The following is a 55873-nucleotide window of genomic DNA, read 5'->3' as shown; positions in this document are numbered from 1 at the left end:
CATCACCAGCCCCTCGCGGAGCAGCGCGGCCGTATGGTCCTGGTCCTCCCGGCGCAGCTCGTAACAGATGCCCAGCTCCTCCGGTACGCGGCCGAGAGCCGGCAGGAACCAGGTCGCCAGCGAGTCGGAGTTCACCGCGACCGTCAGCCGCGTCGGCTCGCCGGGTCCGGACATCCCGAGCGCCGCCTGCGCGTCCTGCTCCAGCCGGGCCAGCTGCCGGGCGAAGCGGACCACGACCTCGCCGGACTCGGTGGGCCGTACCGGCTTCGTCCGCATCAGCAGCACCCGGCCGGTGCGCTGCTCGAGGGCCTTCACGCGCTGGCTGACCGCCGACGGCGTCACGTGCAGGGCGTGGGCCGCCGCGTCGAAGGTGCCTTCGTCGACGACGGCCAGCAGGGTCCGCACCTGATCGAGCGGTAGTTCCGACATCACAGCAGCTAATGATACGTAAGAATCATTAGCTGTACACAGAGGCCGGACCTCCCTAGCGTCTGCGTCATGACCAACGCCCTGACCACCGCGGCCGCCGGGTTCGGTACCGGCCTCTCCCTCATCGTCGCCATCGGCGCCCAGAACGCCCTGGTCCTGCGCCAGGGCGTCCGCCGGGAGGCCGTCCTCGCTGTGGTCGCCATCTGCGCCCTCTCCGACGCGGTCCTCATCACCCTCGGGGTCGCCGGCGTCGGCGCCGTCGTCGTGGCCTGGCCGTCCGCCCTGACCGTGGTCTCCCTGCTCGGCGGCGTCTTCCTGATCGGCTACGGCCTCCTCGCCGCGCGCCGGGCCTTCCGCCCGTCGGCCCTCCTCGCCCAGGACGCGCCTTCGGGGGCGAAGCGGGGCGTGGTGCTCGCCTGCCTCGCGATGACCTGGCTCAACCCGCACGTCTATCTCGACACGGTCTTCCTCCTGGGCTCCGTCGCCGCCGACCAGGGTCCGCAGCGCTGGACCTTCGGACTCGGCGCGGTCATCGCCAGCGTCTGCTGGTTCGCCGCCCTCGGCTTCGGCGCCCGGCTGCTCAGCGGGGTGCTCGGCCGTCCGTCGTCGTGGCGCGTGCTGGACGGACTGGTCGCCGCGATGATGATCGGCCTCGGTGCTCGACTGGCCCTGACCGCCTGACCGCCTGACCGCCTGACCGCCTTGAGGGAGTCAGTACGCGGGCGCCAGCCGGGCGAGGTGAGTGGTGCGCTGGGGGCTGAGGTCCAGGGCGGTGAGGATGGAGGGGGCGGCGATGCTGGGCAGGATGTGCCGCTGGAGCGTGATGTAACGCTGTTCCAGATCGCGGTAGTTGGTGAGCGTCTGGGAGACGGCCTGGATGCCGGTGAAGGCCGCGACATAGACATCGGCGGTCTCCGCGGGGTTGACGTGCGGCAGGAGTTCGCCGTTCTGTTTGGCTTGGGCGAGGAGGTCGTGGGTGGTCCGGTGCCAGCGAAGGAACGGGCCGGTGCGGTCCAGGCCCTGGGCCTGCTGGTCCATGGAGAGACGGACTCCGGCGCGGGTGAGGAGACTGGTGTGGAGGCGATGACTGAACAGCATCCCCATGTCCACCAGCTCCTGGAGCTTGAGGAGTTGGTCGGGAGCCGGCGGCGGGGGCTCCTGCGCCTCGATCACACCGAGCGCGAGCTCCTCCTTCGACGGGAAGTGGAAGTAGAGCGCGCCTTTCGTGACCCCGGCGATCTTGAGAATTTCGGTGATGGTGGCCGCTTGGTAACCGTACTTCTCGAAAATCTCGGCCGCTGCCATCAGGATTGCCTGGCGGGTACGGATCGCCCGGTCCTGCTTGGCCATCCCTGTCTCCTTCGTCGGGCTGTGCCGGTCGTGCGGCCGGACCGGCGGGGCGTCAGGCGATCTGTGGGCATAGAAAAAAAACCGCTTAGTCTGTATCTTATCAGCGCGTGTGCACCGCAGGAACGGCTCGCCCAACACATGACCCCTGGGGGGAGTTATGCCAGAAGCAGCAGTGTTGACCGGTCCTGCAGCGGCGTCGGCCGTGGGCTCGGAGGTCCGAGTGGTGCATCCGGTGGGAATGGAGCTGGTCCACAGGAGCAGGGCCGAGGACGCCTTTCCGCGCAACTGGCAGCGGCTGGGGCCGGATCGGTTCCACGTGGAGGCGGTGCTCCCGCACGACCATCCGTTCTTCGCTCCGGTGGGCGCCGACCGCCATGACCCGCTGCTGGTGACGGAGGCGATGCGGCAGGCGGCGATGCTGGCCTTCCACGCCGGGTACGGAGTCCCCGTCGGCCACCACTTCCTGATGGCGGATCTGGACTACGCGACCCGCCCCGAGTACCTGGTCGTGGGGGGCCTGCCCACCATCATCGACGTGGAGGTGACCTGCTCCGATCTCAAGTGGCGCGGTGGGAGGCCGGTTCAGGGCCGCGTGGACTGGGTGGTGCTCCGCGCGGGCCGGCTGGTCGCGACGGGCGTGGGCGTGACGAGGTTCACCAGTCCGCGGGTCTACCGGCGGATGCGCGGCGGATCGGCGGAGCCGGGCGTGGCGATACCGCGTACCGCGCCGGTCGACGCCGCCCGGGCGGGCCGTGACCGGGCCGAGGACGTGGTCCTCTCGGAGGGCTCCCGCGCCGGCCTGTGGGAGCTGCGCGTGGACACCCGGCATCCGACGCTCTTCCAGCGGCCCAACGACCATGTGCCGGGGATGCTGTTGCTGGAGGCGGCCCGGCAGGCGGCGTGCCTGGCCGCCGGGGACCGGGGGTTCGTCCCGGCCGAGGGGCGTACGCACTTCCACCGGTACGCGGAGTTCGGCAGCCCGTGCTCGATCGCCGCGGAGGTCGTGCGGAGCGTGTCGCCGGGCGAGGCGAGGATCCAGGTGACGGGCCGCCAGGACGGCGAGCCGGTCTTCGAGACGGTGCTGGCGGGCCCGGTCGGCGCGGGCTGAAGTCGCCTGCGCGGGAGCGTTGTTGCGGTTGGACGGCAACTTCATGACGGTGTGTGAGGAGTGCGTGGCGTGATTCTGGTGACAGGTGCGACCGGGACGGTGGGCGGCGAGGTCGCCCGTCTGCTGGCGGCCGACGGTCCGGTACGGATCCTGGCGAGGCGGCCGGAGCGGGTGATGGTGCGCGGGCCCGAAGTCGAAGTCGTGGCGGGGGAGTACGGGGACCGCGACTCGCTCGACCGGGCGCTGCGCGGGATCGACTCGGTGTTCCTCGTGACGAACAGCCCCACGGAGCCCGATGACGAGAGGGTCGCCGCCGCGTCCGCGGCGGCGGGCGTCCGCCACCTCGTGAAGCTGTCGATGATGGCGGTGGAGGAGCCGGACGCGGACGACTTCATCACCCGGCTCCAGCGGGGCAACGAACAGGTCATCAGGGAGTCCGGAGTGCCCTGGACGTTCATCCGGCCCAGGACCTTCATGTCCAACACGCTCTCCTGGGCCAAGGTCATCGCGTCGGACGGTGTGGTGCGCGCCCTCTACGGGCGCTCGCCGGTCGCGTGCGTGGACCCACGGGACATCGCGGCGGTGGCCGCCGCCGTCCTCACCGGTCAGGGCCACGAGGGGCAGGCGTACGCGGTGTCGGGCCCGGAGGCGATCACCGCGTACGAGCAGACGGCTCAGCTCTCCGACGTGCTCGGCCGGCCGCTGCGCTTCGAGGAACTCACCCTGGACCAGGCGCGCGAGGCGCTGCTCGCGCGGTATCCGCAGCCGGTGGCCGAGGCGTTCATGGAGAGCGCGGAGCGCCAGCGGGCCGGGGCCAAGGCGGCCGTGCTGCCCACCGTCGAGAAGTTGACGGGCCGCCCCGCCAGGACGTTCCGTACCTGGGCGGCGGACCACGCGGACTCTTTCGGCACGGCCGGCCCCACCGGATAGCGGCCGTCGCGCGGTCACGGAGGCCGTTCCGCGCATACGTTCCCCTGGAAATCAAACCGGTAAGTTGGTTTCATATTCCCCATGACGCTGCTTCACCGCTCCGGCGGAGAGCCCCCGGCCTCCGTGGCCCACGGCCCACGGCCCTTTCCCGTCCGTCTCTCCCTCCGGCGGAGGCCCCGGTGACCAAGCAGCTGCGCGCCGCGCGCACCCGCCAGGCCCTCATCCGCTCGGCGGCGATCGTGTTCGAGCAGCACGGGTACGGGCAGGCGCGGCTGGCCCTGATCAGCTCCGGCGCGGGCGTCAGCACGGGCGCCCTCCACTTCCACTTCGAGAACAAGGCCGCGGTCGCCCAGGCCGTGGTCGCGGAGGCGTCGCACAACCTGCTGGCGGTGTCCGGCACCATCCGCCGCAGCACGGGCACGGCACTGCAGACCCTGATCGACATCGCGCACGCCCTGGTGGACCTGCTCGGCCGCGATCCGGTGACCCGCGCCGGATTCCGGCTCAGCTACGACGGAGAGCGAGGCGGCGAACCGGGCCTGCCCGCACAATGGCAGCGGTGCGTGGGCGAGTTGCTGGACGAGGCGGCCGCCGCCGGCACCCTCGCGGACGGCGTCTCCCGTACGGACGTCACCGCCGCGACGGTGGCCGCGACCACCGGGTTCGAGGTGCTCGGACGCTGCGAGTCCCAGTGGCTCTCCGCACGGACACTCACCGGCTTCTGGCACCTCCTGCTGCCCTGCCTCGCCGCCCCGGAGACCCTGCCCCTGCTCGACCCGTCGGGCACCACCGCGGCGACGGAGGCCGTCACCGCGGGCCGGGCCGGACGCGAGACGTACGGCGTGGATACAGCCGCGCCGATCTGACCGCGCGGCTCAGCCCGCGCCCATCGAGCGGTACATGCCGATCGAGTCGTGCGCGGCGGTGTCGGTGAAGCCGAACTTCTCGTACAGGAAGCGCGCGGGCCCGTCCGCGATCAGTGAGACGTATGCGGTGGCGGGCGCCCGGCGTTCCAGCTCCTCGGTGAGCGCGGCCATGATGCGCCTGCCGAGGCCCCGGCCTTGGTGCGCGGGGTGCACGCAGATGTCGACCACCTGGAACGCGGTGCCGCCGTCGCCGATGATCCGCCCCATGCCGATCGGTTCGCCCTCGTGGTGGAGGACCACGCCGTGCCACGTGTTGGGCAGGGCGATCGCGACCGCCTCGGGCGCCTTGTCGGAGAGCCCGGCGTCGGTGCGCAGACGGCGGAACAGCTCGACGGACGGTACACCCACCCGGAGCTCGTAAGGGTCAGCAGTGTGCTCCATGCATTACACGATAGAGCAACGGCCGGGCCTATCCGGACTGGCCCCGCCCCGCCCTGCCGCCCACATCCGCCCGCCGGGCGTCCGCACCCCAGCTCGCCAGCAGCCGCAAGGCGTCGGCCGACGCCGAGCCCGGTTCCGCGTGGTAGGTGACCACGTACTGCTCCGGATCGTCCGGCAGGTGCAGCGTCTCGTACGACAGGGCCATCTCCCCGACCAGCGGATGCCGGATCAGCTTGGTGCCGTGGCCCTTCTCCTTCACGTTGTGCGTGGCCCACAGCCGCCTGAACTCGTCGTTCTTGACGGAGAGTTCACCCACCAGCGCGGAGAGCTGCGGATCGTCCGGGTGGCAGCCCGCGTACAGGCGCAGATAGCTGACCATGTCCGAGGCCTTGGAGTCCCACTCCACGAACAGGTCCCGGTAGGCGGGGGAGAGGAACACGAGCCGCGCCCAGTTGCGCTCCTCGGGCGGCAGCGCGCCCCAGTCGCCGAAGACCGCCGCGGCCATCGGGTTCCAGGCGAGGATGTCGGAGCGGGCGCCGGAGACGTACGCGGGAATGCCGTCCAGGCTGTCCAGCAGATGCAGCAGTCCGGTCCGCACCCGCTGCACCCGGGCCGGCCGGCGCTTCTTCTTGTGCTGCGCCGGCTTGGCCATGTGCGTCAGATGCGCGTGCTCCGCGTCGCTGAGCCGCAGCGCACGGGCGATCGCGTCGAGCACCTCGGCCGACACATTGCGCCCGTTGCCCTGTTCCAGCCGCGTGTAGTACGCCACCGAGACCCCGGCCAGCTGCGCCAGCTCCTCCCGCCGCAGCCCCGGCACCCGGCGGGCCCGCCCGAACTCCGGCAGCCCCACGTCCTGCGGCTGGAGCCGGGCCCGCCGGGTGCGCAGGAACTCGCTGAGCTCGGCGCGCCGGTCGAGCGGCTCGGGGGCGGAGGGGTCGGGTGAAACGTCCATGGCTCCCATTATTCCTGGTCGTACGCCGACGAGCCTGTCCCTGCCGGTGGTAGGACCACTGGACGTAGGCAAAGCGGTGACCTGGGTAAACGCTGCCGAGACGGTGATGCTGGGAGACGTTCCTACCGCATCACCCAGAGGAGAACCTCCGGCATGACCACCGTTGCCGCTTACGCCGCTCCCCGTGCCAAGGCCCCGCTGGAGCGCACCACGATCGAGCGCCGCCCGGTGGGCGAGTTCGACGTCCTGATCGACATCAAGTTCGCCGGTATCTGCCACTCCGACATCCACCAGGCCCGCGACGGCTGGGGCGAGGGCATCTTCCCCATGGTCCCCGGCCACGAGATCGCCGGGATCGTCACCGAGACCGGACCCGGCGTCACCAAGTTCACGGTCGGCGACCGTGTCGGCGTCGGCTGCATGGTCGACTCCTGCGGACAGTGCGACGCCTGCCGGATGGGCCGCGAGCAGCACTGCGCCGAAGGGAACACCCAGACGTACAACGCCATCGACCGCAGCGGCGAACCCACGTACGGCGGCTACTCGACGCACGTCGTCGTGACCGAGGGCTTCGTCGTCGGTATCCCCGAGGGCATCGCGCTGGACGAGGCCGCGCCGCTGCTCTGCGCCGGCATCACCACGTACTCGCCGCTCCGCCGCTGGGGCGCGGGCCCGGGCAAGAAGGTCGCGGTCATCGGTCTCGGCGGCCTCGGCCACATGGCCGTCAAGATCGCGCACACCCTCGGCGCCGAGGTCACGGTCCTCTCGCAGTCGCTGCGCAAGAAGGACGACGGGCTCAAGCTGGGCGCGGACCACTACTACGCGACCAGTGACCCGAAGACCTTCGAGGAGCTGGCCGGAACCTTCGACATCATCCTCTCCACGGTCTCGGCCCCGCTGGACTTCGGCGCCTACCTCGCGCTGCTGCGGACGGACGGCACCCTGGTCAACGTGGGCGCGCCCGAGGAGCCGATCTCGCTCAACCTCTTCTCGCTGATCGGCGGCAACAAGTCGCTGGCGGGCTCGGCGATCGGCGGGATCGCGGAGACCCAGGAGATGCTGGACTTCTGCGCCGTGCACGGCCTCGGCGCGGAGATCGAGGTCATCGCGGCGGACCAGGTCAACGAGGCGTACGAGCGGGTCCTCGCAAGCGACGTCCGCTACCGCTTCGTGATCGACACCGCGACCATCTGAGCGATCTGTCCAGCAGTTGTACGCCGTGTGCCCCGGACCCTTTCAAGGGTCCGGGGCACACGGCGTACAGGGCTCATGCGGAAGGCACGACCGAGCGCCGTGCCGCTTCCAGGACGGCCGTCAGGAGCCCCGGGAAGCGGGTTTCCAGGTCGTCCTCGCGCAGCCTGCTCATGCGGGAGGTGCCCTCGTAGTGCTGGCGGATGACGCCCGCCTCGCGCAGCACCTTGAAGTGGTGGGTGGTGGTGGACTTGCTGACCGGGAGGTCGAAGGCGATGCAGGCCATGTCCGCGTGCCCGTCCGCCAGTTCGCGCACGATGGTCAGCCGGATGGGGTCGGCCAGCGCGTGCAGCACGCCTTCCAGGCGGATCTCTTCCGCGGAGGGATGGGCGAGCCGGCGCCCGGACGGGGCGGCGGCATCGGGCTCGGTGGTGGGCATGGGCGGCCTCCTCAGGTCTCGCACCTCTAAAGTACGAACATCCTCGTAGTTTGACAACTGCCGTACTACGAGGGCTATCGTACTGGTCATGGCGGTCCCGCCCTCCAGCGGCGGCGGGACGGCCACTCCGTGCCCCGACCCATCGAGGAGACGTTCCGGTGAGTGCTCTGTTCACGCCCCTGACCCTGCGGTCCCTGGAGATCCCCAACCGCGTGTGGATGTCCCCGATGTGCATGTACATCGCCGCCTCGCACGGCCCCGAGGCCGGGGTGCCGACGGACTTCCACCTCACCCACCTGGCCTCCCGCGCCGCCGGAGGCGCCGGGCTCGTGATGGCCGAGGCCACCGGCGTCCGCCCGGACGGCCGGATCAGCCCGTGGGACCTCGGCCTGTGGAACGACCGCCAGCAGGAGGCCTTCACCCGCATCGCCGCGACGATCACCTCCCACGGCTCGGTCCCCGCCATCCAGCTCGCCCACGCCGGCCGCAAGGCCTCCACCCAGCAGCCCTGGAACGGCGGCGGCCCGGTCGCCGAGAGCGACGGCGGCTGGCAGCCCGTGGCCCCCAGCGCCGTCGCGTTCGACGGCCTGCCCGTCCCGCACGAGCTGACCGAGGACGAGATCCAGCAGCTGGTACGCGACTTCGCCGCGGCCGCCGAGCGCGCGCTCGCCGCCGGATTCCGGGTCGTCGAGATCCACGGCGCCCACGGCTACCTGATCAACTCCTTCCTCTCCCCGGCCGCCAACCACCGCACCGACGCCTACGGCGGCAGCTGGGAGAACCGGCTGCGCTTCCCGCTCCAGGTGGTCGACGCCGTCCGCGCGGTCTGGCCCGACGACCTGCCCGTCCTCTTCCGCACCTCGGCCACCGACTGGCTGACCGAGAACGACGGGGACCCGCGCGAGGGCTGGACCGGCGACGACACCGTCCGCCTCGCCAAGGAGCTCACCGCCCACGGCGTCGACCTGCTCGACGTCTCCACCGGGGGTCTCGTCCGCGACGCACAGATCTCCGCCCGCCCCGGCTACCAGGTGCCCTTCGCCGCACAGGTACGGCAGGCCACCGGCATACCCACCTCCGCGGTCGGCCTGATCCTGGAGCCCGCCCAGGCCGAGGAGATCGTCGCCTCGGGCCAGGCCGACGCCGTCATGCTCGGCCGTGAGCTGCTGCGCGACCCGTACTGGGCCCACCGCGCCGCCGACGCCCTCGGCGCCGAGCCCCGCTGGCCCGACTCGTACGGCTACGCCGTGGTGCGCCGCCGCACCGCCGAGAAGGAGCCGGCCAAGGCCTGACCGACCGCCCGGGCCCGTCCGCCATCCCGAGCGGGCGGCCCGGTCCGGGCCGACAATGGCGGATGTGACCCCCACCGGGCAGGAGAGGGCGACCATCCTCCGCCGGGCCGTCCGGGTCGCCGTCGCGGCGAGCGCCGGGTTCTACCCGCTGCTGTACGGCGCCGGGCTCCCGGTCATGGCGCTGTACGCCCTCTTCGCCCCCATCGCCGTCGGCCTGCTCTCACCGATCCCCGGCTCCGGCCGCCAGCGGGTCTCCGTGATGCTGCGGGCGCTGCCGTGGGCCCTGGCCCTGGCGACCCTGGGCACACTGCTCGCGGTGGACACCTGGGCTGCCGTCGGCGGCATGCTCACGGTCGGGTTCCTGCTGGCGTTCGCGGCGGTGGGCGGCCCGCGCCCGGCGGGCGTCGCGCCGGGCCTCCACCTCTTCTACATCCTCGCCTGCTTCCCGCCGTACGCCCCCGACACCCTCGGCCAGCGTCTGGCCGGGCTGGCCATCGGCGTCCTGGCACTCGCGGCCTGCGAACTCCTGCTGGCCGACCCGCCCGCCGCCTCCTACCGGGAACGCCTCGCCCGCGCGCTCGGCGAGGCGGCCCGCGCGGCCGCGCCCGGCGGCGTACCCCCTCACGAGCTCCGCGAAGCGGGCGCGCGGCTGCGGCTGGCGTCCGTACCACCGGCCGAGCGCCCGGCCGGCGCGGGACGGACGGACCGCGCGCTGGAGCAGGGCGGCCGCGCGGTCCGCCGACTCCTGGACCAGCTGGCCACGCTCGCCGAGACACCACCGACGGCCGCCGACCCCGCCTCCGCCGATCTTCTGGACCGGGTCTCCGCGCTGTGCACCGATTGCGCCCGCTTCCTGCGCACCGGGACCGGTCCACCGGAGGCCGGTGCGCTGGAGGAGGCGATGCGCCGCTTCCAGGCGGGGCGCGTACGGCTGGCCTCCGGGCCGCCCGGCGAGCGGCCGCCGGTCGCGGTCCTGCGCCGGCAGTCGCGGGTGCTGGCGCTGGCCGAGTCGGCGCGGATGGTCGAGATCACCGCCGACATCGCCGTCCACGGCCACCCCACCGAGCCCGCCGTCCCGCGCCGGCTGTTCTGGTACGCGGAGCTGTCCACGCCGAGACTCTGGGCCCGGCGGGTCACCGGCAACGTGACGTTCCGGTCGGTGCTGTTCCAGAACGCCCTGCGGACCGCGCTCGGACTCGCGGCGGCCCGCGCGGTCGCCGGCGCCCTGGACCTGTCCCACGGCTTCTGGGTGCTGCTCGCCGTCCTGACCCTGGGGCGGACGACGGCCGGCGCGACCTGGCGGGCGGTCCGGCTGGCGGTGGCCGGGAACGCGGCCGGGGCGCTCGCGGCGGGAGCGCTCCTGATCGGACTGGGCCCGCACACCGACGCGTACGCCGTTCTGCTCGCTCCGGTGATGCTGGCGGCGTTCGCCCTGGGACCGCTGCTGGGCATCCCGTACGCGCAAGGGCTGTTCACGCTGGTCGTCGCCACCGCGTTCGCCCAGATCGAACCGGTCACCTGGCGGCTCTCCGAGGCGCGGATGGTCGACGTCGTCACCGGCAGCGTGATCGGCCTGCTGTGCGGGCTCCTCGCCTGGCCGGCCGGGGCCCGGCGGGAGGTCCACCGGGCCATGGCGGAGCTGCTGCGGACGTGCGCCCCGCTGGTGCCGGTGACGGTGGACGCGCTGCTGGCGCCGCCGGGCGGTTCGCGGGCCTCGCCGCAGACCCTGCCGGGCGTCCACCGGCTGCGCCTCGCCGAGGCGGCGTACGCGCAGTACCGCACCGAGGCACCCGGAGAGGACACCCGTACCGACTGGCACGCGATGCTCATCGCGGCCAACCACATGCTCCTCGGCGCCCACTGGCTGCCCCGCTTCGGCCTCCGCCCCGGACCCGACACGAGCGCCCCGGCCGCCGCCCAAGCCCGGACCACCGCGCGGGAGCTGGTCACGGAGACGGACCGGATCGCCGCCCGGCTGACCGGCGGCGACCCGGAGCCCGTACGGCGACGGGCCGGACCGGACGGCTGTCCGCCGACGCCGCTCTCGGTCGACCTGGAGGTGTGGATGACGAGCCTGGCCGAGCAGCTCACCCGGATCGACGCGTCACTGACCCCGCCGCCGTCCAGGCCGAGTCCTCGCTGACCTCGCCGCGCGGCTCGTGACCGGCCCGCCCGGCTCCGGCGGCCCGCCCGGCCCGGACGGTCCGGTCACGGCGTCGCCGCATCGAACAGCACGCCCGGATTGAGGATCCCGGCCGGATCGAGGGCCTGCTTGGCGGCCCGCAGCGCGAGCGCGAACGGCTCCGGCCGCTGCCGGTCGTAGCCGGGCCGGTGGTCGCGGCCGACCGCGTGGTGGTGCGTGACGGTCGCCCCTTGCTCGCCGAGCGTCTCCATGGCGGCGGCCTTGATCTCGTCCCACATCGCCACCTCCGCGCCGCGCCGGCCGGGTGCGATCACCGTGAAATAGGGCGCGGGACCGTCCGGGTAGACGTGCGTGAAGCGGCAGTTGATCAGGCCGGACGCACCGGTCACCTTCCGTACGGCCGCCCCGACGTCCCGGTGCACCGCCTCGTACAGCTCCGGGAACCGGTCCCAGGTGCAGGCCGTCTCGAACGTCTCGCTGATCACGCTCATCCGGGCCATACCGTCGCGGAGGTACGGCATGCGCAGGAACGCCGAACGCCAGGTGCCGGCCGCCGAGTCGCCGTCGGCGGACGCCTCCTCCACCGGTGAGCCGCCGTGGCTCCGGGCCAGGTCGACGAGTTCGGCGAGCCGGCCGTCCACCGGGCCGTGCGCCGACTCCACGCCCAGCACCAGCACGCTTCCGCCGCCCGCCGCCACACCCGACAGGGCCGCCTCGCCCGGGTCGAGCAGACGGCAGTTGGCCGGGTGCAGGCCCGACTGCGCGATGGCCCGGACGGCCTCCACGGCGTCGGGGAACCGCTCGAACACCACCGAGGCCGAGGCTTTGTGGGACGGGCGGTCCTGGAGCCGCATCCACGCCTCCGTGATGATCCCGAGCGTCCCCTCCGAGCCGAGGAACAGCCGGTCGGGCGAGGGTCCGGCCCCGGAACCCGGCACCCGTAGCGACTGGCTCACCCCCGAGGGCGTGACGACGCGCAGGGATTCCGTGAGGTCGTCGATGTGCGTGTGGAGGGTGGCGTAATGGCCGCCGGCGCGGGTGGCGAGCCAGCCGCCGAGGGTCGAGAACGCGAAGCTCTGCGGGAAGTGGCGCAACGTCAGCCCGTGCGGCCGCAGTTGCGCCTCCAGGCCGGGGCCGAGGACACCGGCCTGGATCCGGGCGGCGCGGCTGACCCGGTCGATCTCCAGGACCCGGTCCAGCCCGGACAGGTCCAGCGAGAGGACGCCGGAATGGTCCCCGGCCCGGTACTCGACGCCACCGACGACCGAACTCCCCGCCCCGTACGGCACCACGGCGACGTCCGCTCCGGCGGCCCAGTCGAGCAGCTCCACCACATCGCGCTCGTCCCGAGGACGGCCCACCAGGTCCGGAGCGGCCGCCATGTCCCCGTACAGCGCGCGGACCACGTCCCGGAAGGCCTTGCCGTAGGTGTGGGCCGCACGGTCGGCCGGGTCGGCGGAGAGGAGCGGGGCCAGTGCGGCGGGCGCGCTCACCCGGGGCGCCGGCAGCTCCAGCGAGGCGATCGACGGAACGGGCAGCGGCGACCGGGCCGCGCCCGGGACCAGCGCGGCGAGCGAGGCGCACTCCGCGTCGGGGAGGGCCTGGTCGATGGTGCCCCAGCCCCACCAGGACCGGGCGCCGGTGCTGTCGGGCTGCGGAGGAGGGGAGGAGGAGTGGTCCGTCACGGGATATGACCTTCCAGTAATTTACCTCTGGGTAATTTACTGGAACGTATAGTCATGACCATGAACACGGCAAGAGGTTCGTCACCTTCCGCCCGACCCGTGAGCAAGGCCCGTCCCGGCGCCGGGACCAAGGGCATTCCGCGCGCGCGACGCGAGGAGCAGATCCTCGCCGCGGCCATGGACGAGTTCGGCCGCCACGGCCACGCGGCGGCCTCGATGGCCGAGATCGCCCGGCGCGTGGGCGTGACCAAGCCGATGCTCTACACCTACTTCGGTTCCAAGGACGGCCTCTACCTCGCCTGCCTGGAGCGCGTCGCGCCCCGGCTCGTCGCCGCGATCGAGGAGGCCATGGCGGACGGGCGGCCCGGGGCGGAGACGCCTCACCGCGTGCTGAGCGCCGTCTTCGGTGTCCTGGAGGAGCAGCGGGGTGCCTGGTCCGTGCTGTACGACCGGACGCTGAAGCCCGGAACCGACCTGCACGCCGCCGCGGACCGGCACCGGCGGACCATCGACGACCTCGCCGCGTCCGGAACGGCGGACCTGCTGCGCGGACACGGCAACGAGGACCCGCTGGACGCCGACGCGCTGAAGTACGTGTGGACCGGCACGGTCGGCGCGCTCGTCGGCTGGTGGACCCACCACCCCGACCAGTCGGCGCACGACATGGCGGCGCGCTGCGCCCGGCTGCTGACGGCGATCCGGGGCTGAGAGCTTCCTGAGTACGCGATCGGGCCCCGCCGAAAGGACGACGGGGCCCGACATGAGCGTGCGGTCGACAGGTCAGCCGGTCAGCGCGAACGACTGGGCGGCAGACCCGCTGCACGGCTGCTGCGAGAGCCGAGCCCCGTTGGCCGTCGAGGAGCTGTCGACGGTGAGGCACTTGCCGCTGTGGCGGGCGACGAAGCGGTAGCGGCCGTTGGCGGCCAGCGGTTCGGGCCGCCACTGCTGGTTCGTCGAGCCCACGTAGGACCAGAGGTGGACCTTGGTGCCGTCGGCCGTCGCACCGGCCCCGCCGGCCACGTCCCACACCTTCCCGTTGTGGCGGTTCACCACCTGGTAGTGGCCGCCGCTGGTCGGCCGGAACTGCCAGCCCTGGTTGGCCCCGGTCCCGCACGCCCACTGCTGCAGCGCGGTCCCGTCACCGGTGCCCCAGTCGGCGGCGTCCAGGCAGGCCCCGCTGTTGGTGTTCTGCACCCGGTACCAGGCGGCCGGGTCGATGGAACCGGCCGGAGGCTCCGTCGTACCGCCGTCGCCGTTCCAGGTGAAGGTGGCGACGGCACCGGCGGGCAGGGTGTACGCGAGGGACCTGCCGTTGTCCGTCAGCGAGAACCGCTGCGCACCGGAGGCGGTGTTGACGACGACGGCCGCGCGGGTGCCGTCCGGGTTCTGGAAGGCGACGTTCTGCACGCCCCCGGCGCCTTGGCTGGTGGAGCCGATACGGGTCGCGCCCGGCTTGATGAACTTGGTGACATGGCCCAGGACGTAGAACTCGGCGTTCCGGGTGACCTGGCCGCCGGCGATCTCGACGATCCCGTTGCAGCGGTTGGTGCAGTGCCCCTGGTGCGGGCCGCCGTTCTGGTCCAGGGCCAGGTTCCAGTTGACGACCGTCTCGCCGCCGTTGCGCATGTTCTGTACGACGAGGTTCTCGGCGTGCCACTTGAGGGTGTCGCCGAACGTCGTGGCGGGGTTGGCGCTGTCGGTGCCGGAGCACTCGGTGAAGAAGACCCGCTTCCCGGCGTTGACGATCTGCTGCTGCGCCGCCGGGGCTCCGCCGTAGCAGTGGAAGGCCGCGCCGATGATGCGCTGGATGTTGCCCGTGCGCGCGAAGACGTCGAGCGGGTAGTTCGGGTGGTCCCAGTTGTGGTCGTAGGCCAGCAGGTTGGTGGGGAGGCCGGCGGCGGTCAGCGTGCGGTCCAGGACCTGGAAGAAGTCCGCCTGCTGCGTGGCGGTCATGCTCATGGACGGGTAACTGGTCGCGAACTCCGGCTCGTTCTGCGCGGTGAGGTCGGTGAGCGTGATGCCCTCCTGCCCGTACGCCCGGATCGCCTTGACGAGGTAGTCGGCGTACGCCTGGTAGTGCTCGGTCCTCAGGCTGCCGCCGTTGAGGGAGTTGTTGGTCTTCATCCAGGCCGGCGGAGACCAGGGCGAGCCCATGAACCGGATGGACGGGTTGATCGCGGTGGCCTGCTTCAGGACCGGGATGATCTGCGCCCGGTCCCGGTCGATGGAGAAGGAGCCCCGGTTGTCCTCGTAGGTGTACGGGTTGGAGTTCGCGTCGAAGTCGGTGCTGCCGAGCGGCTGGCGCAGGTAGTTGAGCCCGATGCCGTCCCCGTCCGTGGAGAACAGCGACCTGAGCAGCGTGGTGCGCTGCGCCTGCGGGAGGCTCTGGATGAGGTGGGCGGAGGCGCCGGTCACCGAGGCGCCCGCGCCGGTGAACTTCTGGCCCTTGCTGTTCGCGTCGATCCGGATGTCGACGCCTTGCGGCGTGCCGGTGAACGGAACGCTTCCGTCGGCGGTGAGCTTCTTGCCGCCGTCGGTGGTGGTGACCCAGACCTGGGCGACCGGGTCGGCGGCCTGCGCGGTGGTGACGGTGGCGTTGACGCCGAGTCCGGCGACGGCCATGACGAGCGCGGCGCCTGCCGCGCGTGCTCTGAGGCGCAGGGGGCGGGGATGAGGCATGTGCGGCTCTCCTTCGGTCGGTACGTGAACGCATGGGGGGCGACGACATGGAGCGGAGGGGCAACGGCATGAAACCACACTCACTAAGTGGTTAGTAAGTAGTCGGTCATGGTGTTCTGCCGCGCCTCCGGGACGACCGGAGATCCGGGCCGGGCCGCCGTCCCGGGCAGGCTTAAGCTGGCCCGGTGAGCAACCAGTCAGCGGGGAACCAGTCAGTGGGCAGGCCGGCGGGCCCGTCGTCGGGCAGGCCGGCGCGCCGCCCGGCCAAGCCCCGTACGCCACGCAGTCCGGAAGCCCAGCAGCGGCAGCAGGACATCCTGTCCATCGCCATGGACACCTTCGCCGCCCGCGGCTACAACAACGCCTCACTGGCCGAGATCGCCGACCGGGTCGGTGTCACGCAGGCGGGCGTCCTGCACTACTTCCGCTCCAAGGCGCTGCTCCTCACCAGCGTCCTGGAGCTGCGCGACCGGGCCGACATCGAACAGCTCGGCCCGGACCGCCCGCAGGGACTGGAGTTCCTGCGCCACCTGGTGAACACCGCGCTCCGCAACGCCGAGCGCGAAGGGATCGTCCGGCTGTACGCGGTCCTCTCGGCCGAGTCCGTCACCGACGACCACCCGGCCCAGGAGTACTTCCGCGACCGCTACGACGGCCTCCGCGTCTTCGTCGCCGACGCCTTGCGCGAGGCGTGCGAACTCCCGGCCGACCGCGCGGAGACGACCGCGAACGCGGCCAACGCCGTCATCGCGGTCATGGACGGTCTCCAGGTGCAGTGGCTGCTGTCACCGGACTCCGTGGACATGGCCGCCTCGACGGACCTCGTGGTCACGTCCCTCCTCGCCACGCTGGCGCCCGAGCGCTTCGGCCCGGCCGCCCGCCGCTGACCGTTCCGTACGCTCACGCCTGTCGGCGTTGTCACCCGTTTCCCGGCCGCGCACGGCCAACTGGCCGTACGATGCGAGAGCTTCGGTGGATCCGGAGCGACAACTGAATGCGTGCGCGACTGGGGGAAGCCGGTGGGAATCCGGCGCTGACCTGCAACCGTGTGCGGCCCGCCGGGCCGCGAGTCGGACAGCCCGGCGCGTTACGTGTACCGCTTCCCCTGTCATGGTCTGCAGTGCGAAGCCCCGCGGCTCCGACCGGCTGCGCGTACGCCGCCGAGACACGCGGACGGACGCGGTGCCGGCGGTCGGGTCCCGGTGCGGCACGGCAGGCCGTCCGTACCGGAAAGGCACACCCGTGCATCTGACATCCGCCCGCCGCGCCCTCGTCGTCACGGCCGCCCTCGGCCTCGCTCTCGCCTCCGCACCCGCTGTCGCCCAGCCGCAGGCCCCGGCCGCTTCCACGAACGCCCCGGTGAAGGTCACGCTGACGGTGAAGGGGCCGGACGGGCGCCTGTTCAAGGGAAAGATCAAGACCAAGGGGCATGACGTGACCACCGCCACCGGTGGCACGCACCGCTGCGACGGCACCAACGGCGGGGCCAACCCGACCGCCGTTCCCACGCCGACCGCCGCCCTCGACGACGCCGCGCGGAAGAGACACTTCACCTGGGACGGCACCTGGTACGCGTCGTTCGACGACTTCTCCGTCGACACGATAAAGAACGTCAGCGGCGGGGGAGCGGCCTACTGGAACATCGCCGTCAACGGCACCTCGATCCCGGTCGGCGGCTGCCAGTTCAAGCTGAACGCCGGGGACAAGGTCGCGTTCACCTGGACCGCCTTCTAGGGCACTCGGGCCCGGGCCGAACCAGGCCCGGGCCCGTCGACAGCTGGGTGTCCAGCGCCTCCAGGAGCCAGTCATGGGCCGTCCCGGGCGTCGGCTCCCGGTTGCCGTCGGGAGCGCCGAGCACCTCGGCCGTCAGCTCCCAGTACCGGTCGATGCGCGGATCGGCCGCCAGCTGAGCGGCGAGCCGGCGGCGGAATCCGGGAGTGTCGCGGGTGCCGTACGTGCTCGCGTACGCGTCCACGAACCCGTCCAGGGCCTCACCCGGGCGCGGCCCGCCGCCCCGCCGCATCTCTACGCCCGCCAGGTCGTACGCCGTCGCGAGACCCGCGTACAGCACGGCCGACTCACGCGCCCCGGCAGCGCTGTGCGCCCTGGGCTGGCACGGGCCGCCCGCGCTCCCTCCGCACGGCCGGGTCACGAAGGCGTACAGCCGGGCGAAGGCGAGCACCTGATCCGGGCGGGGGGCGTCGGGCGGCTGCACCACCGCCACCTCCAGGAACGCCCCGACGGACCGGGCGGGCATCCGGGCGGGCAGCCACGCACGCCAGAACCGGACCAGAGCGGCGGTGCTCGGCGGAGCGGCCACCGCACCCACCAGGCGCAGCCGGGCGGGCCGCTCCTCCGGCGGGCAGTCCCGTACGAGCTGGAGCGCGGCCTCCCGCCAGCGCAGGGCCCTGAGCTCGGACCCCAGCGCGCGCAACCGGCCGTCGACCGCCGCCTCCAGCGCATCGGCCGCGTCCCCGGCGTCCTGCTCGTCGAGGACCCGCCGTACGTCGGCGACCGGCAGGCCGAGACCGCGCAGCGAGCGGATCAGGCCCAGCCGCTCCACGGCCTCCGGGGCGTACCTGCGGTGCCCGCCCGCACTGCGGGACGCCTCCGGCAGCAGCCCGCCGTCCGAGTAGAAGCGGACGGTCTTGACGGTGACGCCCGCGTACTCGGCCAGCTCACCGATCGTGCGGAGACCGTCGTGCGACGAGAACACTTGAACCTCCCTCAGGGGGAGTTCCTACGGTACCGGCGAGCGCTGCCGGCGGATCGGGCCGGTGCGCGGGAGAGCGTGTGACGAGGAGGAACCATGACCGTATTCATCCTGGTGGCGGGGGCGTTCACCGGCCCGTACGTATGGCGGGACACGGCCGCGCGACTGACCGCGCAGGGCGCCGAGGTGCGTACGGTGGCGCTCACCGGACTCGGCGGGCGCCCCGCCGCTCCCGGCGAGGCCGTCGACCTGGAGACGCACATCGCGGACGTGCTCGCGGTGATCGACTCGGTGGGGGTGGGGAGCGGCGGCGACATCGTGCTCGTCGGCCACGATTACGGCATCCACCCGGCGCTGGGCGCGGCGGACCGGCGGGCGCGGTCGATCGCCCGGATCGTCCACCTGGACTCCGGGCTGCCGCAGGACGGTGTCCCGGCCCTGGCCGCGGTGCCCGACCAGCGCCTGCGCGAGGAGCTCACCGAGGACGGGGGAGGGGGAGCGGGAGGGGGCGCGCAGGCCGGTGAACTCCCGCCGCCCGCCCGGGACGCCTGGTCCCGCTGGGGAAGCACCGCCGGACTCTCCGAGGCGGCCCTCGACGGTCTCACCGCCCTCGCGGCACCGCAGCCCCTGGGCACACTCCTCCAGCCGCTGCGGCTCACCGGCGCCGTGGCGACGGTCCCCGTGACCGGGGTGCTGTGCACGGGCAACGGGCCGGGCATCGAGCTGGTCCAGCTGATGGTCGACCTCGGCGAACCCGCGATCCAGGCCCTCGCCGACCCCCGGGTGACCTTCTTCGAACTGCCCACGGGCCACTGGCCGATGCTGTCCTGCCCCCTCGAACTGGCCGAGGTCCTGGCCGAGGCGGCGGCCGGCCGGGGCCACCGGCTGAAGCCCGCCGACGCCGCCGAACCGCCCCCGCATCTGCGCCCGTTCCTCCTCGACGTACCCGAACGCCCCCGCGAACGGACCGGTAACACCGACCTGTACCTGCCCGAGGGACCGGGGCCGCACCCGGCCGTGGTGTTCGTCCACGGCGGCCCCGTACCCGCCGGGGTGCGGCCGACGCCCCGGGACTGGCCGACTTTCACGGGGTACGCGCGGTACGTCGCCGGGCACGGAGCCGTGGCCGCGACCGTGGACCACCGGCTGCACGCCCTGACCGACTACGAGCGGGCCGCCGAGGACGTGGCCGCGGCGGTGGAACGGGTACGGGCCGACCCCCGGGTCGACGCGGACCGGATCGCCCTGTGGTTCTTCTCCGGCGGCGGCCCCCTCGCCGCGGACTGGCTGGCCGCGCCCCCGGCCTGGCTGCGCTGCCTGGCCGCCAACTACCCGATCCTGGCCCCGCTGCCGAGCTGGGGGGTGGAGGACGCCCGCTTCCACCCGGTGCGGGCGGTCGCCCGGGCGGGGACGCTTCCGGTCGTGCTGGTCCGGGCGGGCCGCGAGATGGCCGAGATCGCCGCGACCGTGGAGGAGTTCCTGACCGCGGCGAGGCGCTGCGGGGCCGACGTCGAGGTGGTCGACGTACCGGAAGGGCGCCACGGTTTCGAGACCCTCGGCCCGACGGACGAGGCACGCGACGCCGTACGCCGGGCGGTCGAGGCGGTGCTGGCCCGCCTCAATCTCTGACCGCCTGATCCTCTGACCGCCTGGATCGCGGGATTACTCGATGACCAGCTCCACGTCGATGTTGCCCCGGGTCGCCTTGGAGTACGGGCAGTAGGCGTGGGTCGCCTCGACCAGCCGCTGCCCGACCTCGCCGCTGAGGGAGTCCGGCAGCTCCACGCGCATGACGACCGCGAGACCGAAGCCGTCGCCGTCCTTGCCGATGGAGACCTCGGCGGTCACGGAGACGTCCTTGGTGTCGAGCTTCATCTCGCGGGAGACCGAGGCCATCGCGCTGGCGAAGCAGGCCGCGTACCCGGCCGCGAAGAGCTGCTCGGGGTTGGTGCCCTTGCCGTTGCCGCCGAGGGCCGGGGGCAGCGCGAGCGGCAGATCGATCTGCCCGTCCGTGCTCACGGCACGGCCCTCGCGGCCGTTGGCGGTTGCGGCGGCGGTGTACAGCGCGTCCATGGGAATGACCCTCCTCGTCGGGACCGCGACCGGAGCGGTCGCGGTGACTGACTTGAATATGGCACGCAATTGAGTTGTGCACAACTCAATGGCGTGGCCGACGGTACGCTGGCTCCATGACGCCTGCTCCGAACGCCTCACCCGACCTCACCGCAGTGCCCGACGCGGAACTGCTGCGACTAGACCACCAGGTCTGCTTCTCGCTGCACGCCGCGTCGCGCGCGTTCGGCGGCTTCTACCGGCAGGCGCTCAAGGATCTCGGCCTCACCTATCCGCAGTACCTGGTCATGCTGGTGCTGTGGGAGGACGGTCCGCGCTCGGTCAAGGCCCTCGGCGAGCGGCTCCACCTGGATTCCGGGACCCTCTCGCCGCTCCTGAAGCGGCTGGAGGTGGCCGGGCTGGTCCGGCGTGAGCGCAGTCGCGAGGACGAGCGTTCCGTCCTCGTCGAGCTGACCGACGACGGCGTACGGCTGCGCGAACGCGCGCTGTCCGTCCCCAGGGGGGTGCTCGCCGCGACGGGTCTGTCGGTGGAGGAGGTTCTCGGGCTGCAGGAGGTTCTCGGCCGCCTCACCGCAACCTTGGGAGAAGCCCGCGTCTGACAGTTTGTCTTGTCATCCATGGAGTGTGACAGTTAAGCTTGTCGCATGGACGAAATGACGACCATCCCCACCCCGGCCAAGAACGACGCGAACTTCTGGACCGCGGTCATGACACCGGTGGAGCCCGCCTGGAGCGAGCCGGCCGATGACGCCACGTTCACCATGGACGAGAAGGTGCTCGACGCGGTCCGCGCGCTGGCCGAGCGGATCTCGACCCGTGCGCTCGCCTACCGCACCGCGGGCGAGCCGTTCGACCCCGCGCTCATGGCCGCTCCCGACATGCAACTGGCCACGCTCCGCGCGCTGTACGAGGCCAAGCGGTCCGTCGACCGGCTGGCCGAGAGCGCGGCCACCGCGGCCGGCCGCAGCGGCGCCAGCTACTCCCAGCTGGGTTCGGCCTGGGGCGGCATCAAGCGCCAGTCCGCCCGCCTCAAGTGGCCCCACGCGGTGGTCAAGAGGTCGGCCGGCGAGTCCGTCCCCCTCTCGTACGCGGGCGGCTCGGCCGTCATCCACCACGACCCGGGCCTGGACGCCTGGTGGTACACCGCCACGGCGGCCGACCGGCAGGAGGAGGAGTCCGAGGCCGTCCACGGCACCTCGGCCGAGGCCGTCGCCCGGGCGACCGAGTTCCTCCTGACCCATGCCCGGCCCGCCCGCCCGGAATCCGTATGACCGGCGCGGCGGGCGTCCGACGCGACGACAGCCCCGACGAACCCCGCCGGGAGCGCCTGGCCCGCACCTTCGACGAGGACGCCGAGCTGTACGACCGGGCCCGGCCCGGATATCCGCCGGAGCTGTACGACGGCCTCGCCGGGCTCGCCGGTGTCCGGCCCGGCAGCCACGTCCTGGAGGTGGGCTGCGGAACCGGCCAGGCGACGGTGGTGCTGGCCGCCCGCGGCTGCCGGATCACCGCGGTCGAGGCGGGCCCGCACATGGCCGCGATCGCCCGCCGCAATCTGGCCGCTGCCACGGAGGCGGAGGTGGTGACGGCACGGTTCGAGAGCTGGCCGCTGCCCTCGGAACCGTACGACGTGGTGGTCTCGGCGACCGCGTTCCACTGGATCGACCCGGCGGTGCGCGTGACGAAGGCCGCCGAGGCGCTGCGGCCCGGCGGGGCGCTCGCCGTGGTGCGGGGGCAGCATGTGAGGGGCGGCACCGAGGAGTTCTTCGCCGACGTCCAGCGCTGCTACGAGCGTTTCGACCCGGAGACACCACCCGGTCTGCGGCCTCCCGCCACGGCTGACGTCGACGCGTCGGACCACGTACGGGAGGTGGCGCTGAGCGGCCGGTTCGGCCCCACGGTCCTGCGCCGCTACGAGCAGGACCTCACCTTCACCACGTCCGGCTATCTGGAACTGCTGCGGACCTTCTCCGGCCACCGGGCGCTGCCGGAGGCGGCCAGGAACGGGCTGCTCGGGTGCGTCGCCGAGCTGATCGACGGCCGGTACGGAGGCAGCGTGACCAAGCGCTACCTCTTCGAGCTGGCGGTGTCGCACCGGCGTTGACGCCCTCGCATCAGACGGTCCGGAGGCCGGGCGAGTGGTGGCGGCTGATGTTCTTCTCCAGCAGGGCGGTCGAGGCCCGTACGCCGACCGACGTACCGGGCGAGAACTCCGGGAGCCGGCCGTCGGCCTGCTTCAGCTCGCCGAGAGCGGTGTCGATGGCGGCGTGCGCGGCGAACAGGCAGGGCGTGCTGTAGATGGCCACCTGGCACTCCAGCTCGGTGAGTTCGGAGAGCGAGAGCCTCGGCGACCTGCCGCCCGCGATCTGGTTGAAGAGCAGCGGCTTGTCGTCGATGACCTTGCGGATGCGGCGGATCCACTCGACGTCCCGCACGCCGTCGACCAGCACCACATCCGCATCGGTCTCCGCGAGCGCCTGCGCGCGGCGCAGGATGTCCTCGTCCTCGGTGGCGTCGGTACGGGCCACGACCACCAGGTCCTGCCGGCTCTCCAGGACCAGATGCAGCTTCTCCAGGTACTCGGCCAGCGGCAGCACCCTCTTGCCGTCCGCGTGACCGCACCGGCGCGGGCGCTGCTGGTCCTCCAGGATGACGCCGGAGGCCCCGGCCCGCTCCAGCCGCTGCACCACGTGGCAGGCCACCTCCGGGTCCACGTAACCGTCGTCGATGTCGACCAGCAGATGGTGCGAGGGAAAGGCGAGCCGGAGCCGCTCCACGAACGCCACCATGTCCGGCCACGCGATGAAGCCGATGTCGGGCAACCCGTAGTGGGAGGCGGCGAAGCCGAAGCCGGAGACGAAGAAGCCGTCGTAGTGCCGGGCGGCGACCGACGCCGAGTACATGTCGTAGATGCCGATGAGCGGGGTGGTCCCGGGCGTGCGGATCTGCTCGCGCAGCGCGCTTCCGTAGCGCATGTCTCTCTCCTTGGGTGCGGCCGTGAACCACGGGTGGTGACGGACGCACCCCGGCGACGGCATGGGCACTCGACGGAAACCATGATCTCTTTGCGAGTGCTCGCATACATATACCGGCCCGGGACGGGCGCACCGCGCGCCGACACGCGTGCCCGACTGGTGCTGTGAAGCGGCGCGTTGACGACGCACCGCACCGCTGTGACGTGCCTTGGATCAGGTTCCGTGGCCGAAGGTCCACGCCTCGACATCGCGGTAGCGGATCGGCCCCGGGCCACGGCCGAAGTTGCTGCCGACCAGATGGAGCCGCTCGGCCGCCCAGACACGGCCGGAGAACCCGGCGAGGCTCGCGGCGACCTCCACCGCGGCGGAGTGATCGCCGCGGCGGGAACGGGCCAGGGTCAGATGGGGCCGCAACGGCCGGTCCGGGAAGGAGACACCGCACGCCTTGACGACATCGCGTACGTCGGTGGCCAGCCGGTGCAGCCCTTCGAGCTCCCCCGCGATCCCGCTCCACAGGACCCGCTCGTCGAAGTGCCCACCACCGCGCAACGCCAGCCGCAGGGGCCGGTGCCCGGCGGCGAGTTCGGCGAGCGGGGGCATCAGGAGCGGGACGGTGGCGAGCGGGAGTTCACCGAGGAACGCCAGGGTGATGTGCCAGTCCTCGATCCGGTTCCACCGCAGGCGCGGGTACTCCTCGTAGGCCGGAGCCAGCGCCCGCGCCAACTCGTCCTTGGCGTCGTCGGGCGGGGCGAGCGCCAGGAACACACGGATCGTCGTGGTCTGTTCACGGGCGTCCACGGCGGGCTCGGCGGCGGCTTCGGGCAGTTCGTTCACCTGCCGTACCGTACGTGCCGGCCCGGACCCGGGCACAACACGGGGCCGGTGTGCGGGCCGGGACGCGACAGCGCCTGCACCTGCTCGGCGAGACAGCCGGGCGAGTGGAGGCGACGACCGGAGGCCATCCGCCGGTGGGGAGGCCGTACGGGCCTGCCCGGTGGGGGCGGTGACCCTCTCCTCCGTCGACTCCGACCCGGCCCCGGGGCCGGTCATTCAGGCGGGGCCAGCTCCGTCAGCAACTGCCTGGTCTCCAGCATCAGTTCACCCGCGATGGCAGCCGCCGTCCCCTCCTCCTGATGGAAGGTGCCGGTGAGCGCGCCAAGGCCGTCCCACGCCCTCCGGTACGCCGCGTCCCGGCCGTCCCGCGAGGTGTCGGCCCCGGCCGGAGCCAGCAGCTCCGATTCCACCGCACACATGTGCGCGGCCTGCTCCAGTACGTCGGACAGCCCGCGGAAGAAGCCCGGTGACGGTTTCGCGAGCCCCGGGTCGTCGCCCGTACCGCTGAGGGTGCGGGTGACGGCCAGGACGCGGGTGCAGACACGGCCCCACCGCATGTCCTCTGCGAACGGCGGCGGCTTCGGGCCGGTGCGGCGCAGGCGGCCGCCCGGGTTCCAGCGCGCCCCCTCCAGCGCCCAGCGGCGGGCGTCGCTCACGTTCTGGAGCGACACCGTGAGGCGGGTGGCCATGAGGTGCCAGTGCTCGGCCTTCTCCGGGCCGTCCTCCTCGCGGAGCCCGCACGCCATCTCGTCGAGCAGTTCGGCGGTCTCCTGCGCGAGGCGGCCGAGACGGTCGCGGACGGAGCGGAGGTGGACCGGAGGCAGGATGAGGGCGTTGACCAGGATGCCGACCACCGCGCCGGTCAAGGTCTCCAGCAGCCGGTGCCCCACCGTGGAGGTGCTGGACGACCCGGCGGTGATCACGAAGAGCGCCGTGGTGGCACCGTAGATGCCCTGAGTTCCGAAGCGGCGGTAGTTCCCGAGCAGCATCATGAACGGCAGGGTCAGCAGCATCGCGGCCATGGTCTGGTCGCGGGTGAGGGCCATCGCGGCGGATGCCCAGACCGTACCGAGAGCGATGACGGCGAACTGCTGGGCCCCCGTACGGACCGACTGGTACACGGTTCCGGAGACCATGGCGAGAGCCGTCCACGGTGCCAGCAAGGCCATCGGGGCCTGGAGCCACCACCCGCTCAGAGCCCACGCCGCGATCGCCGCCGCCGCGGCCTTGAGGGACTGGACCAGCGTGTCCCGCTCCGGCCCGGACTCCTCGAACGCGTTGTGGACGGCCCGCCGCACCTGAGCCCACTCCCGCCCGAACCACTGCCGTACGGTCGTCCAACCCACCTTCCGCGCCACCCCTGCCCTCCCTCACAGCGTTGCCGCTCCTGCGTACGTTCGGCCGCCCCGCTACCGGCTGCCCCCGGACGAGGAGGGCGAACGTGACGACGGCGAGCGGCGGGTGGCGACGAGGCGGGGTGGACGGCTACACGCAGAGCGTGGCCCGGTCGTTCGGTCCTCGCGGCTCGGCACCGAGGTCGACGATAAGCAATCTCGCGGCATTTATGATGCTTTGATGCGATCTGCTCCTTGGTGGGCTCTGCTCTCCTCCGGGTGTGCCCCGGTGCTGCTGGTCGGTTCCTGGACGATCGCGCAGGCGCGGCAGGGCCCGGCCTACGACCCTGCGAAGCAGACCCTGAGTGTGCTGGCGTCCTACGGGGCGGGCAGCTACTGGCTGATGACGGGCATGCTGCTGGTGCTGGGCACCTGTTACGTGGTCACGGCGCACGCGCTCCGGGAGGCGGCGCTCGCCGGGCGTGTCGCTCTGGCCGGCGGCGGACTGTGCGCCCTGGCCCTGACGTTGGTGCCGGCGCCGAGCAGCGGCGGAGCCCTGGAGCACGGGGCCGTGGCCACGCTGGGCCTCGTCCTGCTGGCGGTCTGGCCTCCGCTGGCCGCCGTACGCGGAAGGGGGCCGGTGCCGTGGGGGCTGCGGCCGGATGTGGCGCTCGGCGCGAGCGCGTTCATGGGAGCGACCGCGTTCTGGTTCCTGGCCGAGCTGCAGAGCGCGGGGGCGCCCGGTATCGCCGAGCGGGTGGTGACGTTCGCCCAGGCGCTGTGGCCCTTCCTGGTGGTCGTCTCCTGCCGGCGGAGCGTGCGAGAGCGGGACACCGGCCCGTAGGCGTACCGCCGTCGCGCGCACCGGCCCCGCCGGCGTGGTGGCCGTCGACGAGGAGCTCGCGTGCCCTGGGTCAGGAAGGGGTGGGCCAGTTGCGCAGCAGGGCGTCGAGCGCGCCCAGGATCTCGGTCCAGCTCTCCTGGGAGTCGGGTGCGCTGTGGCTGAAGCCGCCGGCCGCCTCCAGGCCGACGTACCCGCTGAAGACGCTGCCCAGCAGCCGTACGGCATGCGTCTGCTGGGTCTCGTCCAGGTCGTAGCCGCGCAGGATGGCCCGCATCATCTGCGAATGCCGTACGCCGGCACTGGCGGCGGCCGCCTCCGCGTCGAGCCGGAACCCGGCTGCGGCGAAGCGCCCCGGGTGCTGGACGGCGTAGTCGCGGTACGTGTCGGCGAAGGCGGTGAGCGCGTCCTTCCCGGCCCGGCCCGCGAGAGCGGCGGAGGCCCGGTCGGCGAGCTCCTCCAGGGCGAGCAGCGCCATCTTCGTCTTGAGGTCGTGAGCGTTCTTGACGTGCGAATACAGGCTCGCGGTCCTGACGTCCAGCCGCCGGGCGAGCTCGGAAGGGGTCACCTGGTCGAAGCCGATCTCGTCCGCCAGCTCGGCCCCTGCCCGTACCACGCGCTCCGCGGCCGGTCCTGCCTTCGCCATGCCACCTCCGAACACTTCCCCGTGATTACCTAAGGAAATATACGTTTGCCTAAGATCTTTAGGCAAATTAGCGTGGCCGTCATGAAGCCGCTGACCGAGCAAGAGATCCGTACCGCGTTCGTGAACTGCACCAAGGGCGAGGCCAAGCGCCTGAACATCCCCCGTGGCCTGACCGAACAGCCCTGGGACGACCTGGACTTCCTGGGCTGGCGCGACCCGCAGGCTCCCGACCGCGCCTACCTTGTGGCCGCCTGGGACGACCGCCCGGTCGGCGTCCAGCTGCGCTCCTCGGACGCCGGCTCCTGGCAGACCCGCCGCAGCATGTGCTCGCTGTGCGTCACCGTCCACACCGGAGGCGTCTCCCTGCTGGTGGCCCCGAGGTCGGGGAAGGCCGGCCAGCAGGGAAACTCCGTCGGCGCCTACATGTGCAGCGACCTGGCCTGCTCGCTCTACGTACGCGGGAAGAAGGACGCCGGAGTCGGTTCACGGCTCCATGAGTCGCTCACCCTGGAGGAGAAGATCCAGCGGACCGTGACGAACCTCGCCGCGTTCATCGCCAAGGTGACCGCGTGACCCCATGGCCGCCGGCCCGGTCCGGACGGGTCCGCCACCCCGCGTACGGAGGCCGGGGTCAGGCAGGGAAGGGGGCCGCGTGGCGTGCCGAGCGGAGCGCGGTGGCCCACCACTCCAGCTGGTCCAGCAGCGCCTTGGCGTAGCCGGTGACCTCGGGCGCGAGGGGCCGGCCGTCCTCCCAGGCGGTGAAGTAGTTCGGGAAGGAGAGGCCTTCGCGGATGGTCACCGCGTGAAGCTCGGTGAGGACGTTCTCCAGGTGCAGGACCGCGTGGCGGCCGCCTGCCGCGCCGCCGTAGCTGACGAACGCGACGGCCTTGGCGGTCCACTGGGTGAAGTGCCAGTCGATGGCGGCCTTGAGCGATGCGGGATAGCTGTGGTTGTACTCCGGCGTGACGACGACGAACGCGTCGGCGCCTTCCAGTGCGGAGGTCAGTGGAGCCATCCCGGCGGGCCGGGGGTACTCGTCACCGGCGTCCTTCGGTGACGCGGCCGGCAGGGCCAGCGGGATGTCGAAGTCGGCCAGATCGACGACGGTCACATCGAAAGCGCCGTACGTACCTGCCTGTTCGGCGACCCATGAGGCCACGGCCGGGCCGAACCGCCCCTCACGGACGCTTCCGACGATGATCACGAGCTTGGGCTTGTTGTCCATGGCCACCACCCTCCGCACCCGGCGGGGCTCCCGCCAGACCGTGATCAGGCTGGCCCCCGCAGGGCCACCCTGGGCGCTCCCGAGGCCGGGGGAGCGCGCCGTATCCTCCGGAGCATGGGTACGCCGCTGGGGGATTTCATCCGGGCCAGGCGCGACAGCGTCCAGCCGCAGTCACTGGGGTTGCCGGACCGGGAGCGCCGCCGGGCGCCCGGACTGCGGCGCTCCGATCTCGCCGCGCGGGCGGGCGTCAGCGTCGAGTACCTGACCCGCCTGGAGCAGGGCCGCGACCGCAACCCGTCGGTCGCCGTGGTGAACGCCCTCGCCGACGCGCTGGCCCTGGACCCGCCGGAGCGCGATCACCTGCGCCACCTGTCGAAGATCACCGGCGGCGAATGCGTCGCCCAGACGGAGCCCGCGCCGCCTCGCCGCGACGTCCGTCCCGCCGTCCTGCGGACTCTCGCCCTCCTGGAGCCGGGGATCGCCATGGTGACCAACCGGCTGGGCGACGTCCTCGCCCGGACCGGCGGCTTCGAGGCGGTGGCGCGGGGCACCGGCCTGCTCGACGCCCCCTCGCCGAACCTCACCCGTTACGTGTTCACCGACCCCCGGGCCCGTACGTCCTTTACCGACTGGGACGAGGTCGCGGACGAACGGGCCTTCGAGCTGTGGTGCGGTCCTTCGGCGGCGGGCTTCGCGTCGTTCACCGCGGAGCTCGCGCCGGCCGCGGGCTCCGAGTTCACCCGCCGTCTGAACGGGCACGTTGTGCCACGGCGTGGGCCGTGGCGGCTCCACCACCCGTCCGGGTGCGAACTGGAGCTGATCCGCGAGACCCTCGAACTCCCCGACGACGCCCAACAGCTGGTCGTCCTCCTCCCGGCGGACGAGGCGACGGCTCGGGCCGTCGACGGACTCATCGGGCGCTCCTCCGGCCGGCTGCGAGCTGTCTGAACCCCTTCTCCGGCCCCTGAGTCTTCTTGCGGCCCGCCGAAACGCGGTGCCTACGGGAGCCGAGGGTCAGGGGCCAGGGGGCAGAGATCAGGGATCAGGGATCAGTGATCAAGGATCAGGGGAGATGCTTGCGGACCGCTCCGACGGCGTCCGTGACGCTCGCCGCGGCACTGCCCGTCACATCGCCGACCCGGCCGACGGCGGCATGCGCCTGGTGGCTGACCGCGTCGGAGGCGTGACCGGCGGCGTGGCGGGTGCGATAGGCGACCGAGGGCTTGCCATGGGTGTCGGCGGCGGCGATGAGGAGTCCGCCGAGCAGGGACGCGTTCTTGAAGAAGTGGATCCGCTGGGCCGCGCGCTGCTCCGGGTCCTCGATCGTCCAGAAACGGTGGGCCGCCAGGGTCGTCGGCACCAGGGTCACGGCGAGAGCCGCCGAGGCCAGGCGCGGTGCGCGTCCCAGCGCGAGCAGGAGGCCGGCGCCGAGCTGGACGGCGCCGTTGAGGCGGACGAGGCTCTCGGGATCTTCCGGCAACAGGGGCGTTCGCCGGGCGATGGCCGGGGAGACGCGGTCGGTCACGGGCTCGGCGACCGGAACCAGGGGCGCGGGATCGCGCACCGCGTTGTATCCGCCGCTGACGAACATCGAGGCCAGGAGGGGCCGGGCGACTCTGCGCAGAACAGTCATGACGGTCGGCTGCCCCGCCACGCGGAGAAGCACACGCTTCCGCGCTCGTCGTCCGTCGTTCGGCGGCAGTGCGGAGGGAGGCTGGTTCGCCCGCGATGCCACGTGGTGCCACATGGCGCCAGGTGGTGCCATGTGGCGCCATCCGCTGTCCTCTCAGGGGGTACGGGAAGGCTGGCTGCGGCCGAATCGCAGAGTCTCCTTGTCCCCGTTTTCGCAGTTCAGTCGGTTGTACCGCGCAATCGCGCTCGGGAGGGCGCCATAAGTGCTTGCACGTGGCGCCATGGTGGTGCCATCATGGCGTCATGGACCTCACCCCGTACGTCGACTCCCTCCGCCGCGAACTCGCGGTGGCCGCCGAAGCCGGTGGCGATGAAGCCCGCGCGCTGGCGGAGAGGCTCACCGCCCCTCTGGAGTCCGCGACCCGGCTGACCATGCTTCACGTGCTCTCCGCCGCGATGGACGAGGTCACGCGCGAGCTCGCTCCCGGTTCGGTGGACGTACGGCTGCGTGGGCTCGACCCCGACTTCGTGGTGACGCTGCCGCAGACCGGCGACGGGCCCGCCACGGAACCGGCCGGACCCGCCGAGCCGCTCAAGGCCCCGGCCGACGGTGACGAGGGCGCCGCCGCCCGGGTCAATCTGCGCCTGCCGGCCCACCTCAAAGCCCGCGCCGAGGAGGCTGCGGCCGGGGAAGGGCTCTCGGTCAACGCGTGGCTGGTGCGGGCGGTGTCGGCCGCGGTCGACGGCGGCACCCGGTCGCGTACGACGGTGAAAACCCGGACCGTCGGGCAGAGCTTCACGGGCTGGGTGCGCTGACGGCTCCCGGGCCCGTACCACTTCGCTCCCGTAACACTCCGCTCCGTACCACTTCACCTCCATCACGTCCCGTCAGCCGGGACGTCTCCCAGACCCACGAGGACGGAACAGCCATGCCTTCTTTCGACACCACCGAACCCATCTCGGTCACCGCGCATGTGGAGGCCGGCTCCATCCAGTTCACCGCGGGCGACGGCCCTCGGACCGTCGTCGACGTACGGCCCCGGGACCCGCAGCGGGACCAGGACGTGCGGACGGCCGGGCAGACCGGGGTCACGTACGCGGGCGGCGCACTCGCCGTGCGGACGCCCAAGCCCGGGCTGCTCGGCCGCATCGGCACCGTGGACGTGACGGTCGAACTGCCCGCAGGCTCGCGCGTCGACGTGACCGGTGCCTGGCTCCAGGTGCTCGGCGAGGGGCGGCTCGGCGAGGTCGGCGTGAAGACCTCGTCCGGCGACGTACGCCTCGACGCGACCGGCCCGCTGAAGCTGACCGCGTCACACGGCTCGATCACCGTGGACCGGGTCGACGGCCCGGCCGAGATCACCACCAGCTCCGGCAGTGTGCGCGTCGGCCTCGTGGACGGCCCCGCCGTCCTCAAGAACTCCCACGGCACCACGAGCGTCGACGCGGCAGGCGGCGACCTGCGGGTGAGAGGCGCCAACGGTGACATCCTCATCGCGCGCGCCGAGGGCTCGGTCACCGCAACCACCGCACACGGCACTCTGCGTCTCGCCGAGGTGGCCCGAGGAACAGTGCAGCTGGAGACCTCCTTCGGTGCCATCGAGGTCGGCGTCCGCGAGTCCACCGCCGCCTGGCTCGACGTCAGCTCGGGCTCCGGCCAGGTGCGCAACGCGCTGACCGCGTCGAAGGCCCCGGAGGAGGGTGAGGACACCGTCAGGATCCGAGCCCGCACCCGGTACGGCAACATCGACATCCGCCGCGCCAAGCCCTGACCTGGCAGGAACCGTCCCAGGCTCACCGGCTCTCTCCTGGCCGCCACGTTCGACGTCATCCACCTTCACAAGGGAGGGCCTCGTGCCCATGTCTGTCATGCCCACGCCCAGTCTGGCTGCTGGTCACGCGCCGCCGGCCGCGGTCTCCGCCGTCGGTCTGCGCAAGGCGTACGGCGGCAACACCGTCCTCGACGGCATCGACCTGCACATCCCGGCCGGATCGGTGTTCGCACTGCTCGGGCCGAACGGCGCCGGCAAGACCACCGTCGTCAAGATCCTCTCCACGCTCATCACCGCCGACGGGGGACAGGCCCAGGTCGCGGGTCACGACCTCGCCGCATCCCCGGACGGTGTACGGGCCGCGATCGGCGTCACCGGGCAGTTCTCCGCCGTCGACGGGCTGATCACCGGCGAGGAGAACATGCTCCTCATGGCGGACCTGCACCACCTGCCCCGGCGCGAGGGCCGACGGGTCGCCGCGGAGCTGCTGGAACGGTTCGGCCTCACCGACGCCGCCGAGAAGCCCGCGCAGAGCTACTCCGGCGGGATGAAGCGCCGCCTCGACATCGCCATGACCCTCGTCGGCGACCCGAAGATCATCTTCCTCGACGAGCCGACCACCGGCCTCGACCCGCGCTCCCGCCGCACGCTGTGGCAGATCATCCGCGACCTCGTGGCGGCAGGCACCACCGTCTTCCTCACCACCCAGTACCTGGAGGAGGCCGACCAGCTCGCCGACCGTATCGCCGTGCTCGACGGCGGCAGGATCGTCGCCGAGGGCACCGCGGACGAGCTGAAACGGCTCGTCCCCGGCGGACATGTACGACTGCGCTTCCTCGACCCGGCCGCGTACGGGACCGCGGCCGCCGCGCTTCCCGACGTCAGCCGGGACGATGACGCGCTCGTCCTGCGGGTTCCCAGCGACGGCAGCCAGCGGGAACTGCGCGCCGTCCTCGGCCGACTGGAGTCGGCCGGTGCCGAGGCGGACGAACTGACCCTGCACACGCCCGACCTCGACGACGTGTTCTTCGCCCTGACCGGCGCCACCGTGACCGGTGAGGCCGGTGAGGTCGGCGTGACCGAGCAGGCCGGCGTGACCGATGAGACCGAGCAGACCGTCCGGACCGACCAGCCCGAGGAGACCGCCCGATGAGCTCGCTCACCCTCGCCGTACGCGATTCGTCCACGATGCTCCGCCGCAACCTCCTGCACGCGCGGCGCTATCCGTCCCTCACCCTGAACCTGCTGCTCACACCGATCGTGCTGCTCCTGCTCTTCGTCTACATCTTCGGCGACGCGATGAGCTCGGTCATCGGCAGCGGCGGCCCCGACCGCTCCGCGTACATCGCGTACGTCGTCCCGGGCCTGCTGCTGATGACGATCGGCAGCACCGTGGTCGGCACCGCCGTCTCCGTCTCCAACGACATGACCGAGGGCATCATCGCCCGCTTCCGCACGATGGCGATCCACCGGCCCTCGGTGCTCATCGGCCATGTCGTCGGCAGCGTGCTGCAGTCGGTCCTCAGCGTGGTCCTCGTGGGCGTCGTCGCCTTCGCCATCGGCTTCCGCTCCACGGACGCGACCGCCGTGGAATGGCTGGCGGCGTTCGGGCTGCTCGTCCTCTTCGCCACGGCGCTCACCTGGATCGCGGTCGGCATGGGGCTGGTCAGCCCGAACGCCGAGGCCGCGAGCAACAACGCGATGCCGCTGATCCTGCTGCCGCTCCTCTCCAGCGCCTTCACCCCGGTCGGCTCCATGCCCGGCTGGTTCCGGCCGATCGCCGAGTATCAGCCGTTCACGCCGGCCATCGAGACCCTGCGGGGCCTGCTGCTCGGCAGCGAGATCGGCCACCACGGGTGGCTCGCCCTCGCCTGGTGCCTGGGACTCGCGGCGCTCGGCTACTTCTGGTCGGCCGCGAAGTTCAACCGCGACCCGAGGTGACGGCGGTGGTGGCGCGGGCCGGGGAAGTTCCCCGGCCCGCGCCACACCGACTCAGCAGGCGGTGGGCCGGGCGTTCATCACGCGACGGTCCACTTCTGGCATCACGCTACGGTCCACTTCTGGTTGGGGGTGCCGGAGCAGGTCCACAGCTGGGTGCGGGTGCCGTTGGCCGAGGAGTTGCCGATGGCGTCGAGGCACTTGTCGGCCGGGATGGAGACGATGTCGCGGGCGGCGGGGACCGCCCAGCGCTGGGCGCCGGTCCCGTTGCAGTCCCACAGCTGGACGAGCGTGCCGTTGGCGGTGGATCCGTCCTTGGCGTCGAGGCACTTGCCTAGGGCGCGGATGGTGCCGTCGGAGCGGACGTCCCACTGCTGAGCGGCGGTGCCGTTGCAGTCGTAGAGCTGGACGGCGGTGCCGTTGGCCGAGGATGCTCCCGCCACGTCGAGGCACTTTCCGCCGATGCCCCGGATGGTCTTGGCGCCGGCGGGCGGCGTGTCGGTGGTCACGCGCACGTAGTCCACGACGAGTTGCTGCGGGAACCGGGTGGAGCTGTCGGGGTCGCCGGGCCAGTAGCCGCCGACCGCGAGGTTCAGGATCATGAAGAAGGGCTTGTTGAACACCCACTCCCGGCCGCCGAGGTCCGCCGGGGTGCGGGTCTGGTAGACGTTCCCGTTCACCGACCACCTGATGGAGTTGGGGCTCCAGTCGATGGCGAAGGTGTGGAAGTTGTCCGCGAAGGCGGCGCCACCCGGCAGGGTGTAGCCGGCGCCGATGCCGCCGGAGCCGGAGTAGCCCGGTCCGTGGAGCGTGCCGTGGACGGTGCCCGGCTCGAAACCGACGTTCTCCATGATGTCGATCTCGCCCGCGGCCGGCCAGCCCACGCTGCCCATGTTGTTGCCGAGCATCCAGAAGGCGGGCCAGATGCCCTGACCGCGCGGGAGCTTCATACGGGCTTCGACGCGTCCGTACTGGGCGGTGAACTTGCCGGCCGTGTTGAGCCGGGCCGAGGTGTACTCGCACCGCCCGTACCAACAGTTGTAGTTGGCCGGATTCTCTCTCTTCGCTGTGATGACGAGGTTGCCCTGCCCGTCGAGCGCGGCGTTGTTCGTGCCCGAGGTGTAGTACTGCCGCTCGTGGTTGTTGACGTTGTCGCCGGTCTCCAGCTGCCACCTGGAGGTGTTGACGCCGGAACCGGCCGGGCCGTCGAAGTTCTCGTCGAAGGTCACGGCGGCGGGGGTGACGGCACCGGCGGCCGGGGCCGGGGCTGCCTGCACGGCGGTGGGGGTGAGGGCCGCGAGGCCGAGGCAGGCGGCCGCCGCCAGCCAGGTGAGGGATCTGTGGCGCCAGGACGTGCGCATGGGGCATCACATCGCTTTCGTGGGGGCGTGCGGAGACAGGCGGGGACCGGCAGATAAGACGTGTCCATGACAGATTGACGGCTGTTCCTGGGTGCCGACAGCCCTTGAGCGGACACGAAGTGCAGTGATGTGGGGATTGCCGGGGCGGCAGTGTTCAACAGTTGGCGCTATCGATTTAAGGAGCGCACCGCAGGCCCGTCAAGGCGTTCGTCTGGACCAATTCCCCTATGGCGTACGCGAAGTGACGGAACAACAGGCCCGAACGGCGCGGCCTCCGGGCGCCGCCGCGCCCTCGCGAGGGCCGGCACACCACCTCCGTACGCGCACCTCGGCGGAGAGTTCGACCAGCCGCTTTGTCCCGCCAGTAGAGAAAGTTGAGGCTGACTACGTCAAAGGGCTTTCTGGTCCGCGAAAAAGCCATTACCTTCCTGCTCTGTACCGAACGACAGGACCTGAGCGCTCCTCCCTCCCCCCGGGAGCACCCAGGTCTCCGGCGCGACGGCGCGCGCCTGTGCTCCAGACCCCACCCCGTCACCACACGGAGGACGCGCGTGCACAGGAGACTCACCCGACCCGTCGCGGCACTGGCCTGCGCCTTGCTCGCCGCCGCGGGTGCCCTCACCGTCCAGCAGAGACCCGCCCTAGCGGCACCCGACCCCGTGGCAAGCGTCGCTGCCGACGAGTTCCAGCAGGTCACCCTCGCCAAAGGCGTGGCCGAGACCGGCGAGCCCATGACGCTCGCGGTGCTGCCCGACCGGTCCGTCCTGCACACCTCACGGGACGGCACCCTCCGCCTCACCGACGCCGCCGGCACCACGAAGACCGCCGGAAAACTGGACGTCTACTCGCACGACGAGGAGGGCCTGCAAGGTGTGGGCGTGGACCCGGCGTTCACGGCCAACCGCTTCGTCTACCTCTACTACGCGCCGAAGCTGACCACCCCGGCAGGCGACGCGCCCGCCAACGGGTCGGCGGCCGACTTCGCCCCCTTCGACGGCGTGAACCGGCTCTCGCGTTTCGTCCTCAGGACCGACGGAACCCTCGACACCGCCAGCGAGAAGAAGGTCCTCGACGTCCCCGCGAGCCGCGGCCTGTGCTGCCATGTCGGCGGTGACATCGACTTCGACGCCCAGGGGAACCTGTACCTCTCCACCGGTGACGACAGCAACCCCTTCGCCTCCGACGGCTACACCCCCATCGACGAGCGGGCGAACCGCAACCCCGCGTACGACGCGCAGCGCTCCTCCGGCAACACCAACGACCTGCGCGGCAAGGTGCTGCGGATCAAGGTCGCCGCCGACGGCAGCTACACCATCCCGTCCGGCAACCTCTTCGCGCCCGGAACCGCGCGGACCAGGCCGGAGATCTACGCCATGGGCTTCCGCAACCCCTTCCGGATGAGTGTCGACAAGCCCACCGGCATCGTCTACCTCGGCGACTACGGCCCCGACGCGGGCACGGCGAACGCGGGACGCGGACCGGCCGGGCAGGTCGAGTTCAACCGGATCACCAAGGCCGGCAACTACGGCTGGCCCTACTGCGTCGGCACCAACAGCCCGTACGTGGACTACAACTTCGCCACGTCCACCTCGGGCGCCACCTTCTCCTGCGCCGCGCCGAAGAACACCTCACCGAACAACACCGGCCTGACCGACCTCCCGTCGGCCCAGCCCGCCTGGATCCCGTACGACGGCGGCTCCGTGCCCGAGTTCGGCGGCGGTTCCGAGTCACCGATGGGCGGTCCGGTCTACCGGTACGACGCGGCCTCGACCTCCACGGTCAAGTTCCCGCAGAGCTTCGACGGCGACTACTTCGCGGGCGAGTTCGGCCGCAAGTGGATCAAGCGCATCGAGCAGGGCTCCGACGGCACCGTACAGTCGATCAACGCCTTCCCCTGGCAGGGCACCCAGGTCATGGACATGGCCTTCGGCCCGGACGGCGCGCTGTACGTCCTCGACTACGGCACCGGCTACTTCAACGGGGACGCCAACAGCGCGGTCTACCGCATCGAGTACGTCACCGGAGGCCGCGCCCCGCTCGCCAAGGCCACCGCCAACCGCACATCGGGCCAGGCCCCGCTGGCGGTCGCGTTCTCCTCGGCCGGCACCTCCGACCCTGACGGCGACCCGCTGACGTACGCCTGGAAGTTCGGCGACGGCGCCACCTCCACGGCCGCGAACCCCTCCCACACCTACACCGCCAACGGCCGCTATACCGCCGAACTGACCGTCTCCGACGGTACCGGCAACACCGCCACCGCCTCCGTCCTCATCACCGTCGGCAACACCGCACCCACCGTCACCCTCGAGCTGCCCGCCGACGGTTCGATCATCGATCCGGGCGCGGCCGTCCCCTTCAAGGTCACCGTCACCGACCCCGAGGACGGCACGATCGACTGTTCCAAGGTGAAGGTCACCTTCATCATCGGCCACGACAGCCACGGTCACCCGCAGACCTCCGCCACCGGCTGCTCCGGCACCGTACAGACCATCGCCGACGGTGAACACGACCCGAACGCCAACATCTTCGGCGTCTGGGACGCCGAGTACACCGACAAGGGAGCGAACGGGCAGCCCGCCCTGACCACGCACGACCAGAACATCAGCCAGGGCAGCAAGCGCCAGGCCGAGCACTTCGGCGGCTCCTCCGGCATCCAGATCGTCGACAAGGCCTCGGCCAACGGCGGCAAGACCGTCGGCTACATCGACAACAACGACTGGATCTCCTTCACGCCGTACCTCCTCTCCAACGCCACCAAACTGACCGCCCGGGTCTCCTCCGGCGGATCGGGAGGCACGCTGGAGGTACGGGCCGGCTCACCCACCGGCACGCTGCTCGGCTCGGCCGCGGTCCCGGTCACCGGCGGCTGGGACACCTTCCGCGACGTGAGCGCCGACCTGACCAGCCGTCCGGCCGCCACCACCACGCTCTACCTCGTCTTCAAGGGTGGCAGCGGCTCGCTCTTCGACCTGGACGACTTCACCTTCACCACTGGCCAGACCACCCCGGCCGGCCGTGACCTGAAGGGCATCGGCGGCAAGTGCGCGGAGGCCGCGGGCGGGGCGAGCGCGGACGGCACGCAGATCCAGCTGTGGACGTGCAACCAGACGGCCGCGCAGAAGTGGACGGCCGGTGCGGACGACACGTACCGGGCACTCGGCAAGTGCCTGGACGTGAGCGGTGCCGGTACGGCGGACGGTACGAAGATCCAGCTGTACGGATGCAACGGCACGGGCGCCCAGAAGTGGGTGGCCCAGGCCGACGGCACGTTGAAGAACCCCTCCTCCGGCAAGTGCCTGGACGCTGCCGGGGTCTCCTCGGCGGACGGCACGAAGCTCCATCTGTGGACCTGCCACACCGGCGCCAACCAGAAGTGGAGCCTGTCATGAGCCGACGACTCACCCGTCTCGCCAGCTGGGCCGCCTGCGGGCTGCTCGCCGCCGCCACTCTGCCCGCGGCGGTCTCCACGGCCGCCGCACCGGGCCAGGAGGCACCCGTCGTCACGTCGGCGGCCTCTGCACCGGGCCAGGAGGCGCCCGTCGTTACGTCGGCAGCCGCCGCCGACCCCGCGTACGACGTGCTGGTCTTCTCCAAGACCGCCGGTTTCCGGCACGATTCCATCCCGGCGGGCGTCACGGCCCTGCGCCAGCTGGGCGCCGCCAACAACTTCACCGTCACGGCGACCGAGGACGCCGCTGCGTTTACCTCTGCGAATCTTGCCGGCTACGAGGCGGTGGTCTTCCTCTCCACCACCGGCGACGTCCTCAACGCCGCTCAGCAGACCGCCTTCGAGGGGTACATCGAGGCGGGCGGCGGCTACGTCGGCATCCACGCTGCGGCCGACACCGAGTACGACTGGGCCTGGTACGGCGGTCTGGCCGGTGCTCTGTTCAAGTCCCACCCGCACATCCAGCCGGCCACGGTCAAGGTGGAGGACCGTGCTCATGACGCCACCGCGCACCTCGGCCCGACCTGGCAGCGGACCGACGAGTGGTACGACTACCGCACCAACCCCAGGACCTCGGCCCACGTCCTGGCCTCGCTCGACGAGTCCACCTACAGCGGCGGCACGATGGGCGGCGACCATCCGATCGCCTGGTGCAAGGACTACCGGGGCGGGCGCGCCTTCTACACCGGTGGTGGTCACACCGCGGAGTCGTACGCCGAACCCGCCTTCCGCCGGCACCTGCTCGGTGGGATCCGCTGGGCCGCGGAGATGACCGAGGCCGACTGCCGCCCGGAGGCGGGTTACACCACCTTGTTCGGCAGCTCGGGGGCCGCGGGCTGGAAGCAGGCGGGTCCGGGGTTCTTCGCCGACAGTGATCACACGCTGACTTCGCGGGGTGGTCTGGGGTTGTTGTGGTATCAGGCGAGGGAGTACGGGTCTTATTCCCTCAAGCTCGATTGGCGTCTGGCGGGTGACGGCAATTCCGGTGTTTTTGTGGGGTTTCCGGCCTCTGAGGACCCGTGGTCTGCGGTGAGCAATGGTTATGAGATCCAGATCGACGCTACCGATGCTCCTGACCGTACGACGGGTGCGGTTTACGGTTTCAAGTCCGCTGACCTGGCCGTACGGGACGCGGCTCTGAACCCGCCGGGGGAGTGGAACACGTATGAGGTCAGGGTCGAGGGTGAGCGTCTGCAGCTTTTCCTCAACGGCCGTAAGATCAACGACTTCACCAATACCGACCCTGCCCGCAGCCTCCGGCAGGGTCACGTCGGCCTGCAGAACCACGGTGAGGGCGACGAGGTGTCCTTCCGTAACATCCGCGTCAAGGAGCTCGGCGGTACGACCGGGCCCAAAGAGGGGGCTGTCACCGGCATCGGCGGCAAGTGTGTCGATGTGGCGGACGGGTCGGGTGCGGACGGTACGCAGGTCCGGCTGTGGACGTGCAACGGGTCGGCTGCGCAGAGGTGGACGGCCGGTGCGGATGACACGCTGCGGGCGCTGGGCAAGTGCCTGGACGTGAGCGGTGCGGGTACGGCGGACGGTACGAGGATCCAGCTGTACGGGTGCAACGGCACGGGCGCGCAGAGGTGGGTGCCGCAGCCGGACGGCACGTTGAAGAACCCGTCCTCCGGCAAGTGCCTGGACGCTTCGGGGGTTTCGTCGGCGGACGGTACGAGGCTGCACTTGTGGTCCTGCCATGGCGGTGCCAATCAGAGGTGGGTGCTGCCGGGCTGAGTGGTCCTTTTGGCTCCGGGGTCACTGCGGGAGGCGGTGGCTCCGGGACCGGCCGCCTCGCGGGGCCGGTGGCGGCGGCGGGGCGCAGCGCCGAACGCGCCCGCCGCCGTCCTTCGCGTGCCGGGGGGTGCGGGTCGGGCTGTCCGGTCCGGCGGGGCTTCGGCCTGCAAGCCGCGCCGGGGCATCGGGTCATCGGGTCATCGGGGTGAACCGGGGCCCATCTCGTGCAGGCCTCCATCTGCCTTGTGAGGGAAAGGAGTTGAGCCGGGCTCGTTGACAGTGTCTCGTCCCGGCAGGATTCTGAGAGCGCTCTCAGAATTGGTCTGGGGCCCCCACTGTTCCACTTGCGGATCCAACCCGATGAGGAGGACGAGCATGCCCGTTCCCTGGAGAAGCCTCGCTTCACTGACCGCCGCGCTGGCGCTGGCCGCCGGTCTGACCACCGCCGTCGGCCAGAGGGCCGCGGAGGCGGCGGTGCCCGCGACCATCCCGCTGACGCTCACGAACGATTCGGGCCGCGGTGATCAGGTCTACGTCTACAACCTGGGAACGGAGCTGTCGACGGGCCGTCAGGGCTGGGCCGACGCGAGCGGCAGGTTCCATCCGTGGCCGGCCGGAGGCAACCCGCCCACCCCTGCGCCGGACGCGTCGATCGCCGGGCCGCGCAATGGGCAGTCGATGACGATCCGGATGCCGAAGTTCTCCGGCCGGGTCTACTTCTCGTACGGTCAGAAGCTGGTCTTCAAGGTCACCACCGGTGGTCTGGTCCAGCCGGCGGTCCAGAACCCGAGCGACCCGAACAGGAACATCCTGTTCAACTGGACCGAGTACACGCTCAACGACGCGGGCCTGTGGATCAACAGCACGCAGGTCGACATGTTCTCCGCTCCGTACTCCGTCGGCGTCAAGGCGCCCGGCGGCGCCGTCAAGTCCACCGGCCGCCTCAAGCCGGGCGGCTACAACGCGGTCTTCACCTCGCTCAGGAACCAGCCCGGCGGCTGGGCCGGCCTCATCCAGACCAGGCCTGACGGAACGGTCCTGCGCGCGCTGTCTCCGGGCCACGGCGTCGGCGCGGGTGTGCTGCCGACGGGCATCCTGAACGACTACGTCAACCGGGTCTGGAGCCGCTACAGCACCTCCACGCTGACGGTGGCCCCGTTCGCGCACGAGCCGAGCACCAGGTATTACGGCCGGGTCTCGGGGAACGTCATGAACTTCACCAACAGTGCGGGCGCGGTCGTGACGTCGTTCCAGAAGCCGGACTCGGACAGCGTCTTCGGCTGCTACAAGCACCTGGACGCCCCGAACGATCTGGTACGGGGCCCGATCTCGCGCACCCTGTGCGCGGGCTTCAACCGCTCCACCCTGCTGAACGGCACGAACCACCCCGACAACAACGCGGCGAACTTCTACAAGGACGCCGTGACCAACCACTACTCCCGCTTCATCCACGCGCAGATGGTGGACGGCAGGGCGTACGGCTTCGCCTTCGACGACGTGGGCGCCCACGAGTCGCTCGTCCACGACGGCAACCCGCAGGAGGCCCGGATCACCCTGGACCGTTTCAGCTGACCAGCTCCCGGCTCTCGGGCTCCGGACCACCATGCCGTCTGCGTGCCGCCTCGGCCGGTACGCAGACGGCGTCCAGATCGTCCTCGACACGGCGGGGGAGGGCCCCGACGCATCACTCGCCGTGCTGCTCGGCCTTCTTGGTGACCGGTCGGCGGACGTTTCGTGATCGCGCCCTGAAGGCGTGGGGGCGGCGTTGCGCGGGGCGGATCGGGTTCGGTCTTGTTGCTGGAGCGGTGCCCCTGAGCCTGCCGGACTCGCTGCACGGGTCACCGCCCTGGCCCCGGCTCGGCTCTTCCGCACACCTGCCGCTGCGCGACACCCCGCATACCGGCCGCCGCGGCCTCCACGCTGCTCGGCGGAGTCTCCGTACCTGCCGTCGCCGCCCAACTCCGCTCCTGGACATCCGGCAGACCGCAGGGGGTTAAAACAGGGGATAAATCTGTAGGTGGGTCTGTTAGGTTCTGAGGTATGCCGACGCAGGATGAGCTGTTCGATGCGGTGGATGCGTTGCTGGCGGGGGAGCCGGTGATGCCGTCTCCGTCGGAGCGGGCGCGGTTGCGTGAGGCGGCCGGGATCACGCAGGCGCGCCTCGCGCAGGTCTTGGAGACGAGCACGCAGACGGTGAAGAACTGGGAGGCGGGCCGTAGCGAACCGCGGCCTCCGCGCCGCGCCGCCTACCAGCGCCTGCTGGAGGGATGGGCACAGAAGTACCCAGCCCCGTCCCCGTCCCCGTCCCCAGCCCCGTCCCCAGCCCCGTCCCCGGCCCCGGACACGGCCCCGGACACTGCCCCGGCCCGTGCCTCGGACACGGCCACGCCCCCGGACACAGCCTCGGTTCCGCCTCCGGCGGCCGGCGCCGAGCCGGCCGAGAAGCCCCCGCCACGCACGTCCGTACCCGGCCCGCCGGCCACGGCTCGCCCGGCCGCCGCACCGCCGCGCCTCCACCCACACAACGCCACCCGGACGGCCCCCCCGCCCACGGCCGCCACTGACCCCCGGTTCGAGAACGGGCCGCTGGCCGTCATCGACGTCGACGACCACGGCCAGGCCCTCGCTTACGGTGTCGGCGGTCTGATCCTGGACGTGCCCGCCAGGACGCTGCCCTCACTGGTGGAATGGACACTGGCAGAGGCCAGACTCGGTGCACCACGCCTGACCGGCCCGGGCAGGGACGCCGACCCGCTGCTCGTCCTCACCCGGCCCGCGCTCGAACGCTTCGGCCTGCCCGCCGAGCTCAGTGACGAGGAACGCCTGGCCGGGCGCCTGCCGAACACCCACAAGACGATCACCCAACTGACCCGGGCCCGGTGGCAGCTCACCAGGCGCGGTCTCGGCCCCTGGGCACGGATCTACCGCCCCGCCCAGGGCGGCCGCCGCTCCTGCGTCCAACTCTGCATCCCGTCCTGGAACGCGCTCGATGCCCGCAGCTGGGGCCACGCCGCCCACCTCCCTCCCGCCGAACTCGCCACCGTCCTCGGCACGTACGCCACCCGGGTCATCACCCCACGAGGATCGACCGCGGTGACCGGCCTGGAGCTGATGACCGCCCTCCACCCGCCCACCCGCGCCTCCGCCCCGGACGGGACAGGAACACGGCACAGCGAACACAACCCCGGCTCCCTGGGCAGGGAACCGATGGACCCACCGCCGTGCGAGGCGACCGACGGCCACCCCGTCCTCGCCCACCTGCCCCGCTTCCACATCCGGACCCCGGCCGAGAAACTCTTCGAGGAGGCCTACGACTGGGCGCGCCCGCTCACCGATGACGAATGCATGCGACGCCATCTCGTCGGCATCGACGTGAACATGGCCTTCGCCGCCGCCGCCAACGGCGCGGTCGTCGGCCTCGCCACCCCGCCCGTCCACGTCACCCACCCCACCTTCGACGCGAAGACGCCGGGCTCCTGGCTGGTCGACCTCTCCCACGTCGACCTGTCCCGTGTGAAGGTCGGCAAGCAGTGGCACACTCTCGACGGCGACCTGCTGCCCAGCCCCTTCACCCCGACCGGACAGCGCCCCGAGGGACCCGCCTGGTACGCGACCCCGACCCTCGCCTACGCCACCGAAATCGGCTACGACGTCGCCCCCACCGAAGCCTTCATCCGCACCGAACCGGGCCGCTACCTCGACAGCTGGTACAAACGACTGCGCGACGCCTACGTGTCGACGATGGCCGACCTCGGCGTCACCGACAACCTGACACCACAACAACTGCCCACCGCGATGCACGGCTACAAGCAGCGCGACCCGCAGGCGGCGATCGTCCTGGACGCGATCAAGTCCACGGTGAAGAACGGCATCGGGAAGTTCCAGGAAAAGGCACGCGGCCAGGGCTGGCGGCCCGGGCAGCCCTGGCCGGCCCTCACCCGCCCGACCTGGCGCCCGGACATCCGCGCCACCGTGATCTCCCGCGCCCGGGTAGGCATGCACCGCAAGATGGTGGCACTGGCCGCCGCCACCGGCCGCTACCCGGTCGCCGTCCTCTCCGACTGCGCCGTCTACGCCGCCGACGGACCCTCACCCCTGGACGTCCTGCCCTACGACGACGCAGGAAAGACGGTCCCCGGCTCGTTCCGGCTCGGACTGTCTCCCGGCATGGTCAAACACGAAGGCACCCAGACCACCCTGTGGGCCGAAGAGCTCCGCGAACGAACCCACACCCCGGAACTCAACCTGGCCCGCTACATCAAGACCGGCGACCTCACCACCGCCGACACCAGGGAATAGGGCACCGAAGATGACCAACTCGGTCGGCGAGGGACTCGACAACGCACTGGAACAGGCCATCACACGCCCAGCACCCAAAAGCGCCGGCGCACAGATGCGCTACCTGGTCAAACAGCTCAAAGGAACCAAGGCCACCGCCCAGGCCCTCGGCATCTCCCAGCGCACCGTCGAGCGGTACGTCAGGAACCAGCTCAAAAAACCGCGCCCCCACCTCGCCGCCCGGCTGACCGGCGAAGTGAAAAAACGATGGCAACCCCGAGTAAAAGCGCAGGCGAAAAAAACCGCCGGCACCAGCACCGGCCTTGTCATCGACATCCAAGGCCGCCTCGGCTACAGCGCACCCATCGGCACCACGGACGAAGCCCGCGAACGCCACCTCACCGTGGCACTGCCACCGCCCTACGCCCACCGCCTGTTCACCGCACAGGACCAGGGCGCCACCGAGTGCCAACTCCAGCAGATCGCCGCCGAAGGACTCAAGGAAACCTACTTCCAAAACCACGGCGCCCGAGCCGGAACCCTGGAGGAAGTACGCCTCTTCGACCTCCAGCACATCGAGTTCGGCCTCTGACCGCCACACAACCAGAGCACGCAGGCGGCCCGGCCGCACCGCCGAGCACCGACACCACGCCACACACCGCGTCCCGTCGGCGCACGCCGCGCCGGCCCCGTACGCGGACAACGCCACCGCCCTCATGGCACGCGTCGCCCGAAGAACTCGGCCCGACCCGCTTCCCGGGCGGGAGCCGGACCACGCGGGAAGGCGTGCCCAGCGCGCCGACCGTCCGCCTGAAGTCCCGACGGATCTTCCGCAGATCCCGGTGCAGTCCCAACCGCATGACGTCACTCGCCAAGGGCCGTCCTCACACCGGAGCTGCAACGCTGAAGAACCTCAGTGACGAAGTTCGCAGACCGGTCGCAGGCAGCGGACAGGCCGCCGGCCGCCGGAAAGACCTTCCGGCGGCCGACGGCCCGTCGAAGGGCTGGACAACGGCGGCACCCTTCCCTGCAGGTCCCTGTCAGGACTCGCAGGGAAGACCGCCGATACGGGCGGTGTACGCCGCGGAGACCCAGCGGTTGGTGCCCACCTTGCGGAAGCCGTTGGTGGTGGACACCTCCGCGAGGATCGTGGCGCCGTTGGCGTAGGACCAGACGACCGAGTAACCGGTGCCGGGACCGCTGCGGATCTGCAGACCGCCGTTGGCGTTGACCTTGTAGTAGCACCGGGTGGCGAGCGCACCGGCCGGCGCGAGCTCCACGACCGCGCCCGTCGCGCGGGCGGGCGCGGCGGCCTGGGCCGTGAGACCGCCGCCGAGGAGCGCGGCGGCGGACAGGGCCGCCACGGCCGCCGTGCGGACGGCGGAGCGACGCGGTGACATGGTGCGGCGTGCTGGTAAGCCGGGGCGGAACTGGCGGCCGGTGCGCAGGTCGGGCACGAAGGCGTCCAGGACGACGCGGCGGAAGCGCCGGCGCTGGGCGGGGGTGAGGTGCTGGAGGTCGGCGGTGAAGCGGGGGAGGGTCTCGAAGGTGGGCACGGTGGTCTCCTCCGGGCAGCACGACGAAGCCCCCGTCGGTTGCCGGGGGCTGGGTAGGCGGTGCTTCCTTGGCGGTGCTCGTCCTTGGCGCATGGTGATGCTCAGCGGTGCTTGCTGGTGTCGTTCGGGTCGTTCTGTGCGTGCTGCCGGAGAGCGATGACATTCACGTCCGGCCCGGAGCCGCTTCCCGTCCGGCGGGCACCTGAGAAGAAAGTCAGGCCGCTGCTCCCGCCTGGCGGGAAGCCGGGCTGATCGGCCTTTTCTTGCAGGTCAGTGCCGTGTGGCGTGGTCTGCATGACAGTCGATATCAGGATCGTCCGGGCCGGTCAGATGTACCGCTACTACCTGCGCGAGACCGTCGTCGGCGACGGCCGCCGCCCGGCCCGCACGCCGCTGCGCGCCGCCCAGGAGCAAGCCGGGGTCCCGGTCGGGCGCTGGACGGGCCGGGGACTTGCCGCCCTCGGACTTGCGCCGGGTGAGGAGGTCACCGAGGCGCAGCTGCGGAACCTGTTCGGCGAGCGCGGCCGCCACCCGGACGCGGACCGGATCGAGGCCGACCGGCTCGCCGCGGGTGACTCGGAGAAGCAGGCGTTCAAGGCCGGCGCCCTCGGACGCCGGGTGACGGTCACGGGCGTGGACTTCGTGTTCCGGCCGCAGCCGACGATCTACCTCCTGTGGGCCTTCGGGGACGAGGAGACGCGGCGGGTGATCGAGGCCGCGCACGAGTACGCGATCGAGCGGGTGCTGGAGTGGATCGAGGACGAGGTCGCGGTGATCCGGTACGGCAAGGACGGCATCTACCGGGTCCGGCCGCCCGGCGGTCTGGTCGCCGCGCGCTTCCGCCACTACGAGGCGCGCTCCGGACGGCCGCTGCTCCATGACCATCTGCTGCTGTCGGTGAAGGGGCAGCGTCTGGACGGGAAGTGGGGCTCGATCCACACCACGGCCCTGCACGAGAACACCGTGGCCGCCTCCGCGCTCTACAACGAGCTGGTGGCCGCGGAGGTCTGCGAGGCGTTGGGGCTGGCGACCGAGCCGCGCATCGTCACCCCGGGGCGTCGGCCGGTGATGGAGATCGCCGGGGTGCCGCACGAACTGATCCGCTGGACCTCCCGGCGTAGCGACCAGATCGCCGCCTGCCTGACCGAGCTGGAGCACGAGTACGTCACCGCCGTCGACGACGACGGCGAGCCGCGGTTCCTGCCCGTGGTCTCCGAACGCGCCCGCGCCAAGCTGAACACCATCGCCGCCCGCAAGACCCGCCCGCCCAAGCAGTCGGCCCGGCCGCTCGCGCAACTGCGCGCGTGGTGGAAGGCGAGCGCGATCCTCACCTCGGGTGTCGCTGCCGACGTCATCACCTCCCTCCTCGAGTACGCCCGTGCCGGGGCTGCGGCGATTCGGGCCCGGGTCGCCGCTGTGGTCGACGTCGCCCTGGCGGCCGTCGACGTCGCCGCGACGGTGTTCGTGATGAACGAGGGCGGGCGCTTCCACCGTCGGCACCTGCTCGCCGAAGCCCGCCGCCACCTCGCCCTTGTCCTGCGCGGCCGCCGCCGCGACCCCGGCCTGGACGACCAGGTGGTGGCCGCCGCCATCTCCACCCACTGCCTGGACATCAGCGAGCCGAAGACGATCCGCGGCCTGGAGGCCGGCTACCGCCTCTACACCGCCCGGTGGGCCCTGTCCGACCTCCCCGCCCGCCGCCACCCACCCGGCCCCGCGCCCCACCCGGACCGGCAACCCCCGGCCGATCCCGGTGAGCCGGCTGCACCCCGGCCTAGGGGGCAGGACGCGGGGGAGTGGGAGATCCCCCGCGTCCCGCTTCAGTACGAGCGCGCCGTCCTCGCTGGCGCGGTGCTCCGCGAGCAGATGCGCGCCACCACCGCCACTGCCGTGCGGGGCCGGGCGTACGACGTCGTCGCCCACCAGCAGGCGGCGATGCCCGAGCAGCTGCTCGCACCCGAGCCGGCCGACCCCGAGCACGACGACCAGGAGCCGAAGGCCGGTCGCGAGGAAGCGATCGACCTGACGGCGCTGCGGGCCCTGCGAGACTCCCGCACGGACGTGGAAGCCCTCGATCTCACCGCCGACCGACTGCGCCGCCTCCAGGAGGTGGCCACCACGATGGCCGACGACGCCCGCGCCGACCGCGTCCTCGCGGACCGCACCGCCGCACAGGCCGACGCCGACGCGGTGCGCCCGCACGACCAGCAGGCGCACCGCCCACAACAACCCGGACCGCACCGCGGCCGGGAGGCCGGCCACTGAGTGGACCCGATGGCGCGCACCCGGTGCGGTGGTGCGCACCGACGACGCCCCGCCCCCACTCCACCGAGTGGAGTCCACCGTCCGGGAGTGGACGCCACCGTGCTCGGCAGCCACCTCACCGAGTGGAGCCCACCGGGTGGAAGTGGACGCCATCGACGGGAGCAGGGCCGCGCCTCCACCCGGTGCGTTTCTCCTTGACCTCGGCTCAGGTCAAGGAGAAACGCACCGCCTCCACCGTCTCCACCCGGGCCCACTCCACCGCACCACCGTCCACTCGGTACGCACCACTCCCGCGCGCCGGCCGCACCGGTGCGCGCACCGCCCACAGAGTGGAGCGCACCGGATGGACGGTGGTGCGCATCGTGGTGCGCACCGGATGGGCGTACCACCGCACCAGTGCGCACCGGGTGGGTGCGCTCCACCACACCGGTGCGCTCCCACCCGGTGCTGAGGTGCGGAGGTGCGGTTAGAGGTGCGCACCCGGTGCGGAGTGCACCGCGTGCGCCAGCGTCAGGTGCTCGTCGCGCATCGCCTCCAGGGTGGCGCAGGTGTCTCCGTGGTCGTCGGGGTCGGGGATCACGTTCTGGACGAAGCGGATGATGCTGCGGGCGATGCCGAGCACCGCCGTGGTGGGGGAGTCCCGCGCCCAGTCCCGCAGCGCGGACAGCAGGACGCACCCGACCTCGTCCAGCACGAAGGAGTCCGCGCACAGGTCGACGGCCTCCCCGTCCACGGCCGTGACGGGCCAGATGATGTCCTCGGCGAGCCGCAGCAGGATGAACGCCAGCTCCGGGGTCGCCTCCACCCGACCAGCGGCGTAGGTACCGCCGCCCGTCTGCAGCGCCAGGAGGTAGTCGAAGCCCTGCTCCACCTGCTCGGGCGTCAGCGGCGTACGGGTCGGGATCAGGTACGGCATGAACCTCTCCTCACGATGACCGCCGTGCGACTCACGGCGTCGTCCCAGCAGGGTCGGCCCGCCAGCCTGTGGACAGAGACCAGAGATTTCTCCCCCCGAGCCGAACCCGGCGAATCGGGTCTGCAAGGGCCAAACCGGGCTCCCTTGTCCAGAGTGGTCGGGCCGACCACGAACCCGACCGCACCCCCTTGTCCACCTCTGCTACCGCCCCGCCCACCGTCGTGTTTCTCCTTGACCTGGCCACGGTTAGACCGCGGACAAGGGGGTCCCCTGCACGCTGCTCCCTCGATCCCCGCCCACCAGGGCGGCCCGAAGCGAAGGAGCCACTGCGATGACCACGCACCGACCCCCGGCAGGCGCCCGGCGCGCCCGCCCCGACCACGGGCCCGACCAGCAGCGGGCAAGCCGTCCCGGCCTCCTACGGTGCGCACTTGGGAGGCCACTGTGGAACCCACTTTGGTGCCCGGCACCGAGCTGGACGGAGAAAGCCCAGGTCAGCGCGCAAATTCGGCCGCGCGCCGCGTTGTCACAACCCTCTTATCTACTCCTGAACTCTGAAGTGATGTCCGTAGAGGAGGAGATCATCGGGTTCCGGGGCCGGGGGCCCTTGGCGGCCGGGCGCGGCCGACGCTCGGCAAGTGGCCGCGCGTGCCAGACGACGGGGAAGGAGCGCAGCTGATGGCGGTCAAGCGTGAGGAGAACCCGGCGGGGTCATCGAACAACCTGCGCGGCGACGCGCTGCGCGTGCTCGGAGTGCTGAAGGTCGCCACGGTCGAACAGATCCAGCAGATCTCAGCCCCGCACCTGAGCTACCGTCACACCGACAAGCCGACCCCGTCGAAGCGGAAGCAGGCCCGCACCGCCTCCCACACGGGCGCGCTGTCCGATCTGCGCAAGCACGGCCTGGCGGAGAACGGCGGGCAGCTCCCGGGCGGGGACAGGCTGCGCAACCTCACCCCGATGGGATTGAAGGCCGCCGCGCGCGAGCTGGGGCGGCCGGTGGGGGAGATGGGCGACCCGGCCCGGGGCGCCGGGCGCACGGGCGCCTCCCACCCGATGGCGGTCAACGAAGCTGTGCTCGCTCTGCTGCGCCCGAAGCCGGACCTGTCCGAGCTCGCCAGCGAGCCGGCCGACGTCTTCGCCGCCGCGCAGGCCGCCTTCGACGCGCCCGCCGGGTTGGGCACCATCGCCTCGTACGCGACCGAGGTGGCGCTGCCCGCGACGGGCACATGGGCCAACCCGGGCAAGGGCGGCGCCCAGGCGGACATCGTCATCACCGCGCCCGAGGACGGGGTGCCGCTGCTGTTCGTGGAGATCGACAACTGCTTCGAGTCCGCGCAGGTCCTCGCCGCGAAGATCGACAAGTACATGCGGTTCTGCCAGCGGAAGGTGAAGGACACCGGCGGCAAGGAGCGGCCGATGTGGCGCACCCGCTGGTGGGTACCCGACGGCCGCCACAGCGACCAGCCGCACCCGCCGCTGCTGCTCGTCTTCAACCGGATCGGCCCGCGCAACCCCAACACCGTCATCGCGCAGTTGGCCGAGCTGACCGAGCGGCACTGGAAGGGCACCTGGTACGACGCCGGCTTCCACATGTACGACGGCAAGCTGCCCATCGTGGTCACCGGCATGAAGCAGCTCCAGGAGCACGGCCCGGCCGGGGCGGTCTTCCGGCGCTTCGGCCGACGGCAGAACCAGACCCTCCTGGAGGCGATCGGCAATCCGCGCCGTGAAGCCCATGACGCCCGCAAGCAGGCCGAGTACGCAGCTCGCCAGCGGGAGCACAAGGAGGAGCTGCGCCGCATCGCCGCACAGCACAGGGCGGAGAAAGAGGCCCGTCGTCCCGTGTGCGCCGACTGCGGTACCCGGTTCACCGACGAACGGTGGAAAGCCGTCGAGCCCTCCGGATGGGGCGCCCCGCGCGAGACCCACCCGAACCTGTGCGACGACTGCAAGCAGAAGACCGCCGCCGTCAGCCCAGCGGCTGGCACGCAGGAGCGCCAGGAGCCGGCACGCGGCGAGGCCGGGTCGGGCGACTTCTGGCCCGCCCCCGAGCGCCCCGTCTGCACCGAGTGCGGTGCCGCGTTCACCGACGAACGATGGAAGGCGACCAAGCCCGTCGGCTGGACTGCTTCCCCAGCGAAGCACCCGTCGCTGTGCGGGGACTGCGACCAGCAGTACGAGGCCGACTTGGACCGGACCTGGGGCGTGAGCCCCCGGCAGGAGGAGCACGACCAGGAGCAGGAGCCGGCCGTGCCCGAGCAGAAGGCAAGCGGCTGGCTGTCGCGCCTGCGCCGCTGAGCCGGGCCGACTCGCCCAGCCGATCGGCCCGGGGCACGCTGGGAGGCGTGAGCAGCGCACCGATCGTCGTGCACCGGCCCTCCAGCTCGGGCGGCCGGAGGGTCACCGTGCACAGCGGCGGCCAGGACGAGATCCTCGGTACCGCCTACAGCGACCACGACCTGGTCGTGTTCCTCGAGGGCGTCGGCGTCACCGACCGAGGCCATCTGGGACGACCCGCAGTGGGTGGAGTGGCGCGGCGGCCAGGCCCACGAGTTCCACGCTGCTTGACGGAGGCGGCGGGCCGGGCGCACATGCTGCGCCCGGCCCGCCGCCGGTCAGCCGATCAGCTTGTGCAGCACGGGGACGCTGAGCCCGAAGGAACCCAAGCCCGCGGCGACGGCTGTGGGCACGGACTTGTCGTGGAGGAACATGAGGCCGCCCATGACGAGGCCGATGATGACGGCCGCCAGGAACACCACGGCGGCGTGCACCGACAGCAGCGGTGTCTCCGACGGCGTCCCTGCGCCGGCCGGGGCGGGCGGTTCGGGGCGGGCGGGTATGGGGGAGCGCGGGTGCGGGTCCCGAGGCATCGGGAGTCTCCTACGAGGCGGAGGAACAGAGACGGCGGACACCTGTGGTGGTGTCGTCCGCGTGGGGGTGACGCGCGCCTCGCGGTCGGCGGTCCTGCTGCGGCTCTCAGGAGAGCGTCCCTGTGGGGCTTCGGCCCGGCCCAGGGTGGGCGTGTTCAGCGTAGCGGCGATCGGCGCGGGTGTTGCCCCGGGTGTCTGGCGGGTGGTCATCGGTACTGCCTCCGGCGTGAGTTCGACATGGCGGGCGGGACAGTGGCAGGGCGCAGGTGCTTGCGTCTCGTCCTGGCGGGCACGGCTCTTTCACCCCGTAGGGCCGGAAGCCGGGGCCCGGACAGCAGTGACCGGGAGAAGAGATCCCAGGGCATGACGAAGGCCCGGACACCTGGTCCGGGCCTTGCGCTGTCGATGGGGGTCTAGGGGGTCGACTGCCCATAAGGCAGTCAGTGACCTTGCGTCTACTCGTGCTCTCCTTGGCGGCGGTTGGCGACCCAGTCCGGATCGCGTACGGGCGTCGGCGCTCGGGTCTCGGTGGTTGGGGCGCGCATGATGCGCCAGCTGGTGCGCGGTGCGGTGACGGCGTGGGTCAGAACGACGACGGCCTGGCGGGCAGCGCCGCCCCGGACCCACGTTCCGGTGAAGCGGACCTGATCGGCCGCCCAGTCGCCCAGCCGCTGCCACGGGCGCAGCCGCCCGAGCAGGTAGCCGGCCGTGAGCGTGGCGGCCGCGGTGACGACGATGCCCACCATCAGGACCACCGCATCCCGATCGCGGACAGCAGCTCCATCCGCTCCGGCGTCAGCGTCGCCGCCCGGGAGCGCTGGTTCCCGATCCAGGCACCCAGCTTGTGCTCCCGCTCCTCCTGGTCCTCGCCGACGATCCGCTCGACCCACTTCCTGGGGACCTGGAGGTGCCCCTCGCGCTCGTAGAACTGCTTGGCGGCCGCGTAGTTCATCGCCCACTTGTCGGCCTGCGTACGGCGCGGCGGCGGCTTCTCGTCCTCGGTCGCGGGTTCGATGCCGAGGACCTGCTCGCACATCCACTGCTGCACGGTGGTGAGCTGGTCCCAGCCGAGCCGGACCGACTGCACCCACCGCCCGAGATCCTCGCCCTGGCGCACAACGTCGCCCGCCTCGGTGGGCAGCGCCTCACCGGCGTCCAGGTGCATCCGCACCAGGTGAAAGCACCGCTGCCACGTCACCGGCCACGACGGACACCAGGACGCGTCGATCTCCTCCAGCTGCTCGCGCCGCTCGTCCGACAGCGCACCGGCCGACGACTCCACGGGCAGCCCCTCGGCACGCCGCAGCTCGTTCTCCTGCGCCTTGCGGGCGGCGGCCCGCGCGTTCTTCAGAAAGGTGCCCACCCGGTACCCCTGGTAGGTGGCGTCGAGCGGGGCCAGGAGGTGGCCGTGTTCGGCTGCCCACCCGCGCGCAGCGGACAGGCCCTCCTCCCACGCGACGTCGTAGTGGCTCCAGATCATGCCGAGCTTCTCCAGCTGCGTGACGCGGTCCTCGTCCATGTCGTCGCGGGCGTAGAACCGGCGCGTGTCGGCGGTCCACTGCCCCAGCGGGAACCCGGCGAGCGAGGCCGGCCACCCCTCGCCTTCCGCCTCCTGGTGGTCGACGGCGGGCACGCGGAATGTGAACGGCACCTTCAAGTCGCCGTGCTCGCGGACGTAGATGACGGCGGCCTCAACGCCACGCCGCCAGTGCTCGTGTTCGGGGTTGAGGACGCGCAGGTTGATGAACGCGGCGAGGGCGGCCGGGTCGCGGGGCGTAGAGAACTTCAGCAGGGCCTTGGCGGGGGCGCTGACGCCTCCGGAGCCCTCGCCGCTCCCGCCCGTGCTCTTCCCGCTGTCGTCCTTGCTGACGGGCTTGTAGCGGCTCGGGGCCTGCTGCTCCGCGAGGGTCTCCACGATCCGCGCGTCGTGCGCCCGCAGCGCCTCCAGCAGCTTGGCCAGCCCGCCGAACGCCCGGCTCGTCAGCATGTTGTCCGCCGTCTCGCCCGGCCCGAGCAGCACCGGCACCACGAGCGAGGCCACCTTGCCTTCGCCCGGCTGCATCCGCAGCGCCCGGCCGACGGCCTGGACCAGGTCCGGCATCGAGCCGCGTACGTCGGCCCAGTAGACGGAGTCGCAGTGCTTGGTGTCGACGCCCTCGCCCAGGACCTTCACCGAGCAGAGGAAGCACTTCTCCACCACGGTGCCGTCCGTGGCGATCCCGGCCGCGAACTCCCCGAGGAGCCGACGGCGGTGGAGCGGCTTGTGGTCGCCGCACAGCCAGTCCGCCCAGATCGTCTTCGGATACAGCTCCGGGTCGCTGGCGTGCAGCTGCGCGGCGACGTCGGGGAGGCCGGCCGCGAACGCTTCGGCCTCGCGGACCTGGTGGTGGAACACGAGCGTGCGGCGGAAGCCCTCCTCGGCCGAAGCCTTCACCAGGGCGGTCTGCAGGGCGGCGAGTCGGGCCCCGCGGACCTCTGCCGAGCGGCCTTCGGCGCCCAGGAGCTGCGCGGCCTGAAGGGCGGTGTCGGTGACGTCCACGCATACGACCTGGTAGGGGGCACAGATTCCCCGGTCGATCGCCTCCGAGAGGGTCAGGGTGAAGCAGCGGCTGCCAAAGGGGCCCTCGGGGTCGTCTTCCATGCTCGCCACCAGCTCGCCCGGGGCGCCGGCCTCGTCCTCGTCCCCGAGCTGCCACAGCCGGGGCGTGGCCGTCATGTACAGGCGGCGCAGGGACGGGATCTTCTGGTTGTCGTGGACGACCGCCCACGGCTTCCCGATCCGGCCCGAAACGCGGTGGGCCTCGTCCACCACGATCAGGTCCCAGGCCGCGAGGCCCCCGGCGTGCGCCCGCTCCAGCGTGCCCAGACCGAGGCTGGCGTACGTGGCGTACACGGTCACCTTCTCCAGGCCCCGCGCCCACTCCACCAGCTCGTCCACGTCCGTGGTGTTAGGGAAGGACACCTCCTCACCCCGAAGCGAGGACACACCGATCATCGGGCCCCGGCGGCCCCCCTCGCGCCACGCGGCCTCGGTCTGGGCGAGCAGATCCAGCGAGGGCACGAGCACCAGCACACGGCCCGCGTGGAGCTCCTCCGCGCTGCGGACCGCCACCCGGGTCTTCCCGGACCCGGTCGCCATGATCACCTGCGTTCGAAGCCCCCGTTCGGGCACAAGTGATCTTGCAGGCAATTCGAGGGCGCGCACGACCGCGTCAATGGCTTCTCGCTGGGCTGCCTCGCGCTGATCAGCGCGGTCTGTGCTCGACATATCGCCTGCCTTCTCCTGGGGTGCCGTCCGGTCGATGCGAGCGGCGGGAAACGGGAAACCTGCACGTAGAGGAGCCACAAGGGCTACGGTTGGACTGACGCGATCGGCTGGTTGATCCGCCCCACCGGAACACCGGTAAGGCGGCCGGGTGGATCTCGATAACCCTCCGGAGCGGTCCGGTGTGGTGTGCTCTGAGTCCAGAGTCTATCTCGCTTGCAGAAATGAAGCACAAAGAATGCCGAGATTCCTCCGAACGTGGCTGAAAGCTGTTAGCCTTGCCTTATCGCCAGCCAATCCGGGACCTTGACGCCCCCTCAGCCTCACCCCTTTTCGCGGGTGGCCGGCCCCCGAACCTCCGTCACTCGCCCGACTACCTGTCACCCCTCCCTCCTCTTGCTGCCGCTCGGGCCGTAAGGCCCGTGGGTGGGCCGCGCGGAGCTTGGCACGCCTGGCTGGTAGGGGAGCGGGACCCGCGCCCCGAGTGGCTGGAGCGCAGCGGAGGCCACGGGTCGGCCGGAGGCCGGCCCCGGCCCGCAACGCGGGCCGGATGCCCTGCGGTTGGGTGGCGGGCGCGGAGCGCGTGCCGCCCGGCGGTGAGCGGAGCGAGCCGCATCCGCTCACGCGGAGCGTGAGCGGCCGGGGAGCGCAGCGACCCGGCTCGCTGTGACGGGCGCAGCCCGGAG

At 71.7% G+C, this 55873-nt stretch carries 50 protein-coding genes and 2 pseudogenes (1 of these 52 cut by a window edge); 30 read left to right on the top strand and 22 right to left on the bottom strand.

Going from position 1 to position 55873, the window contains the following annotated elements:
* Positions 1–432, bottom strand: the beginning of a protein-coding gene (locus ACQP09_RS00260) for a LysR family transcriptional regulator ArgP (protein WP_433394937.1). 483 nt of this gene lie to the left of the window's left edge; only the first 432 of its 915 coding nucleotides appear in the window; the start codon lies at positions 430–432; its stop codon lies beyond the left edge, outside the window.
* A gap of 66 nt (positions 433–498) precedes the next feature.
* Between ACQP09_RS00260 and ACQP09_RS00255 the strand changes: the two genes are divergently transcribed.
* A complete protein-coding gene (locus ACQP09_RS00255) occupies positions 499–1110 on the top strand; it encodes a LysE/ArgO family amino acid transporter (RefSeq protein WP_433394935.1) in 612 nt (203 codons plus the stop codon).
* 30 nt (positions 1111–1140) lie between these two features.
* Here the strand turns inward: ACQP09_RS00255 and ACQP09_RS00250 are convergent, their stop codons facing one another.
* A complete protein-coding gene (locus ACQP09_RS00250; protein ID WP_433394933.1) occupies positions 1141–1779 on the bottom strand; it encodes a ScbR family autoregulator-binding transcription factor in 639 nt (212 codons plus the stop codon).
* Between the two features lie 238 nt (positions 1780–2017).
* Here ACQP09_RS00250 and ACQP09_RS00245 point away from each other — a divergent pair, with 238 nt between their 5' ends.
* The 3 genes from ACQP09_RS00245 to ACQP09_RS00235 all read left to right on the top strand — a co-directional run bounded on the left by ACQP09_RS00245 (position 2018) and on the right by ACQP09_RS00235 (position 4683).
* Positions 2018–2887, top strand: coding sequence for a ScbA/BarX family gamma-butyrolactone biosynthesis protein (locus ACQP09_RS00245; protein WP_433406437.1), 870 nt, complete (start codon positions 2018–2020; stop codon positions 2885–2887).
* 69 nt (positions 2888–2956) lie between these two features.
* Positions 2957–3817, top strand: a complete 861-nt coding sequence (locus tag ACQP09_RS00240) for an SDR family oxidoreductase (RefSeq protein WP_433394931.1) — start codon at positions 2957–2959, stop codon at positions 3815–3817.
* Between the two features lie 179 nt (positions 3818–3996).
* On the top strand, positions 3997–4683 hold the full coding sequence (locus tag ACQP09_RS00235; protein WP_433394929.1) for a ScbR family autoregulator-binding transcription factor: 687 nt from the start codon (positions 3997–3999) through the stop codon (positions 4681–4683).
* A gap of 9 nt (positions 4684–4692) precedes the next feature.
* On the opposite strand, the gene ACQP09_RS00230 is transcribed toward ACQP09_RS00235, so the two are convergent.
* Together ACQP09_RS00230 and ACQP09_RS00225 are read right to left on the bottom strand one after the other, a co-directional pair.
* A complete protein-coding gene (locus ACQP09_RS00230) occupies positions 4693–5124 on the bottom strand; it encodes a GNAT family N-acetyltransferase (protein ID WP_432150304.1) in 432 nt (143 codons plus the stop codon).
* 28 nt (positions 5125–5152) lie between these two features.
* Entirely contained in the window at positions 5153–6076 is a 924-nt protein-coding gene (locus tag ACQP09_RS00225; RefSeq protein ID WP_433394926.1) for a helix-turn-helix domain-containing protein, read from the bottom strand.
* A 153-nt stretch (positions 6077–6229) separates the two neighbouring features.
* On the opposite strand from ACQP09_RS00225, the gene ACQP09_RS00220 reads away from it, so the two are divergent.
* Positions 6230–7270, top strand: coding sequence for an NAD(P)-dependent alcohol dehydrogenase (locus ACQP09_RS00220; protein WP_433394925.1), 1041 nt, complete (start codon positions 6230–6232; stop codon positions 7268–7270).
* Between the two features lie 73 nt (positions 7271–7343).
* Here ACQP09_RS00220 and ACQP09_RS00215 read toward each other — a convergent pair whose 3' ends face one another.
* Entirely contained in the window at positions 7344–7706 is a 363-nt protein-coding gene (locus tag ACQP09_RS00215) for an ArsR/SmtB family transcription factor (protein ID WP_433394923.1), read from the bottom strand.
* A 158-nt stretch (positions 7707–7864) separates the two neighbouring features.
* Here ACQP09_RS00215 and ACQP09_RS00210 point away from each other — a divergent pair, with 158 nt between their 5' ends.
* Entirely contained in the window at positions 7865–8998 is a 1134-nt protein-coding gene (locus ACQP09_RS00210) for an NADH:flavin oxidoreductase/NADH oxidase (RefSeq protein ID WP_433394921.1), read from the top strand.
* Between the two features lie 55 nt (positions 8999–9053).
* The gene (locus ACQP09_RS00205) at positions 9054–11141 is read left to right on the top strand and encodes an FUSC family protein (protein WP_433394920.1); all 2088 of its coding nucleotides are present in this window, start codon (positions 9054–9056) and stop codon (positions 11139–11141) included.
* 65 nt (positions 11142–11206) lie between these two features.
* On the opposite strand, the gene ACQP09_RS00200 is transcribed toward ACQP09_RS00205, so the two are convergent.
* Positions 11207–12826: an FAD-binding oxidoreductase gene (locus ACQP09_RS00200; RefSeq protein ID WP_433394919.1), complete on the bottom strand. Its 1620-nt coding sequence runs from the start codon at positions 12824–12826 to the stop codon at positions 11207–11209.
* A gap of 60 nt (positions 12827–12886) precedes the next feature.
* Between ACQP09_RS00200 and ACQP09_RS00195 the strand changes: the two genes are divergently transcribed.
* A complete protein-coding gene (locus ACQP09_RS00195; protein ID WP_433394917.1) occupies positions 12887–13534 on the top strand; it encodes a TetR/AcrR family transcriptional regulator in 648 nt (215 codons plus the stop codon).
* A gap of 72 nt (positions 13535–13606) precedes the next feature.
* Here the strand turns inward: ACQP09_RS00195 and ACQP09_RS00190 are convergent, their stop codons facing one another.
* Complete coding sequence (locus ACQP09_RS00190) at positions 13607–15505, bottom strand: RICIN domain-containing protein (RefSeq protein ID WP_433394916.1); 1899 nt, start codon at positions 15503–15505, stop codon at positions 13607–13609.
* 215 nt (positions 15506–15720) lie between these two features.
* On the opposite strand from ACQP09_RS00190, the gene ACQP09_RS00185 reads away from it, so the two are divergent.
* Entirely contained in the window at positions 15721–16392 is a 672-nt protein-coding gene (locus tag ACQP09_RS00185) for a TetR/AcrR family transcriptional regulator (RefSeq protein ID WP_433406435.1), read from the top strand.
* Positions 16393–16747: 355 nt separating this feature from the next.
* Entirely contained in the window at positions 16748–17239 is a 492-nt protein-coding gene (locus ACQP09_RS00180) for a DUF4430 domain-containing protein (RefSeq protein ID WP_433394914.1), read from the top strand.
* On the opposite strand, the gene ACQP09_RS00175 is transcribed toward ACQP09_RS00180, so the two are convergent.
* Positions 17220–18221 carry a MerR family transcriptional regulator gene (locus ACQP09_RS00175; RefSeq protein ID WP_433394912.1) on the bottom strand — a complete coding sequence of 334 codons (1002 nt, stop codon included), beginning with the start codon at positions 18219–18221 and terminating at the stop codon, positions 17220–17222. The genes ACQP09_RS00180 and ACQP09_RS00175 overlap by 20 nt on opposite strands.
* A gap of 93 nt (positions 18222–18314) precedes the next feature.
* On the opposite strand from ACQP09_RS00175, the gene ACQP09_RS00170 reads away from it, so the two are divergent.
* Positions 18315–19847: an alpha/beta fold hydrolase gene (locus tag ACQP09_RS00170; RefSeq protein WP_433394911.1), complete on the top strand. Its 1533-nt coding sequence runs from the start codon at positions 18315–18317 to the stop codon at positions 19845–19847.
* A 33-nt stretch (positions 19848–19880) separates the two neighbouring features.
* On the opposite strand, the gene ACQP09_RS00165 is transcribed toward ACQP09_RS00170, so the two are convergent.
* On the bottom strand, positions 19881–20291 hold the full coding sequence (locus ACQP09_RS00165; protein WP_432150317.1) for an organic hydroperoxide resistance protein: 411 nt from the start codon (positions 20289–20291) through the stop codon (positions 19881–19883).
* Between the two features lie 116 nt (positions 20292–20407).
* Here ACQP09_RS00165 and ACQP09_RS00160 point away from each other — a divergent pair, with 116 nt between their 5' ends.
* From ACQP09_RS00160 to ACQP09_RS00150, 3 genes are read left to right on the top strand one after another with little or no spacing between them, the layout of a single operon-like run.
* A complete protein-coding gene (locus tag ACQP09_RS00160) occupies positions 20408–20890 on the top strand; it encodes a MarR family winged helix-turn-helix transcriptional regulator (RefSeq protein WP_433394910.1) in 483 nt (160 codons plus the stop codon).
* A 45-nt stretch (positions 20891–20935) separates the two neighbouring features.
* Positions 20936–21562, top strand: a complete 627-nt coding sequence (locus ACQP09_RS00155) for a hypothetical protein (RefSeq protein ID WP_433394908.1) — start codon at positions 20936–20938, stop codon at positions 21560–21562.
* Positions 21559–22395, top strand: coding sequence for a class I SAM-dependent methyltransferase (locus ACQP09_RS00150; protein WP_433394906.1), 837 nt, complete (start codon positions 21559–21561; stop codon positions 22393–22395). The genes ACQP09_RS00155 and ACQP09_RS00150 overlap by 4 nt, the downstream gene beginning before the upstream one ends.
* A gap of 10 nt (positions 22396–22405) precedes the next feature.
* On the opposite strand, the gene ACQP09_RS00145 is transcribed toward ACQP09_RS00150, so the two are convergent.
* The 3 genes from ACQP09_RS00145 to ACQP09_RS00135 all read right to left on the bottom strand — a co-directional run bounded on the left by ACQP09_RS00145 (position 22406) and on the right by ACQP09_RS00135 (position 25458).
* Positions 22406–23266, bottom strand: a complete 861-nt coding sequence (locus ACQP09_RS00145) for an isocitrate lyase/PEP mutase family protein (RefSeq protein ID WP_433394904.1) — start codon at positions 23264–23266, stop codon at positions 22406–22408.
* A gap of 213 nt (positions 23267–23479) precedes the next feature.
* Complete coding sequence (gene thpR / locus ACQP09_RS00140) at positions 23480–24100, bottom strand: RNA 2',3'-cyclic phosphodiesterase (protein ID WP_433394903.1); 621 nt, start codon at positions 24098–24100, stop codon at positions 23480–23482.
* A 212-nt stretch (positions 24101–24312) separates the two neighbouring features.
* Complete coding sequence (locus ACQP09_RS00135) at positions 24313–25458, bottom strand: FUSC family protein (protein ID WP_433394901.1); 1146 nt, start codon at positions 25456–25458, stop codon at positions 24313–24315.
* 217 nt (positions 25459–25675) lie between these two features.
* Here ACQP09_RS00135 and ACQP09_RS00130 point away from each other — a divergent pair, with 217 nt between their 5' ends.
* Positions 25676–26278 carry a DUF998 domain-containing protein gene (locus ACQP09_RS00130; protein ID WP_433394900.1) on the top strand — a complete coding sequence of 201 codons (603 nt, stop codon included), beginning with the start codon at positions 25676–25678 and terminating at the stop codon, positions 26276–26278.
* 70 nt (positions 26279–26348) lie between these two features.
* On the opposite strand, the gene ACQP09_RS00125 is transcribed toward ACQP09_RS00130, so the two are convergent.
* Positions 26349–26921: a TetR/AcrR family transcriptional regulator gene (locus ACQP09_RS00125; protein WP_433394899.1), complete on the bottom strand. Its 573-nt coding sequence runs from the start codon at positions 26919–26921 to the stop codon at positions 26349–26351.
* 81 nt (positions 26922–27002) lie between these two features.
* Between ACQP09_RS00125 and ACQP09_RS00120 the strand changes: the two genes are divergently transcribed.
* On the top strand, positions 27003–27494 hold the full coding sequence (locus tag ACQP09_RS00120) for an FBP domain-containing protein (protein WP_433394897.1): 492 nt from the start codon (positions 27003–27005) through the stop codon (positions 27492–27494).
* Between the two features lie 58 nt (positions 27495–27552).
* Here ACQP09_RS00120 and ACQP09_RS00115 read toward each other — a convergent pair whose 3' ends face one another.
* A complete protein-coding gene (locus ACQP09_RS00115) occupies positions 27553–28146 on the bottom strand; it encodes an NADPH-dependent FMN reductase (RefSeq protein WP_433394895.1) in 594 nt (197 codons plus the stop codon).
* Between the two features lie 114 nt (positions 28147–28260).
* On the opposite strand from ACQP09_RS00115, the gene ACQP09_RS00110 reads away from it, so the two are divergent.
* Entirely contained in the window at positions 28261–29094 is an 834-nt protein-coding gene (locus ACQP09_RS00110; RefSeq protein ID WP_433394894.1) for a helix-turn-helix transcriptional regulator, read from the top strand.
* A gap of 115 nt (positions 29095–29209) precedes the next feature.
* Here the strand turns inward: ACQP09_RS00110 and ACQP09_RS00105 are convergent, their stop codons facing one another.
* Entirely contained in the window at positions 29210–29779 is a 570-nt protein-coding gene (locus ACQP09_RS00105; protein WP_433394892.1) for a DoxX family protein, read from the bottom strand.
* Between the two features lie 302 nt (positions 29780–30081).
* Between ACQP09_RS00105 and ACQP09_RS00100 the strand changes: the two genes are divergently transcribed.
* The 4 genes from ACQP09_RS00100 to ACQP09_RS00085 all read left to right on the top strand — a co-directional run bounded on the left by ACQP09_RS00100 (position 30082) and on the right by ACQP09_RS00085 (position 33491).
* Positions 30082–30594, top strand: coding sequence for a toxin-antitoxin system HicB family antitoxin (locus tag ACQP09_RS00100; protein ID WP_433394890.1), 513 nt, complete (start codon positions 30082–30084; stop codon positions 30592–30594).
* A 113-nt stretch (positions 30595–30707) separates the two neighbouring features.
* Complete coding sequence (locus tag ACQP09_RS00095) at positions 30708–31550, top strand: DUF4097 family beta strand repeat-containing protein (protein WP_433394889.1); 843 nt, start codon at positions 30708–30710, stop codon at positions 31548–31550.
* Positions 31551–31647: 97 nt separating this feature from the next.
* Positions 31648–32703, top strand: coding sequence for an ATP-binding cassette domain-containing protein (locus ACQP09_RS00090; protein ID WP_433394887.1), 1056 nt, complete (start codon positions 31648–31650; stop codon positions 32701–32703).
* Positions 32700–33491: an ABC transporter permease gene (locus ACQP09_RS00085; protein ID WP_433394885.1), complete on the top strand. Its 792-nt coding sequence runs from the start codon at positions 32700–32702 to the stop codon at positions 33489–33491. Before ACQP09_RS00090 ends, ACQP09_RS00085 begins: the two co-directional genes overlap by 4 nt.
* Before the next feature lie 101 nt (positions 33492–33592).
* Here ACQP09_RS00085 and ACQP09_RS00080 read toward each other — a convergent pair whose 3' ends face one another.
* Complete coding sequence (locus ACQP09_RS00080) at positions 33593–34849, bottom strand: family 16 glycosylhydrolase (RefSeq protein WP_433394883.1); 1257 nt, start codon at positions 34847–34849, stop codon at positions 33593–33595.
* A 551-nt stretch (positions 34850–35400) separates the two neighbouring features.
* Here ACQP09_RS00080 and ACQP09_RS00075 point away from each other — a divergent pair.
* The 6 genes and pseudogenes from ACQP09_RS00075 to ACQP09_RS00050 all read left to right on the top strand — a co-directional run.
* A complete protein-coding gene (locus ACQP09_RS00075) occupies positions 35401–38238 on the top strand; it encodes a PQQ-dependent sugar dehydrogenase (protein ID WP_433394881.1) in 2838 nt (945 codons plus the stop codon).
* On the top strand, positions 38235–40034 hold the full coding sequence (locus tag ACQP09_RS00070; RefSeq protein ID WP_433394880.1) for a ThuA domain-containing protein: 1800 nt from the start codon (positions 38235–38237) through the stop codon (positions 40032–40034). Before ACQP09_RS00075 ends, ACQP09_RS00070 begins: the two co-directional genes overlap by 4 nt.
* Before the next feature lie 375 nt (positions 40035–40409).
* Positions 40410–41606: a glycoside hydrolase family 64 protein gene (locus ACQP09_RS00065; protein ID WP_433394878.1), complete on the top strand. Its 1197-nt coding sequence runs from the start codon at positions 40410–40412 to the stop codon at positions 41604–41606.
* Between the two features lie 468 nt (positions 41607–42074).
* Positions 42075–44333, top strand: a complete 2259-nt coding sequence (gene tap, locus ACQP09_RS00060; protein ID WP_433394877.1) for a telomere-associated protein Tap — start codon at positions 42075–42077, stop codon at positions 44331–44333.
* Between the two features lie 10 nt (positions 44334–44343).
* A complete protein-coding gene (gene tpg / locus ACQP09_RS00055; RefSeq protein WP_433394875.1) occupies positions 44344–44904 on the top strand; it encodes a telomere-protecting terminal protein Tpg in 561 nt (186 codons plus the stop codon).
* 215 nt (positions 44905–45119) lie between these two features.
* Positions 45120–45219 (top strand): annotated as a pseudogene (locus ACQP09_RS00050) (IS5/IS1182 family transposase); the annotation flags it as partial.
* A 133-nt stretch (positions 45220–45352) separates the two neighbouring features.
* On the opposite strand, the gene ACQP09_RS00045 reads toward ACQP09_RS00050, so the two are convergent.
* Positions 45353–45868 carry a hypothetical protein gene (locus tag ACQP09_RS00045; RefSeq protein ID WP_433394873.1) on the bottom strand — a complete coding sequence of 172 codons (516 nt, stop codon included), beginning with the start codon at positions 45866–45868 and terminating at the stop codon, positions 45353–45355.
* Between the two features lie 294 nt (positions 45869–46162).
* Here ACQP09_RS00045 and mobF point away from each other — a divergent pair, with 294 nt between their 5' ends.
* Positions 46163–48133 carry a MobF family relaxase gene (mobF, locus tag ACQP09_RS00040; RefSeq protein ID WP_433394871.1) on the top strand — a complete coding sequence of 657 codons (1971 nt, stop codon included), beginning with the start codon at positions 46163–46165 and terminating at the stop codon, positions 48131–48133.
* Positions 48134–48338: 205 nt separating this feature from the next.
* Here mobF and ACQP09_RS00035 read toward each other — a convergent pair whose 3' ends face one another.
* Both ACQP09_RS00035 and ACQP09_RS00030 read right to left on the bottom strand, forming a co-directional pair.
* Complete coding sequence (locus ACQP09_RS00035) at positions 48339–48506, bottom strand: hypothetical protein (protein ID WP_433394869.1); 168 nt, start codon at positions 48504–48506, stop codon at positions 48339–48341.
* A 93-nt stretch (positions 48507–48599) separates the two neighbouring features.
* Entirely contained in the window at positions 48600–49049 is a 450-nt protein-coding gene (locus tag ACQP09_RS00030) for a hypothetical protein (RefSeq protein ID WP_433394868.1), read from the bottom strand.
* Between the two features lie 678 nt (positions 49050–49727).
* On the opposite strand from ACQP09_RS00030, the gene ACQP09_RS00025 reads away from it, so the two are divergent.
* On the top strand, positions 49728–51350 hold the full coding sequence (locus ACQP09_RS00025; protein WP_433394867.1) for a replication-relaxation family protein: 1623 nt from the start codon (positions 49728–49730) through the stop codon (positions 51348–51350).
* A 47-nt stretch (positions 51351–51397) separates the two neighbouring features.
* A pseudogene (locus ACQP09_RS00020) lies at positions 51398–51620 on the top strand (hypothetical protein).
* A 47-nt stretch (positions 51621–51667) separates the two neighbouring features.
* Here ACQP09_RS00020 and ACQP09_RS00015 read toward each other — a convergent pair.
* The 3 genes from ACQP09_RS00015 to ACQP09_RS00005 form a co-directional block, all read right to left on the bottom strand.
* Positions 51668–51922 (bottom strand): hypothetical protein, encoded by a 255-nt coding sequence (locus ACQP09_RS00015; protein WP_229900745.1) that lies wholly within the window; start codon positions 51920–51922, stop codon positions 51668–51670.
* A gap of 455 nt (positions 51923–52377) precedes the next feature.
* Positions 52378–52668 carry a hypothetical protein gene (locus tag ACQP09_RS00010; RefSeq protein WP_433394865.1) on the bottom strand — a complete coding sequence of 97 codons (291 nt, stop codon included), beginning with the start codon at positions 52666–52668 and terminating at the stop codon, positions 52378–52380.
* Positions 52668–55190, bottom strand: coding sequence for a Helicase associated domain protein (locus ACQP09_RS00005; RefSeq protein WP_433394864.1), 2523 nt, complete (start codon positions 55188–55190; stop codon positions 52668–52670). The genes ACQP09_RS00010 and ACQP09_RS00005 overlap by 1 nt, the downstream gene beginning before the upstream one ends.
* Positions 55191–55873: the final 683 nt, after the last annotated feature.

Source organism: Streptomyces sp. CA-146814 (genome assembly GCF_050942385.1).
GTDB lineage: Bacteria > Actinomycetota > Actinomycetes > Streptomycetales > Streptomycetaceae > Streptomyces.
Note: the sequence above shows the minus strand (reverse complement) of the source record. Positions and strands in the feature narration are given on the sequence as shown.

Coding starts and splice junctions, on each gene's coding strand:
- ACQP09_RS00255 (WP_433394935.1), top strand. CDS start 499: ATGACCAACGCCCTGACCACCGCGGCCGCCGGGTTCGGTACCGGCCTC.
- ACQP09_RS00250 (WP_433394933.1), bottom strand. CDS start 1,779: ATGGCCAAGCAGGACCGGGCGATCCGTACCCGCCAGGCAATCCTGATG.
- ACQP09_RS00245 (WP_433406437.1), top strand. CDS start 2,018: ATGGAGCTGGTCCACAGGAGCAGGGCCGAGGACGCCTTTCCGCGCAAC.
- ACQP09_RS00230 (WP_432150304.1), bottom strand. CDS start 5,124: ATGGAGCACACTGCTGACCCTTACGAGCTCCGGGTGGGTGTACCGTCC.
- ACQP09_RS00225 (WP_433394926.1), bottom strand. CDS start 6,076: ATGGACGTTTCACCCGACCCCTCCGCCCCCGAGCCGCTCGACCGGCGC.
- ACQP09_RS00220 (WP_433394925.1), top strand. CDS start 6,230: ATGACCACCGTTGCCGCTTACGCCGCTCCCCGTGCCAAGGCCCCGCTG.
- ACQP09_RS00215 (WP_433394923.1), bottom strand. CDS start 7,706: ATGCCCACCACCGAGCCCGATGCCGCCGCCCCGTCCGGGCGCCGGCTC.
- ACQP09_RS00205 (WP_433394920.1), top strand. CDS start 9,054: ATGGCGGATGTGACCCCCACCGGGCAGGAGAGGGCGACCATCCTCCGC.
- ACQP09_RS00195 (WP_433394917.1), top strand. CDS start 12,887: ATGAACACGGCAAGAGGTTCGTCACCTTCCGCCCGACCCGTGAGCAAG.
- ACQP09_RS00190 (WP_433394916.1), bottom strand. CDS start 15,505: ATGCCTCATCCCCGCCCCCTGCGCCTCAGAGCACGCGCGGCAGGCGCC.
- ACQP09_RS00170 (WP_433394911.1), top strand. CDS start 18,315: ATGACCGTATTCATCCTGGTGGCGGGGGCGTTCACCGGCCCGTACGTA.
- ACQP09_RS00165 (WP_432150317.1), bottom strand. CDS start 20,291: ATGGACGCGCTGTACACCGCCGCCGCAACCGCCAACGGCCGCGAGGGC.
- ACQP09_RS00160 (WP_433394910.1), top strand. CDS start 20,408: ATGACGCCTGCTCCGAACGCCTCACCCGACCTCACCGCAGTGCCCGAC.
- ACQP09_RS00155 (WP_433394908.1), top strand. CDS start 20,936: ATGGACGAAATGACGACCATCCCCACCCCGGCCAAGAACGACGCGAAC.
- ACQP09_RS00150 (WP_433394906.1), top strand. CDS start 21,559: ATGACCGGCGCGGCGGGCGTCCGACGCGACGACAGCCCCGACGAACCC.
- ACQP09_RS00145 (WP_433394904.1), bottom strand. CDS start 23,266: ATGCGCTACGGAAGCGCGCTGCGCGAGCAGATCCGCACGCCCGGGACC.
- ACQP09_RS00130 (WP_433394900.1), top strand. CDS start 25,676: ATGCGATCTGCTCCTTGGTGGGCTCTGCTCTCCTCCGGGTGTGCCCCG.
- ACQP09_RS00125 (WP_433394899.1), bottom strand. CDS start 26,921: ATGGCGAAGGCAGGACCGGCCGCGGAGCGCGTGGTACGGGCAGGGGCC.
- ACQP09_RS00120 (WP_433394897.1), top strand. CDS start 27,003: ATGAAGCCGCTGACCGAGCAAGAGATCCGTACCGCGTTCGTGAACTGC.
- ACQP09_RS00115 (WP_433394895.1), bottom strand. CDS start 28,146: ATGGACAACAAGCCCAAGCTCGTGATCATCGTCGGAAGCGTCCGTGAG.
- ACQP09_RS00110 (WP_433394894.1), top strand. CDS start 28,261: ATGGGTACGCCGCTGGGGGATTTCATCCGGGCCAGGCGCGACAGCGTC.
- ACQP09_RS00105 (WP_433394892.1), bottom strand. CDS start 29,779: ATGACTGTTCTGCGCAGAGTCGCCCGGCCCCTCCTGGCCTCGATGTTC.
- ACQP09_RS00100 (WP_433394890.1), top strand. CDS start 30,082: ATGGACCTCACCCCGTACGTCGACTCCCTCCGCCGCGAACTCGCGGTG.
- ACQP09_RS00095 (WP_433394889.1), top strand. CDS start 30,708: ATGCCTTCTTTCGACACCACCGAACCCATCTCGGTCACCGCGCATGTG.
- ACQP09_RS00090 (WP_433394887.1), top strand. CDS start 31,648: ATGCCCACGCCCAGTCTGGCTGCTGGTCACGCGCCGCCGGCCGCGGTC.
- ACQP09_RS00085 (WP_433394885.1), top strand. CDS start 32,700: ATGAGCTCGCTCACCCTCGCCGTACGCGATTCGTCCACGATGCTCCGC.
- ACQP09_RS00080 (WP_433394883.1), bottom strand. CDS start 34,849: ATGCGCACGTCCTGGCGCCACAGATCCCTCACCTGGCTGGCGGCGGCC.
- ACQP09_RS00070 (WP_433394880.1), top strand. CDS start 38,235: ATGAGCCGACGACTCACCCGTCTCGCCAGCTGGGCCGCCTGCGGGCTG.
- ACQP09_RS00065 (WP_433394878.1), top strand. CDS start 40,410: ATGCCCGTTCCCTGGAGAAGCCTCGCTTCACTGACCGCCGCGCTGGCG.
- tap (WP_433394877.1), top strand. CDS start 42,075: ATGCCGACGCAGGATGAGCTGTTCGATGCGGTGGATGCGTTGCTGGCG.
- tpg (WP_433394875.1), top strand. CDS start 44,344: ATGACCAACTCGGTCGGCGAGGGACTCGACAACGCACTGGAACAGGCC.
- mobF (WP_433394871.1), top strand. CDS start 46,163: ATGACAGTCGATATCAGGATCGTCCGGGCCGGTCAGATGTACCGCTAC.
- ACQP09_RS00030 (WP_433394868.1), bottom strand. CDS start 49,049: ATGCCGTACCTGATCCCGACCCGTACGCCGCTGACGCCCGAGCAGGTG.
- ACQP09_RS00025 (WP_433394867.1), top strand. CDS start 49,728: ATGGCGGTCAAGCGTGAGGAGAACCCGGCGGGGTCATCGAACAACCTG.
- ACQP09_RS00015 (WP_229900745.1), bottom strand. CDS start 51,922: ATGCCTCGGGACCCGCACCCGCGCTCCCCCATACCCGCCCGCCCCGAA.
- ACQP09_RS00010 (WP_433394865.1), bottom strand. CDS start 52,668: ATGGTGGGCATCGTCGTCACCGCGGCCGCCACGCTCACGGCCGGCTAC.
- ACQP09_RS00005 (WP_433394864.1), bottom strand. CDS start 55,190: ATGTCGAGCACAGACCGCGCTGATCAGCGCGAGGCAGCCCAGCGAGAA.